The 57,671-nt window shown below is 61.5% G+C and carries 47 protein-coding genes and 1 pseudogene (2 of these 48 cut by a window edge); 18 read left to right on the plus strand and 30 right to left on the minus strand.

All coding sequences use genetic code 11. From position 1 onward, the window contains the following. Positions 1 to 538, minus strand: partial view of an ABC transporter ATP-binding protein gene (locus ACA062_RS22765; RefSeq protein ID WP_497453113.1) — the start only. The gene continues 557 nt to the left of window position 1, outside the view; only the first 538 of its 1,095 coding nucleotides appear in the window; the start codon lies at positions 536 to 538; its stop codon lies off the left edge, out of view. A 396-nt stretch (positions 539 to 934) separates the two neighbouring features. Between ACA062_RS22765 and ACA062_RS22770 the strand changes: the two genes are divergently transcribed. Next, positions 935 to 2,782 carry a sigma-54-dependent Fis family transcriptional regulator gene (locus ACA062_RS22770; protein WP_497453114.1) on the plus strand — a complete coding sequence of 616 codons (1,848 nt, stop codon included), beginning with the start codon at positions 935 to 937 and terminating at the stop codon, positions 2,780 to 2,782. A gap of 213 nt (positions 2,783 to 2,995) precedes the next feature. Here ACA062_RS22770 and cysS read toward each other — a convergent pair whose 3' ends face one another. Together cysS and ACA062_RS22780 are read right to left on the minus strand one after the other, a co-directional pair. Continuing rightward, positions 2,996 to 4,378, minus strand: coding sequence for a cysteine--tRNA ligase (gene cysS, locus ACA062_RS22775; protein ID WP_497453115.1), 1,383 nt, complete (start codon positions 4,376 to 4,378; stop codon positions 2,996 to 2,998). Between the two features lie 25 nt (positions 4,379 to 4,403). Then, on the minus strand, positions 4,404 to 6,101 hold the full coding sequence (locus tag ACA062_RS22780) for a glutamine--tRNA ligase/YqeY domain fusion protein (RefSeq protein ID WP_497453116.1): 1,698 nt from the start codon (positions 6,099 to 6,101) through the stop codon (positions 4,404 to 4,406). A gap of 279 nt (positions 6,102 to 6,380) precedes the next feature. Between ACA062_RS22780 and ACA062_RS22785 the strand changes: the two genes are divergently transcribed. Together ACA062_RS22785 and lpxH are read left to right on the plus strand one after the other, a co-directional pair. Further along, positions 6,381 to 6,884, plus strand: a complete 504-nt coding sequence (locus ACA062_RS22785) for a peptidylprolyl isomerase (protein WP_497453117.1) — start codon at positions 6,381 to 6,383, stop codon at positions 6,882 to 6,884. Further along, the gene (gene lpxH, locus ACA062_RS22790; protein ID WP_497453118.1) at positions 6,881 to 7,633 is read left to right on the plus strand and encodes a UDP-2,3-diacylglucosamine diphosphatase; all 753 of its coding nucleotides are present in this window, start codon (positions 6,881 to 6,883) and stop codon (positions 7,631 to 7,633) included. The genes ACA062_RS22785 and lpxH overlap by 4 nt, the downstream gene beginning before the upstream one ends. A gap of 124 nt (positions 7,634 to 7,757) precedes the next feature. Here lpxH and ACA062_RS22795 read toward each other — a convergent pair whose 3' ends face one another. From ACA062_RS22795 to ACA062_RS22825, 7 genes are all read right to left on the minus strand, one after another. Then, entirely contained in the window at positions 7,758 to 9,287 is a 1,530-nt protein-coding gene (locus ACA062_RS22795; protein ID WP_497453119.1) for a DHA2 family efflux MFS transporter permease subunit, read from the minus strand. Between the two features lie 193 nt (positions 9,288 to 9,480). Beyond that, positions 9,481 to 10,683 carry an HlyD family secretion protein gene (locus ACA062_RS22800; protein WP_497453120.1) on the minus strand — a complete coding sequence of 401 codons (1,203 nt, stop codon included), beginning with the start codon at positions 10,681 to 10,683 and terminating at the stop codon, positions 9,481 to 9,483. A gap of 15 nt (positions 10,684 to 10,698) precedes the next feature. Next, complete coding sequence (locus ACA062_RS22805; RefSeq protein ID WP_497453121.1) at positions 10,699 to 12,168, minus strand: efflux transporter outer membrane subunit; 1,470 nt, start codon at positions 12,166 to 12,168, stop codon at positions 10,699 to 10,701. Then, positions 12,165 to 12,638 (minus strand): MarR family winged helix-turn-helix transcriptional regulator, encoded by a 474-nt coding sequence (locus tag ACA062_RS22810; protein WP_497453122.1) that lies wholly within the window; start codon positions 12,636 to 12,638, stop codon positions 12,165 to 12,167. The genes ACA062_RS22805 and ACA062_RS22810 overlap by 4 nt, the downstream gene beginning before the upstream one ends. Before the next feature lie 237 nt (positions 12,639 to 12,875). Next, positions 12,876 to 16,550 carry a translocation/assembly module TamB domain-containing protein gene (locus ACA062_RS22815; protein ID WP_497453123.1) on the minus strand — a complete coding sequence of 1,225 codons (3,675 nt, stop codon included), beginning with the start codon at positions 16,548 to 16,550 and terminating at the stop codon, positions 12,876 to 12,878. Beyond that, complete coding sequence (locus tag ACA062_RS22820) at positions 16,547 to 18,271, minus strand: autotransporter assembly complex protein TamA (protein WP_497453124.1); 1,725 nt, start codon at positions 18,269 to 18,271, stop codon at positions 16,547 to 16,549. Before ACA062_RS22820 ends, ACA062_RS22815 begins: the two co-directional genes overlap by 4 nt. Positions 18,272 to 18,336: 65 nt before the next feature. Then, a complete protein-coding gene (locus ACA062_RS22825) occupies positions 18,337 to 18,987 on the minus strand; it encodes a GNAT family N-acetyltransferase (protein ID WP_154977717.1) in 651 nt (216 codons plus the stop codon). 325 nt (positions 18,988 to 19,312) lie between these two features. On the opposite strand from ACA062_RS22825, the gene xthA reads away from it, so the two are divergent. Then, on the plus strand, positions 19,313 to 20,125 hold the full coding sequence (gene xthA, locus ACA062_RS22830; protein WP_497453125.1) for an exodeoxyribonuclease III: 813 nt from the start codon (positions 19,313 to 19,315) through the stop codon (positions 20,123 to 20,125). A gap of 137 nt (positions 20,126 to 20,262) precedes the next feature. After that, on the plus strand, positions 20,263 to 20,703 hold the full coding sequence (locus ACA062_RS22835) for a CBS domain-containing protein (RefSeq protein WP_128869566.1): 441 nt from the start codon (positions 20,263 to 20,265) through the stop codon (positions 20,701 to 20,703). 132 nt (positions 20,704 to 20,835) lie between these two features. Here the strand turns inward: ACA062_RS22835 and ACA062_RS22840 are convergent, their stop codons facing one another. Next, positions 20,836 to 21,459, minus strand: a complete 624-nt coding sequence (locus tag ACA062_RS22840) for a glutathione S-transferase (RefSeq protein ID WP_497453126.1) — start codon at positions 21,457 to 21,459, stop codon at positions 20,836 to 20,838. A gap of 361 nt (positions 21,460 to 21,820) precedes the next feature. After that, the gene (locus ACA062_RS22845) at positions 21,821 to 22,912 is read right to left on the minus strand and encodes a DUF1615 domain-containing protein (RefSeq protein WP_497453127.1); all 1,092 of its coding nucleotides are present in this window, start codon (positions 22,910 to 22,912) and stop codon (positions 21,821 to 21,823) included. 193 nt (positions 22,913 to 23,105) lie between these two features. On the opposite strand from ACA062_RS22845, the gene ACA062_RS22850 reads away from it, so the two are divergent. Continuing rightward, the gene (locus ACA062_RS22850) at positions 23,106 to 24,635 is read left to right on the plus strand and encodes an FAD-dependent oxidoreductase (protein ID WP_497453128.1); all 1,530 of its coding nucleotides are present in this window, start codon (positions 23,106 to 23,108) and stop codon (positions 24,633 to 24,635) included. A gap of 129 nt (positions 24,636 to 24,764) precedes the next feature. Here the strand turns inward: ACA062_RS22850 and hemB are convergent, their stop codons facing one another. Both hemB and ACA062_RS22860 read right to left on the minus strand, forming a co-directional pair. Then, on the minus strand, positions 24,765 to 25,739 hold the full coding sequence (gene hemB, locus ACA062_RS22855; protein WP_497453129.1) for a porphobilinogen synthase: 975 nt from the start codon (positions 25,737 to 25,739) through the stop codon (positions 24,765 to 24,767). A 244-nt stretch (positions 25,740 to 25,983) separates the two neighbouring features. Further along, positions 25,984 to 26,694 (minus strand): glutathione binding-like protein, encoded by a 711-nt coding sequence (locus ACA062_RS22860; RefSeq protein WP_497453130.1) that lies wholly within the window; start codon positions 26,692 to 26,694, stop codon positions 25,984 to 25,986. 357 nt (positions 26,695 to 27,051) lie between these two features. Here ACA062_RS22860 and ACA062_RS22865 point away from each other — a divergent pair, with 357 nt between their 5' ends. Next, a complete protein-coding gene (locus ACA062_RS22865; RefSeq protein WP_497457477.1) occupies positions 27,052 to 27,723 on the plus strand; it encodes a histidine phosphatase family protein in 672 nt (223 codons plus the stop codon). 161 nt (positions 27,724 to 27,884) lie between these two features. On the opposite strand, the gene mnmH is transcribed toward ACA062_RS22865, so the two are convergent. Beyond that, positions 27,885 to 28,988: a tRNA 2-selenouridine(34) synthase MnmH gene (mnmH, locus tag ACA062_RS22870; RefSeq protein WP_497453131.1), complete on the minus strand. Its 1,104-nt coding sequence runs from the start codon at positions 28,986 to 28,988 to the stop codon at positions 27,885 to 27,887. Continuing rightward, the gene (gene selD / locus ACA062_RS22875) at positions 28,988 to 30,022 is read right to left on the minus strand and encodes a selenide, water dikinase SelD (RefSeq protein ID WP_497453132.1); all 1,035 of its coding nucleotides are present in this window, start codon (positions 30,020 to 30,022) and stop codon (positions 28,988 to 28,990) included. The genes mnmH and selD overlap by 1 nt, the downstream gene beginning before the upstream one ends. Before the next feature lie 354 nt (positions 30,023 to 30,376). On the opposite strand from selD, the gene ACA062_RS22880 reads away from it, so the two are divergent. Further along, positions 30,377 to 30,604 (plus strand): DUF6555 family protein, encoded by a 228-nt coding sequence (locus ACA062_RS22880; RefSeq protein ID WP_064678785.1) that lies wholly within the window; start codon positions 30,377 to 30,379, stop codon positions 30,602 to 30,604. A 64-nt stretch (positions 30,605 to 30,668) separates the two neighbouring features. Next, the gene (locus ACA062_RS22885; RefSeq protein ID WP_497453133.1) at positions 30,669 to 30,947 is read left to right on the plus strand and encodes a hypothetical protein; all 279 of its coding nucleotides are present in this window, start codon (positions 30,669 to 30,671) and stop codon (positions 30,945 to 30,947) included. 22 nt (positions 30,948 to 30,969) lie between these two features. Here the strand turns inward: ACA062_RS22885 and ACA062_RS22890 are convergent, their stop codons facing one another. The 3 genes from ACA062_RS22890 to ACA062_RS22900 all read right to left on the minus strand — a co-directional run bounded on the left by ACA062_RS22890 (position 30,970) and on the right by ACA062_RS22900 (position 32,190). Further along, positions 30,970 to 31,137 (minus strand): metallothionein, encoded by a 168-nt coding sequence (locus tag ACA062_RS22890; RefSeq protein ID WP_497453134.1) that lies wholly within the window; start codon positions 31,135 to 31,137, stop codon positions 30,970 to 30,972. A gap of 103 nt (positions 31,138 to 31,240) precedes the next feature. Next, the gene (locus ACA062_RS22895) at positions 31,241 to 31,693 is read right to left on the minus strand and encodes a DMT family transporter (RefSeq protein WP_497453135.1); all 453 of its coding nucleotides are present in this window, start codon (positions 31,691 to 31,693) and stop codon (positions 31,241 to 31,243) included. A 2-nt stretch (positions 31,694 to 31,695) separates the two neighbouring features. Further along, complete coding sequence (locus ACA062_RS22900) at positions 31,696 to 32,190, minus strand: DMT family transporter (protein ID WP_497453136.1); 495 nt, start codon at positions 32,188 to 32,190, stop codon at positions 31,696 to 31,698. Positions 32,191 to 32,430: 240 nt separating this feature from the next. Here ACA062_RS22900 and ACA062_RS22905 point away from each other — a divergent pair, with 240 nt between their 5' ends. Continuing rightward, the gene (locus ACA062_RS22905; RefSeq protein WP_497453137.1) at positions 32,431 to 33,366 is read left to right on the plus strand and encodes a LysR family transcriptional regulator; all 936 of its coding nucleotides are present in this window, start codon (positions 32,431 to 32,433) and stop codon (positions 33,364 to 33,366) included. Between the two features lie 124 nt (positions 33,367 to 33,490). Here ACA062_RS22905 and ACA062_RS22910 read toward each other — a convergent pair whose 3' ends face one another. Continuing rightward, positions 33,491 to 34,807, minus strand: a complete 1,317-nt coding sequence (locus tag ACA062_RS22910; protein ID WP_497453138.1) for a Na+/H+ antiporter family protein — start codon at positions 34,805 to 34,807, stop codon at positions 33,491 to 33,493. A gap of 1,523 nt (positions 34,808 to 36,330) precedes the next feature. Here ACA062_RS22910 and ACA062_RS22915 point away from each other — a divergent pair. Both ACA062_RS22915 and ACA062_RS22920 read left to right on the plus strand, forming a co-directional pair. After that, a pseudogene (locus ACA062_RS22915) lies at positions 36,331 to 36,477 on the plus strand (HAMP domain-containing protein); the annotation flags it as partial. A gap of 102 nt (positions 36,478 to 36,579) precedes the next feature. Continuing rightward, positions 36,580 to 37,335 (plus strand): methyl-accepting chemotaxis protein, encoded by a 756-nt coding sequence (locus tag ACA062_RS22920; RefSeq protein ID WP_497457478.1) that lies wholly within the window; start codon positions 36,580 to 36,582, stop codon positions 37,333 to 37,335. A 144-nt stretch (positions 37,336 to 37,479) separates the two neighbouring features. On the opposite strand, the gene ACA062_RS22925 is transcribed toward ACA062_RS22920, so the two are convergent. The 4 genes from ACA062_RS22925 to ACA062_RS22940 are packed head-to-tail and all read right to left on the minus strand — an operon-like array spanning position 37,480 to position 40,093. Further along, positions 37,480 to 38,793 carry a sensor histidine kinase gene (locus ACA062_RS22925; protein ID WP_497453139.1) on the minus strand — a complete coding sequence of 438 codons (1,314 nt, stop codon included), beginning with the start codon at positions 38,791 to 38,793 and terminating at the stop codon, positions 37,480 to 37,482. Beyond that, complete coding sequence (locus ACA062_RS22930; protein ID WP_497453140.1) at positions 38,790 to 39,458, minus strand: response regulator transcription factor; 669 nt, start codon at positions 39,456 to 39,458, stop codon at positions 38,790 to 38,792. Before ACA062_RS22930 ends, ACA062_RS22925 begins: the two co-directional genes overlap by 4 nt. A 3-nt stretch (positions 39,459 to 39,461) precedes the next feature. Continuing rightward, positions 39,462 to 39,785 carry a PepSY domain-containing protein gene (locus ACA062_RS22935; RefSeq protein ID WP_497453141.1) on the minus strand — a complete coding sequence of 108 codons (324 nt, stop codon included), beginning with the start codon at positions 39,783 to 39,785 and terminating at the stop codon, positions 39,462 to 39,464. Beyond that, the gene (locus ACA062_RS22940; protein WP_497453142.1) at positions 39,785 to 40,093 is read right to left on the minus strand and encodes a PepSY domain-containing protein; all 309 of its coding nucleotides are present in this window, start codon (positions 40,091 to 40,093) and stop codon (positions 39,785 to 39,787) included. Before ACA062_RS22940 ends, ACA062_RS22935 begins: the two co-directional genes overlap by 1 nt. Before the next feature lie 314 nt (positions 40,094 to 40,407). Between ACA062_RS22940 and ACA062_RS22945 the strand changes: the two genes are divergently transcribed. From ACA062_RS22945 to codA, 5 genes are all read left to right on the plus strand, one after another. Further along, a complete protein-coding gene (locus ACA062_RS22945; RefSeq protein WP_497453143.1) occupies positions 40,408 to 41,487 on the plus strand; it encodes a patatin-like phospholipase family protein in 1,080 nt (359 codons plus the stop codon). Positions 41,488 to 41,569: 82 nt separating this feature from the next. Beyond that, on the plus strand, positions 41,570 to 41,926 hold the full coding sequence (queD, locus tag ACA062_RS22950) for a 6-carboxytetrahydropterin synthase QueD (RefSeq protein WP_008152165.1): 357 nt from the start codon (positions 41,570 to 41,572) through the stop codon (positions 41,924 to 41,926). 211 nt (positions 41,927 to 42,137) lie between these two features. Next, the gene (locus tag ACA062_RS22955; protein ID WP_497453144.1) at positions 42,138 to 42,968 is read left to right on the plus strand and encodes an alpha/beta fold hydrolase; all 831 of its coding nucleotides are present in this window, start codon (positions 42,138 to 42,140) and stop codon (positions 42,966 to 42,968) included. Positions 42,969 to 43,213: 245 nt separating this feature from the next. After that, complete coding sequence (gene codB, locus ACA062_RS22960; protein WP_497453145.1) at positions 43,214 to 44,485, plus strand: cytosine permease; 1,272 nt, start codon at positions 43,214 to 43,216, stop codon at positions 44,483 to 44,485. Positions 44,486 to 44,498: 13 nt separating this feature from the next. Then, positions 44,499 to 45,746: a cytosine deaminase gene (gene codA, locus ACA062_RS22965; RefSeq protein WP_497453146.1), complete on the plus strand. Its 1,248-nt coding sequence runs from the start codon at positions 44,499 to 44,501 to the stop codon at positions 45,744 to 45,746. Between the two features lie 113 nt (positions 45,747 to 45,859). Here the strand turns inward: codA and ACA062_RS22970 are convergent, their stop codons facing one another. After that, the gene (locus tag ACA062_RS22970) at positions 45,860 to 46,852 is read right to left on the minus strand and encodes a diaminopimelate epimerase (protein ID WP_497453147.1); all 993 of its coding nucleotides are present in this window, start codon (positions 46,850 to 46,852) and stop codon (positions 45,860 to 45,862) included. Between the two features lie 166 nt (positions 46,853 to 47,018). Between ACA062_RS22970 and ACA062_RS22975 the strand changes: the two genes are divergently transcribed. Beyond that, entirely contained in the window at positions 47,019 to 48,170 is a 1,152-nt protein-coding gene (locus ACA062_RS22975; protein ID WP_497453148.1) for an MFS transporter, read from the plus strand. Between the two features lie 126 nt (positions 48,171 to 48,296). Here the strand turns inward: ACA062_RS22975 and ACA062_RS22980 are convergent, their stop codons facing one another. The 5 genes from ACA062_RS22980 to ACA062_RS23000 form a co-directional block, all read right to left on the minus strand. Beyond that, positions 48,297 to 50,720: a TonB-dependent siderophore receptor gene (locus tag ACA062_RS22980; RefSeq protein ID WP_497453149.1), complete on the minus strand. Its 2,424-nt coding sequence runs from the start codon at positions 50,718 to 50,720 to the stop codon at positions 48,297 to 48,299. A 97-nt stretch (positions 50,721 to 50,817) separates the two neighbouring features. Further along, positions 50,818 to 51,801 (minus strand): FecR family protein, encoded by a 984-nt coding sequence (locus ACA062_RS22985; RefSeq protein ID WP_497453150.1) that lies wholly within the window; start codon positions 51,799 to 51,801, stop codon positions 50,818 to 50,820. A gap of 40 nt (positions 51,802 to 51,841) precedes the next feature. Beyond that, the gene (locus tag ACA062_RS22990) at positions 51,842 to 52,342 is read right to left on the minus strand and encodes a sigma-70 family RNA polymerase sigma factor (RefSeq protein WP_497453151.1); all 501 of its coding nucleotides are present in this window, start codon (positions 52,340 to 52,342) and stop codon (positions 51,842 to 51,844) included. 265 nt (positions 52,343 to 52,607) lie between these two features. Further along, complete coding sequence (locus tag ACA062_RS22995; RefSeq protein WP_497453152.1) at positions 52,608 to 57,125, minus strand: hemagglutinin repeat-containing protein; 4,518 nt, start codon at positions 57,123 to 57,125, stop codon at positions 52,608 to 52,610. Positions 57,126 to 57,215: 90 nt separating this feature from the next. Further along, a protein-coding gene (locus ACA062_RS23000) for a ShlB/FhaC/HecB family hemolysin secretion/activation protein (protein ID WP_497453153.1) crosses the window boundary here: on the minus strand, positions 57,216 to 57,671 show its end. 1,269 nt of this gene lie beyond the right edge of the window; the window shows 456 of its 1,725 coding nt (coding positions 1,270-1,725); its start codon lies beyond the right edge, outside the window — the gene reads right to left on this strand; its stop codon occupies positions 57,216 to 57,218.

Here is a 57,671-nt window from a genome sequence, read left to right on the forward strand (position 1 = left end):
TGAACAGCTCACGCATCTCCTGGCGCAGTTCTTCGCGCAATTTGTAGTCGAGGTTGACCAACGGCTCGTCGAACAGGATCAGCTCGGCGTCCTTGACCAATGCCCGGGCCATGGCCGTGCGCTGTTGCTGGCCACCGGAGAGTTCCAGCGGATAGCGCTGGAGGAATTTTTCGATGCGCAGCATCTTCGCGGTTTCCAGCACCTTGCTCTGGATCAGCTCGTTGGAAACGCCGCCCTGGCGCAACGGCGAAGCAATGTTCTCGAACACCGTCATGGTCGGGTAGTTGATGAACTGCTGATAGACCATCGACACGTTGCGCAAACGCACCGGGCGCTGGGTGACGTCGACGCCATTCATCAGGATGCGGCCGCTGTCGGGCTTGTCCAGCCCGGCCATCAGGCGCATGAGGCTGGTTTTGCCGGACAGGGTGCGGCCAAGCAAAACGTTGAAGGATCCAGGTTCGAAACTCAAGTTGGCATCGTCGATCCAGGTCTGGCCTTCGACGGTACGGCTGACGTGCACCAGGGTTAATGACATGGCTCGGCCTTTTTATTATTGGAGTCAAGCGACCTGAGCAACAGAGCGACATTCGTGCCAGATTTTTCAAGCTATTGATCCAGATCGAAAATCCTGCCGATGGAGGAAAAACAGCGTTCGTTGCTGAACAGAAATGAACAGCCATGACTGAACATTTGAACAATCCGTCGATTGACAATGAACAATAGTGAACAACACTCTATGGACCGTTTCGCGCTCCCTGTAGGAGCCCGGCTTGCCGGCGAAGGCGATTTCGATGACGCCTTCGCCGGCAAGCCGGGCTCCTACAGTATGCTCCGGGCGCAGGACAGAATTGCAAAACCTGTGGGAGCGGGCCCGCTCCCACAGGGGAGTACCTATAACAACAATAAAAGCGTTATTCAGAGACTGACTGCCATGGCCGCACCCGCCCTGCCGCTCTCCCATGACGCCATCATTCAGGACTCCTGGTCCCGTTGTCGCGCGTTCGGTCTCGACCATCAAAGCGCCCCGGCATTCGACCAGTTGCCACCCGAGGGCATCGCCCGGCTGCTGGAGAGCCAGCATTCACTGGTGCAGACCACCCATCAGGAAGTCCTGCCGTATTACGAAAACATCCTGAGCAATTCCAATTGTTTGATCATGCTGGCCGATAATCAGGGCCAGGTACTGACATCCTGGGGTACCCAGCGCTTTATCGAACCCAGCCTGACCCGCGGCTTCAGCGCCGGCGCCAGCTGGATGGAGCGTTGCAGCGGCACCAATGCGATCGGCACCGCATTAGCCTGCGAGCAGGCGGTGCATATCGAACACGATGAACATTTCCTCAAGGCCAACCGCTTCATGACCGGTTCCGCCGCGCCGATTTTCGATGCCGAACGCAAGGTGATCGCGGTACTCGATGTCTCCAGCGACAGCTACCTGCCGCCGTCCCACACCCTTGGCATGGTCAAGATGATGAGCCAGACCGTGGAGAACCGGCTGATCCTCAACCTGTTCCATGGCCAGCACTTTCAACTGACCTTCAACACCGGGCTGAACAATCTCGACAGCCAATGGGCCGGGCTGTTGATTTTCGATGAGAGCGGTCAGGTGCTGTCGGCCAACCGCCGGGCGGACAATCTGCTGGGTATCAGCCTGTCGCGGGTCAGTGTTGAAAGCTTGTTCAAGGTTGCGCTTCTGGAACTGCTGAGCCAGCCCGAAGGCGTACCATTTGCTCTGCAAGCCTCTGGACGCAACCGCTTTCAGTGCTTGTTGAAACGGCCGAAACAAGTACCGGTCCAGGCGCGGCTGTTTTCTGAACCCAAGGGCGCCGAACCCACGGTGACTGCCCCTGCTGCCATCAGCCTGAACACCCTGCATTTCGGCGACAGCCGCGTGGAAAAAGCCGTACGCCAGGCCGAGCGCTTGTTGGAAAAGGACATTCCACTGTTGATTCATGGGGAAACAGGCGTCGGCAAGGAAGTCTTCGTCAAAGCCTTGCATCAGGCCAGCTCACGCAGCAAACAATCGTTCATCGCCGTTAACTGTGCGGCGATCCCCGCCGAACTGGTGGAGTCGGAACTGTTCGGCTATGAAAAAGGCGCGTTCACCGGAGCCAACCAGAAAGGTAGCATCGGCCTGATCCGCAAGGCCGACAAAGGCACGCTGTTCCTCGATGAAATCGGCGACATGCCGCTGCCGACCCAGGCCCGCTTGCTACGTGTGTTGCAGGAGCGTTGTGTGCAACCAGTGGGCAGTAGTGAGTTGTTCCCCGTGGATATCCGCATCATTTCCGCGACCAACCGCTCGTTGCGCGAGCAGGTGCAACTAGGGCGCTTTCGGGAAGATTTGTACTACCGCATCGGCGGCTTGACCCTGGAACTGCCGCCGTTAAGGGAGCGCAGTGATAAAGAGGCCTTGTTCAAACGTCTGTGGGAACAGCACCGCGAGCCGAGCCAATGGGCCGGCTTGAGCAGAGAGGTTTTGGAGTTGTTCGGCCGCCACCCGTGGCCGGGTAATTTGCGCCAGGTCAGCAGCGTGATGCAGGTGGCGCTGGCCATGGCCGAGGAACAACCGGTGCGGCCGGAACATTTGCCGGATGATTTTTTTGTCGATCTGGAGATGGAGCCGGTTGAATTGGATGAACCGTTGGCGGTGGATTTGAATGATGTGGAGGAGTTGAATCGGCAGTTGCAGGCGGTGGGGGGGAATATCTCCCATTTGGCCCGCAGGCTTGGAGTAAGCCGCAATACCCTCTACAAGCGGCTGCGCCAGGCGGAGTGACGAGTGATCCGCAATGGCTGTGCCTGGCTTAAGACCATCGCGGGCAAGCCCGCTCCCACAGGGATTTGTGTCGTACTCGAAACTGAATCCACCTCGACCACTGTGGGAGCGGGCTTGCCCGCGATGGCGTCAGCCGGGGCACCACTGCATTTAAGCCCTCCCCCCAAACAAAAACCCGCACAAGGCGGGTTTTGTTTGTAACCAATCAAGCAATCAGTCAGCCAGACGCCAGGTCGTCCCACCCTTGCCGTCTTCCAGCACCACGCCCATGGCGGTGAGCTGGTCGCGGATGCGGTCGGATTCGCCCCAGTCTTTACCGGCACGCGCCGCCAGCCGCGCAGCAATCAGCGCCTCGACTTCGGCTGCATCCACGCGCCCTTCGGCACCGGCCTGCAGGAAGTCGTCAGCTTCAAGCTGCAATACACCCAGCACGCTGGCCAGCTCTTTCAAACGGGCAGCCAGACCGGCCGCTGCGTTCAGATCGCTCTCGCGCAGACGGTTGATCTCGCGCACCATCTCGAACAGCACCGCACAGGCTTCCGGCGTGCCGAAGTCGTCGTTCATCACCTGGGTGAAACGCTCGACAAAGGCTTCGCCGCCAGCAGGCGCCACGTTCGGCAGGCCTTTCAATGCGTGGTAGAAACGCTCGAGGGCGCCCTTGGCGTCCTTGAGGTTGTCTTCCGAATAGTTGATCGCGCTGCGGTAGTGGCTCGACACCAGCAGGTATCGCACGACTTCCGGGTGGTACTTTTCCAGCACGTCGCGGATGGTGAAGAAGTTGTTCAAGGACTTGGACATCTTCTCGCCATTGATGCGAATCATGCCGCAATGCATCCACGCGTTGGCGTAGGTCTTGCCGGTGGCCGCTTCGCTCTGGGCGATTTCGTTTTCGTGGTGCGGGAACTCGAGGTCGCTGCCGCCGCCATGAATGTCGAAGGTCTCGCCCAGGCAGCAGGTCGACATCACCGAGCACTCGATGTGCCAGCCCGGACGACCATCGCCCCAAGGCGAAGGCCAGCTCGGTTCGCCCGGCTTGGCGCCTTTCCACAGCACGAAGTCCAGCGGATCCTGTTTCGACTCGTCGACTTCGATCCGTGCGCCGATACGCAGGTCTTCGATTTTCTTGCGCGACAGCTTGCCGTAGCCCATGAACTTTGCGACGCGGTAGTAGACATCGCCATTGCCCGGGGCGTAGGCGTAACCCTTGTCGATCAGGGTCTGAATCATGCTCTGCATGCCAGCGATGTGATCGGTGGCCCGTGGTTCCATGTCCGGCTTGAGGATGTTGAGGCGCGCCTCGTCCTCGTGCATCGCGGTGATCATGCGCTCGGTCAGCACGTCGAACGGCTCGCCGTTCTCCTTGGCCCGATTGATGATCTTGTCTTCAATGTCGGTGATGTTGCGCACATACGTCAGGTTATAACCGCTGAACCGCAGCCAGCGGGTCACCAGGTCGAACGCGACCATGCTGCGGCCGTGGCCAATGTGGCAGTAGTCGTACACGGTCATCCCGCAGACGTACATGCGCACATTGTTGCCATCGAGCGGCTTGAAGACTTCTTTGCTCTTGGTGAGCGTGTTGTAGATCGTAAGCACTGAGTGCTCCTTCCTTAACGCTGAATCACTGGCCCCACGAATCACGCAGGGTCACGGTACGGTTGAACACCGGACGACCGGGTTTCGAGTCCTTGATATCCGCGCAGAAGTAACCTTCGCGCTCGAACTGGAAACGGTCTTCCGGCTGTGCATTGCCCAGCGAAGGCTCGGCACGACAACCGGTGAGGACTTGCAGCGAGTCAGGGTTGATGTTGTCCAGGAAACTGGCGCTGTCTTCGGCCTTCTCAGGGTTGGCCGAGCGGAACAGGCGATCGTACAGACGCACTTCGCACTCGACGCTGGCAGCGGCCGGCACCCAGTGCACCACGCCTTTGACCTTGCGGCCTTCAGGGTTCTTGCCCAGTGTTTCCGGGTCATACGAGCAACGCAGTTCGACGATGTTGCCATCGGCGTCCTTGATCGCTTCGTCGGCACGGATCACGTAGCTGCCGCGCAGACGCACTTCGCCGTTGGGTTCCAGGCGCTTGTAGCCTTTTGGCGGCTCTTCCATGAAGTCTTCACGGTCGATGTAGAGCTCACGGGCGAACGGCAGCACGCGCACGCCCATGTCTTCTTTCGGGTGGCACGCCAATTCGAGGTTCTCGACCTGGCCTTCCGGGTAGTTGGTGATCACGACTTTCAGCGGACGCAGCACGCACATGGCACGCGGGGCGCTGTGGTCGAGGTCGTCACGGATGCTGAATTCGAGCATGCCGAAGTCCACCACGCCGTCGGAACGGTTGGTGCCGATCATTTCGCAGAAGTTGCGGATCGATTTCGGCGTGTAGCCACGACGGCGGAAGCCCGACAGCGTGGACATGCGTGGATCGTCCCAGCCATTGACGTGTTTCTCGTCCACCAGCTGCTTAAGCTTGCGCTTGCTGGTGATGGTGTAGTTCAGGTTCAGGCGGCTGAACTCGTACTGGCGCGGGTTGGCCGGTACTGGCAGGTTCTCGAGGAACCACTCGTACAGCGGACGATGGCTTTCGAACTCCAGGGTGCAGATCGAATGGGTAATGCCTTCGATGGCGTCCGACTGACCGTGGGTGAAGTCGTAGTTCGGGTAGATGCACCACTTGTCACCGGTCTGGTGGTGGTGCGCGTGACGAATGCGATACATGATCGGGTCGCGCAGGTTCATGTTCGGCGAGGCCATGTCGATCTTGGCCCGCAGCACGCGTGCGCCGTCCGGGAACTCGCCGGCGCGCATGCGGGCGAACCAGTCGAGGTTTTCTTCCACGGAGCGGTCACGGAACGGGCTGTTCTTGCCCGGTTCGGTCAGGGTGCCGCGGTATTCCTTGGCCTGTTCCGGGCTCAGGTCGTCGACGTAGGCCTTGCCGGCCTTGATCAGTTCGACGGCCCAGTCGTGCAACTGGTCGAAATACTGCGAGGCATAGCGCACTTCACCGGACCATTGGAAGCCCAGCCATTTGACGTCGCTTTCGATCGCGTCGATGTATTCCTGGTCTTCCTTGGCCGGGTTGGTGTCGTCGAAACGCAGGTGCGTGACGCCGCCAAATTCCTGGGCCAGGCCGAAGTTCACACAGATCGACTTGGCGTGACCGATGTGCAGATAACCGTTGGGCTCAGGCGGGAAACGGGTGACGATCTGCGTGTGCTTACCCGAGTCCAGGTCCGCCTGGATGATCGGGCGCAGGAAATTGACCGGCACGGCAGGGCCGGTCTTGGAATTCGAGGTAGGGTCGACAGTGGGCTTGCTCATAGGATCCTTGAACGTACAAGTGCGCGGCCAGTTGGCCAAATCAAAGCGGCTGTTATAAATCAAAGGGGCTTATCATAGCCGAAGCTGTCAAGTCGCTGACAGAGCAGGCCCGAAAACGGCTGCATTTAATCGGATGCAAATGAAAAACGGCCTCGAAATTCGCGCCTGTCGCGCTAAACTGCGCACCTTGGCCAACATTGGCCGGACCGGTTGAGGGCTGCACAGCCCCGAAACCCACGAATTCCCAGAAAACGCTTTACCTCATTAAGAGTACCGATCATGACCCAAGTCAAACTGACAACAAACCATGGCGACATCGTCCTGGAACTGAACGCTGAAAAGGCACCGCTGACCGTTGCCAACTTCATCGAGTACGTCAAAGCCGGTCACTACGAAAACACCGTGTTCCACCGCGTCATCGGTAACTTCATGGTCCAGGGCGGCGGTTTCGAGCCAGGCATGAAAGAAAAGAAAGACAAGCGCCCAAGCATCCAGAACGAAGCCGACAACGGCCTGCCGAACGACAAGTACACCGTCGCCATGGCCCGCACCATGGAGCCGCATTCGGCTTCCGCCCAGTTCTTCATCAACGTGGCTGACAACAGCTTCCTCAACCACAGCGCCAAGACCACCCAGGGCTGGGGCTACGCGGTATTCGCCAAAGTGGTTGCCGGTACCGACGTCGTCGACAAGATCAAAGCTGTTTCCACCACCATGAAGTCCGGCCACCAGGACGTGCCAGCAGAAGACGTGATCATCGAGAAAGCCGAGATCGTTGAGTGATACTGCTGATTTCAGACTTGCATCTGGAAGAGGAGCGCCCGGACATTACCCGGGCGTTTCTGGATTTGCTCGCCGGGCGTGCCCGCTCGGCGAGTGCGTTGTACATCCTGGGCGATTTTTTCGAGGCGTGGATTGGCGACGATGCCATGACCGCCTTCCAGCGTTCCATCTGCCAGGCCCTGCGCGACCTCAGCGACAGCGGCACGGCCATTTTTCTGATGCACGGCAATCGCGACTTCATGCTCGGCCAGGCCTTCTGTAAACAGGCCGGCTGTACGCTGCTGAAGGACCCGAGTGTCGTGCAGCTCGCAGGCGAGCCGGTGCTGTTGATGCACGGCGACAGCCTGTGCACCCGTGACGTCGGCTATATGAAGCTGCGCCGCTACCTGCGCAATCCCGTGACCTTGTTCATCCTGCGCCATTTGCCCCTGGGCACCCGGCAGAAACTGGCGCGCAAGCTGCGCAGTGAAAGCACGGCCCAGGTGCGGATGAAGGCCAATGACATTGTCGATGTCACGCCGCAAGAAGTGCCGCGGATCATGCAGGCCTACGGGGTGAAGACCTTGATCCATGGCCATACCCATCGCCCCGCCATCCACAAGTTGCAGATTGGCGAGCAGGCGGCCAGGCGCATTGTGTTGGGGGATTGGGATCGTCAGGGCTGGGCGTTGCAGGTGGATGAGCAAGGGTTTGCGTTGGCGCCATTCGATTTCGCCCCGCCACCGCAATTGGCAGCACCTGCTAACTGACAGACGAACATAAGAACCTGTGGGAGCGGGCTTGCCCGCGATAGCGGAATCACATTCAACAACTTTGTTGATTGATCCACCGCCATCGCGGGCAAGCCCGCTCCCACAGGGTTTTGTGGTTGGCTTAATGGCCGGAGGTTGCAGGCCCCGCCTTTGCCGCAAACGGCGGTTTCGCCAGCCACACCAGCAGGATCAAACCCATGAACCCCCATCCCACCAACGTGAAGTAATCCACGGTGGAGAGCATGTACGCCTGACTGGTCAGCACATGGTCCAGCTGCGCATAGGCCTGATTGCCCGCCCCGCCCAGCGCATTCAGCGCATCCCGTGTCGCCGGCTCATAGGTGCTGATGCTTTCGCTCATATAGGCATGATGCTGGTCCGCCCGACGAATCCAGATCCAGGTGGTCAGCGACGCCGCAAAACTGCCGCCCAGGGTCCGCAGGAAGGTCGCCAGGCCGGCGCCGTCGGCGATCTGGCTCGGCGGCAGGTCCGACATCAGAATGCTCAAGGTCGGCATGAAGAACAGCGCCACGCCAATGCCCATGAACAGCTGCACCAGGGCGATGTGCTGGAAGTCCACTTCATTGGTGAACCCGGCCCGCATGAAGCAACTCAGGCCGATGCACAGGAACGCGCCGCCGGCCAGCAGCCGCAGGTCGAACTTGTGCGCGTACTTGCCGACAAACGGCGACATCAGCACCGGCAGAATCCCGATCGGTGCCACCGCCAGACCGGCCCAGGTCGCCGTATAGCCCATCTGGGTCTGCAGCCATTGCGGCAGGATCAGGTTGATCCCGAAAAACCCGGCATAACCGCCCACCAGCACAATGGTGCCGATACGGAAATTGCGATACGCAAACAACCGCAGGTTGACCACCGGGTGCTTGTCGGTCATTTCCCAGATCACGAACACCGCCAGCGCAATCACCGAAATGGCCGCGCCGATGATGATGAAATTCGACTCGAACCAGTCCAGGTCGTTGCCCTTGTCGAGGATCACCTGCAACGCGCCGACGCCAATGATCAAGGTGATCAACCCGACGTAATCCATCGGCTGATAACTGGTCACCACCGGCCGCGCCTTGAGCTGCGCACGCACCACCATCACCGCAAAAATCCCGATCGGCACGTTGATGAAGAAGATCCACGGCCAGCTATAGCTGTCGGTGATCCAGCCGCCAAGGATGGGACCGGCAATTGGCGCGACCACCGTGACCATCGCCAGCAACGCCAGGGCCATGCCGCGCCTGGCGGGCGGATAGACGGCGATCAGCAGCGTCTGGGTCATCGGGTACAACGGACCGGCGACCAGGCCTTGCAGCACCCGAAAGCCGATCAACTCTGGCATCGAGGTGGAAATGCCGCAGAGAAACGAGGCCAGCACAAACAGAATGGTCGCCCAGAGAAACAGCTTCACTTCACCGAAACGCCGGCTGAGCCAGCCAGTCAATGGCAGCGCAATCGCGTTGCTCACCGCGAACGAGGTGATGACCCAGGTGCCCTGCTCCGAACTCACGCCGAGGTTGCCGGAGATCGTCGGCAGCGCCACGTTGGCGATGGTGGTGTCGAGCACCTGCATGAAGGTCGCCAGCGACAGGCCGATGGTGCTGAGCAGCAGGCTGGGTGGGGTGAAAGACGCGTTATTGCTCATCGCGAATCCTTTGAAACTGGGCAGGCGCGGCCCCTTTCAACAGGCGCCGCTGATCCTGTGGGAGCGAGCTTGCTCCGGGCGGCGCTCCGACGATAGCGGTGGATCAATCAACAAATATGTTGAATGTAAATCCGCCATCGTCGGAACGCCGCCCGGAGCAAGCTCGCTCTCACAGGGTCGGTGTGATGGCCAATCAGCGGTTCGCGGTCTTGCTGACCGCAGCGCTGTTGTCGTGGATCAACTGAGTGATCATCGCGTCGGCCTCGACCAACTGACGGTCGTAGACGTTGGTGCTGAACGAAGCCTTTTGCGGCGGCTGTTGTGCCAGCACCGGGCCGCTCTGGTCATGCAGGTTCACATCGACCTGGGTCGACAGGCCGACCCGCAATGGATGTTTTGCAAGCTCTTCGGCGTTGATGTGGATCCGCACCGGCACCCGCTGGACGATCTTGATCCAGTTACCGGTAGCGTTTTGCGCCGGCAACAGGGCAAAAGCGCTGCCGGTGCCGGCGCCGAGGCTGTCGATGGTGCCGCTGTATTTCACGTCGCTGCCGTACAGGTCGGCTTCGATGTCCACCGGCTGGCCGATGCGCATGTCACGCAGCTGGGTTTCCTTGAAGTTGGCGTCGATCCACAGTTGATCCAGTGGAATCACCGCCATCAACGCCGTGCCCGGCTGAACGCGCTGACCGAGTTGCACGGTGCGCTTGGCGATATAACCGGTGACCGGCGCGATCAAGGTGCTGCGTGCATTGTTCAGATAAGCCTGACGCAATTGTGCGGCAGCAGACATCACATCCGGATGCGACGACACCACGGTGTCATCCACCAAGGCGCTGGTGGTTTTAAGCTGCTGCCTGGCGTTGGCCAGGGCGTTTTGCGCCGAGGTCAGGTCGTCGCGAGCGTGGGACAGCTCTTCCTGGGAAATCGCTCCGCCGGCCGCCAGATTCTTGCGGCGATTGAAGTTGTCCTGGGCCTTTTGCACCTCCGCCTGCTGCGCATTGACCTGGGCTTTCATGCCGTCGACGTTGCTGTACAAGCCGCGCACTTGGCGCACGGTGCGAGCAAGGTTGGCCTGGGCGCTTTGCAAACCGACCTGGGCGTCGTTCGGGTCGAAGTTGATCAGCACCTGGCCTTCATGGACCAGGTCGCCATCGTCGGCGCCGATGCTGACCACGGTGCCGGTGACCAGCGGGGTGATTTCCACCACGTTGCCGTTCACATAGGCATCATCGGTGCTTTCGTTCCAGCGCCCGTAGAGTTCGTGATAACCCCAGACACCCAGACTGGTGAGTATCACCACCAGCGCCAGGACCACCAGCATGACTTTGCGCTTGCGCTGATTGCTCGCGTCTTGTGGGGTGTCAGGGGCTTGGGTTGTATCGGCAGTAGCCATGACGAATACCTTGAATTAGTTGTGCTGCGTGGCTGGGGTTGCGTTGGCTGCGGTCAGGGTGTCGCCCTGAAAGCCGCCCCCCAGCGCCTGCATCAGTTGAATCGACAGATCGATCTGCTCGGCATTCAGGCTGGCCAGCTGACGCTGGGCCTGGAGCAATTGCTGCTCGATGCTGAGCACGTCGAGGTAGTTGCCGATGCCGGAACCGTAGCGCTGGACCACGGTGTCGTATGACTGCTGGGCAATGTCGGTGGCGTGTTGCTGGGCGCCGATCTGCCGGCCGATATCGCGCAACTGGTTAATGGTGTCGCTGACATCGCCCAGGGCCTTGACCAGGCTTTTGTTGTACTGCGCCACCGCGAGGTCGTAATCGGCGTCGCGGGCATCGAGGTCGGCACGCAGGCGGCCACCGTCGAAAATCGGCACGGAAATCGTCGGCGCAATGTTGAAGAAACGACTCGCGGAACCAAACATTGCATCGCCCAGCAACGACTCGGCACCGGCCGCGGCGCTCAGGTTGAGGTTGGGGTAGAAACGGGTTTTGCCGGCGTCGATGTTCTTGCTCGCGGCTTCGACCCGCCAGCGCGCCGCCACCAGGTCCGGACGACGACCGAGCAGCTCGGCCGGCAGCACTGATGGCAGTGCCACGGCGCTGGCCTGGAGGATGTTCGGCCGGGCGATGTCATTACCGCGATCAGGACCTTTGCCGAGCAAGACGGCCAAGGCGATTTTCGCGCTTTGCAGGCGTTTTTCGGCGTCGATCAGGCTGGCTTGGGAAGTGGCCTCCAGGCTTTCGGTCTGCTGGAACTGGTACTGGCTGTCGATCCCCGAACTCAAGCGCCGCTGGCTCAGGTCGAGCATTTGCCGGGTACGCTTGAGGTCTTCGCTGGCCAGGTCATGGACGATGTACGCCTGCCCCAGATCGCTGTAGGCGCGGGCGACATCGGCCGCCAACGTCAACTGCGCCGCCTGCCGGTCGACTTCGGCGGCACGGGCCTGGCCCAGTGCGGCTTCCCAGGCGTCGCGCTGGCCGCCCCAGAGGTCGAAGTTGTAATTGAAACTGGCGCCGATGTTGCGCACGGTGGAGTAGGCATCACCCTGCCCGTTCGGGTCTTGATCGCGGGCCAGACGCGAACGGCTGACGCCGGCGCTGGCATCGAGGGTCGGCATCCGCTCGGCGTCGGCGGCGGAAGCGGCGGCGCTGGCCTGATGGGCGCGGGCGTCGGCGATTTGCATGTCCGGGCTGTCGTGCAGGGCTTCGCGGATCAGACCGTCGAGCTGCGGGTCGCCGAGGCTTTTCCACCAGTCGCTTTTCGGCCAGGCCGCCGGCGACAGGGTCACGCCGCTGAGGGATTGTCCGGCCTTGAGGTTTTTCGCCTCGAGGCTGACGCCTTCGGTGTCCAGGCCGCTGTAGCTGGCGCAACCGGCCAGGCTCATGGCCAACAGCACCAGGCTGAGGCCGGTGCGCAAGGTTTTACTGTTCATTTGTCACCTACCCGCAGCAGGGTGATCGAGTCACCGGCGGCCACCAGGATTTTCTTGAGGATCTGTTCCAGGGTGTTCAGTTCTTCCGGGGTGATGGCCCCGGCCAGTTCATTCATGGCGTCGGCGCCGATTTCGGGCAAACGGTCAGTCAGTCGCTGGCCTTGTTCGGTCAGCACCAGTTGCACCTGGCGGCGATCCGCCGCGGACCGTTGGCGGGCGAGGAAACCTTTCTGTTCCAGACGGTCGAGCATGCGGGTCATCGAACCGCTGTCCAGGGACAGGTGACGACAGAGCTCGGCCGGGGTATCGACGCCAAACTGGGCCATGATGATCAGCACCTTGAACTGCGCGGCAGTGATGCCATGCGGTTCCATGTGGGTGTCGATGATCCGGTCCTTGAGCAAGGCCGCGCGCCCGAGCAGCAGGCCGAGATGGCACGTGTGGAATGCGTCCGGAGTGAAGTGTTTCATCTGTCCACCAATTAGCTGCCTAGGCAGAGAATGTATGTCCAGATGTTACTGCCTAGGCAGCGAATGTCAATGTAATAGTTAGGTTGCTTGCTATTACCCTGATAAAAGGCGCCGGATTATGTGGCGTCCACGCCGACGCCATCGCGAGCAAGCTCGCTCCCACAGGGATCACATTGAACCTGTGGGAGCGAGCTTGCTCGCGATGGGGGCGACTCAATTTCCGGAAGGGAACGGGGCTTAGAAATCCCGCTTGTAGAAGATATCCAGCGAACTGGCCACACCACCCGCGGCCTCAAGGTAGACCTTCTTGCTCAGCTTGTAGCGCAAGGCGATGGTGTTGGCCGGCTCAAACACGCCAACCCCGTAACGCAGGCTGAGTTTCTCGGAGATATTGCCGCTGGCCACCACACTGGTTTCGTTGCCGCTGCCTTCGGTATCGAGCTGGAAGTCCTGAATACCCAGGCTCTTGGCCAAGCCGCTGGTCACCCCCGAACTGCCCATCAGGCCCAGCCCGAGGGCGGCCTGGGCGAGCATGTTGTTGTCTTCACCGGTGGTACTGATCGGACGGCCCAGCACCAGATAGGACAGCGCCTGTTCCTGGCTCATGGCCGGCTCGGAGAAGATTTGCGTGGTCGGCTGCTCGGCGCTGCCGCTCAGGCGAATCCCGGCGATCACGTCATCGGTCTGGCGAATCGCTTCGATGTCCAGGTAGGGCTGGTCGATCGGACCGGCAAACAGCAAACGTGCCCGGCGCACCGTCAGCCGCTGGCCGTAGGCACGGTAACGCCCGTCGTTGAGCCAGAGCTCGCCGCGGGTGTCCATGTTGTCGCCGATGTGCACATGCCCTTGCAGGTTGGCAGTCAGGCCAAACCCGGCAAAGCTGAGTTTTTCTTCGCCGACCACCACATCGATGTCCATCGCCATGGCCATCGGCGGTTTGCCCTCTTCGGTCTGCCGGCCGATGATCACCGTGTCATCGGAGACCTTGACCGTGGACGGCGGCAACTCGCGCACGGTGATTTCCCCCTTGGGCACCCGCACTTTGCCGGCAACCGACAGTTTGTCGTCCTTCATCGAGATCTTCAGGTGCGGCGCCATTTCCAGCTTGGCATACGGCTCGACGGTCACCGGCAACTGCGAGCCCTTGAGCACCAGGTCCACCACCAGCGCCTGGCCCCAGGCGATGTCGCCATTCAAGCTGCCCTGCCCGGTCTTGCCGCTTTTCCAGCCGCCCTCCAATTGCACGGTTTCGCCGGCAATCACCGCCCGCAACTGCAAGGCTTCAAGCTCCATCGGCAGTTCAGCCCCGGAAATCTCACCGTCACTGAGCAGCACATTGCCGTTGACCTGAGGGGCCAGCAGTGCACCGGAAATCGTGCCGCTGCCATTCAAGCGCCCGGTCATTTTCTCGACCATGGGCACAAATGGCCGCGCCACGGACAGGTCCAGCCCGGTCAAACGGAAAGAGCCGGTCAGCGGCTTGTCCTTGGGCAACGGATTGATCTGTGTCTGCACCATCAGTTCGCCGAGCTTGCCGCCCACGAAGTTGAGGTCGGTGTCGATGCGCTTGGGCGTGAGTTTGCTGGTCAGTTTCAGGGTCTGGTACGGGAAGTCCAGCCACTGGTCTTTCTCGCGCACGCGCAGGGTGCCACCGCTGGCATCGATGCTGATCTGACCGTTCGGGCCGCTGGCGGGCATGTCCAGTTGCAGGTCAGCATTGAGCCGGCCCTTCCAGGCGAAATCCTTGGGCAACCACTGCGCCAGGCTGTCGATCGGGAACTGCTTGAGGTGATAACGCAGCTTCGGTTCCGGCATCAGGCGCTGGTCTTCACCACACAGGCTGGCCGGGCCGGACATCCAGCAATGGGCGCCGAAGTTGACCTTGCCGTCCGCCAGCCGTTCGAGCTTCGCCGGGCCTTGCAACTTCCAGTCCTGGCCTCCGGCCTGGATATCGCCGCTGGCCAGACGTCCGCGCCAGTTGCCTTGGTCCAGCGCACCGTCAAAACCCAGCGCCAGTTTCAGCTTGGATCCTTGCAGGTCGAGGGTCAGCTTCTGCTGCTTGATATCGCCCTGGCCGCTGGCGGTCAAGGTCCCCAGCGAGGTGTCGCCGGCCTGGATGCCACTGCCCTTGAGATCGATTTTCGCCCGTTGCGCGCTGTCGAGCGTCGCGTCCAGGTTCAGGCTTTGCAGACGATTGTCTTCGAACGCCAGTTGCGTACCCTGCAGCCCGAGTTTGCCTTGCGGCGCCTTGAGCGTGCCGGCGACATCGACCCGACCGTTGAGCTGACCGCGCAGTTGCGGCCAGAGCTGCGCCAGGCGCGTCAGCTTGATGTCGATCTGGCCGCTCAGTTTCTGTTGCAGGCTGCCCTTGCCATTGATGCTGTTGTCGCCCAGGCGAATCTGCAGGGCGCTGAGGTTCCATTGCTCGCCGCCGCCGTCGGCCTTGGCCTGGATCTCTGCCGGTTGCCCACGCAGCTTGCCTTTCAGGTCCAGGTCGGCGTTGAGGCTGAGTTTTTCATTCTTCAGCTCGCCTTTGCTGCGTAACGGTCCGGCCAGGGTGCCCGGCAACTCCGCGACCCAGTACGCTGGATTGATCGCCGACAGGTCCAGTGCGGTGTCCCAGGCAATGCCATCGGCAAATTGCAGGTTCAGGTGGCCCTGGGCCTTGCCCTGCCCGGCTTCAAGCTGGATTTGTTGCAGGTAGATTTTAGTCAGGTCGCCGGCGAACGGGCTGTTCAGGCTGAACGCTCCGGCCGGGCCATCCAGCGCCGCCTTGAAGTTGCCGAGGTACTTGCCGTCGGTGTAGGAGACTTCACCGTTGAAACTGCGCAACGCCACTTCCGGTTCGTCGATCAGCGGATAGAGGCGGTGCCAGGGGAAATCCAGCCAATCGATTTTCGCCTCGGCGCTCAGGCCTTTGCTCCAGTCCAGGTGCCCGGTGAGCTTGAGGCTTTGCTTGTCGTTGGCCGTCAGGTCCAGCCCGGCGATCTGCGCGCCGTTGGCGTCGACCTTGCCTTGCAGCAACAACGCGACCGGGCCTTGCTCGGCGGGCAGCGTGGCCTTGCCGAGCAGTTGGTAACCGTTTTTCAGGTCGCCGTCGCCGGTGAGCTCCAGCTGATTGAGTTGCAGGGTGTCCGGCAGGTCGGCGCTGGCCTTGAAGCCATCGGCGGTGATGCGCACCTTGGCCGGCAGGTTTGCCACCAGTGGTTGCAATTCACCCGTCAGTTGGCCGTTCAGATAGCCGCTGCTGTCGGCTTTCAGGTTCAGGGTTTTCAGCAGGTCGCCGTCGACCTTCAGCGCCAGTGCCCACGGCTCGGTGCCCGGCGCCGGCAGGGTCAGCTTGCCTTCGGCCTTGAGCGGCCAGTTGCCGCTGGGTTGCAGCAGGCCGGACAGGTGCAGGCTCAACTCGTCACGCTGCAACTGTACTGAATCGATCTGCAAGCCTTTTGCGGTCCAGTGCGCCGCCAGTTGCAGGCCCTTGAGCTCTTCGCTGCCGTTGAACACAAGGCTGCCAACCTTGATGTCGCCCAACTCTATCGCCAGGGGCAATTGCACATCCGGCAGGGTGATCGGCCCGCTGCTCTCCTCTTCCGTGCCCGGCGGGAATTGCAAGCTGACCTGGTCGGCCTGCAATTGCTCGATGCACAGGGTCATGCGCGTCAGGCACAGCGGCGACCAGGCGAAAATCACTTTGCTCAGCTCGACCCGGCTGCTGTCCTGCTGCCACAGCAGATGATCGGCGCTCCATTGCCCGCCCAGGCGGCCCTGGAAATTCTCCACGGTCAGCCCCGGCACAAACCCGAGCGCCCAGCGACTGCCGGTCACCGTGCCCAACACCGTGGCCAGCGTCAGGACGACCAGCATCAACAGCGCCAGTATCGCCAGCAGCGTTATTTTCAAACCACGCTTCACAGCTCAGGCCCCATGGAAAAGTGCAGTCGAAAGCCGCCGTCGTCTACGGCATGGGCCAGGTCGAGGCGGATCGGCCCCACCGGCGACACCCAGCGCACGCCGATCCCGACGCCGGTCTTGAGGTTCGGCAATTCAAGTGTATTAAAGGAGTTGCCCTGGTCGATGAAGGTCGCCACCCGCCATTTTTCGGCGACGGAATACTGATACTCGACGCTGCCGGCCACCATGTAACGACCACCGATGCGGTCGCCGTTGGAGTTTTCCGGGGACAGGCTCTGATAATCGTAACCGCGCACGCTCTGATCGCCACCGGCGAAGAACCGCAACGACGGCGGTACCGATTTGTAGCCGTTGGTCGCACTGCCGCCGACCTGTACCCGACCGAGCAAACGGTGTTTGTCGAAGACAGTGGTCAAGCCCTTCACCAACGCCGTGCCATAGAGCAGATTGTTATCGGACCCCAGACCTTCCTTGGCGACCTTGGTTTCAAAGGCCAGGCGATAACCATTGTGCGGGTCGATACGGTTGTCGCTTTTGAGATAGGAATAACTGACGCCGGGCATGAGCAAGGTGCTGAGCCCCGAGTCATCGCCCAGTCGGTACTCTTCCCGTTGCCATTTGAGCGACACCACCCGTTGCCAGCCGCTGGGCAACTTGCTGTGCCACTCGGGACCGAGGGTCAACAGCTTGCTCAGGCTGTCCTTATCGGCGATTTCTTCATACTGATAGCCGCCGGCGAAGCGCAGCTTGTCGGTCAGTGGCGGGTCCAGCGGAATGTCGTAGAACAGCCCGACGTTTTGCCGTGGCGCCGAGACTTCGGTTTCCCAGCCGTAGCTGTGCCCCTGGGGGTTGACCCAATGCCGGGTCCAGTTGGCCTTGACCCGCGGGCCGACGTCGGTGGAGTAGCCCACGCCCAGGCCCATGGTCCGCGGCTTGCGGGTGTCGAGCTTGACGTCCACCGGGATCACATTGGCCTTGGACGCGGTCGGTGCCGCATCGACCCGCACCCCCTCGAAATAGCCACTCGATTGCAGCGCCTGGTTGAGTTCGGCGATCAGTTCGGAGTCATAGGGTGCGCCCGCCTTGAACGGCACCATGCGTTGCAACAAGTCTTCGTCGAAGGGGGTGTCGCCTTCGAAGCTGACTTTGCCCAGGGAGTAGCGTGGGCCGCTGTTGTAGACCAATTCGATGTCGGCGACGCCGGCTCGCGGGTCTACCGCCAGTTTCTGGCTGGTAAAGCGTCCGCTGAAAAAACCGTAGCGCGAGGCCTGATTCTGGATCAGGCGCTTGGCGTCTTCGTAATGCCCGTGGTTGAGCACCGCGCCGGTTTTCAGCGTAGCGCTTTTGGGCACACGAAAGGATTTAAGGGACGCGGCCGGACCCTCAACGCGAATAGTGACGTTGCGCAAATGCACCGGCTCGCCGGGATCGATGTTGAGCACCAGGCGCGGCGTCTTGCCGCCCTTCACGTCGCTGTCGATCTGCGGCTGGTAATAGCCCAGGGCCTGGGCGGCCTTGCGCGCCTGCTCCTCGGCGCCACGACTGTAGCGCAGCAAGGCTTCCTCGTCGCGATCGCCGAGGCTGCCGATATAGCCCTCTATATTGGCTTTGAGTTCATCGTTGGACGGTTTGATCCGCACATCCAATTCACTTTGCGCCAGCGCCGCGCAGCTGGTGATCAGCATCAGCACGCCGCTGGTAAATCTTCCTGAAAACTTCATAGGCGCGGATGCTATCACGAGCTTGGGAGCGTGATAGAGCCTCGCTATGAAAGAAAGTTCTACCTTTATGCCGTTGCTGTTTGTAACACCTGAGGATTGGCGTGGAAAAACACGTGTTCGCGGATCGGTCCTACGGCCACCTCGCCGATTTCCTCATAGCCCTGACGCTTATAGAACTCCAGATAACGAGGATTCCCGGTATCGAGGACAACACCCTGAGAGTGTTCATCCACCGCGCACCAGTTATGCACGGCTTGCAGCAGCTGTTCGCCGAAGTGCTTGCCCTGAAATTGTGGATGAATCCCCAGCAACGGCAGCAGGTGCACCGAGTCGGACGGCACGCACGCCATCACCGCATCGTGATATTCGAGGTAGCGGCGGGTGCAGCGAAAGCCGGTGCTGAGCACCATGCGCAGGCGCCAGGCCCAGCTTTCGGTGATGCCCAGGCGCCGTTGCGGCGGCGCGATCAGGGCGATGCCGATCAACCGGTCGTTGACCAGCAGGCCGATGGCCGGCAAGTCCTGCAGAAAATGTTGCTTGACCAGTTCGCGCACGGTGGCGCGGACCCGTTGTTCGTAACCGGGGCGTTCCGCTTCGAACAGGTAACCGAAGGTCGGTTCGTGCCGATAAGCCTGGTACAACAAGGATCGGGCTTCGCGGGAATAGCCGCTGTCGAGCATGTGGATATCGGCGATGGCGGTCGAGGTTTCGGGCATAACGGCTGATCTCTCCGGGGGCACAGCTCAAATGACTGCGCTCTTATGGGTACGAGCCTTTGGTTGCCGACACAGTTCCCCAGACAGGTATAGACCAAGTCCAGATATTCATCGACTGGGCTGGCCTCTTCGCGGGCAAGCCCGCTCCCACAGTGTCCGTGTCGTACACAAAACCTGTGGATGCCACCGATCCTGTGGGAGCGGGCTTGCCCGCGAAGGGGCCGGCAAAGCCAACACATGTCTGACAGATGTAATTCCCTCGCCCCAACACTGGCCCCATTCCAACAGGTCAGCTAGCATCGCCCTTTTGCCAGGACTGCCGACCATGAAGATCGTCTCCTTCAACATCAACGGGCTGCGCGCTCGCCCGCATCAGCTGGCGGCGCTGATCGAGAAGCACCAGCCTGACGTGATCGGGCTGCAGGAAACCAAGGTCCACGACGAACAATTCCCCCTGGCCGAGGTTCAGGCCCTTGGCTATCACGTGTATTACCATGGGCAAAAGGGCCACTACGGTGTCGCCCTGCTCTCGCGCAAAGAACCGCTGGCACTGCACAAGGGCTTTGCCACCGATGACGAAGACGCTCAGCGCCGCTTCATCTGGGGCACGTTCGCCGACGCCAATGGCGTGCCGGTGACCATCATGAACGGTTATTTCCCCCAGGGCGAAAGCCGCGACCACCCGACCAAGTTTCCGGCCAAGGAGCGTTTCTACGGCGACTTGCAGCAATTGCTGGAAAGTCAGTTCAGCAACGATCAGCCGCTGGTGGTGATGGGCGATGTGAACATTTCGCCGGAAGACTGCGACATCGGCATCGGTGCGGACAATATGAAACGCTGGCTGAAAACCGGCAAATGCAGCTTCCTGCCCGAAGAACGCGAGTGGATGGCGCGCTTGAAGAACTGGGGCCTGGTGGACAGCTTCCGTCACCTGAACCCGGACGTCGCCGACCGCTTCAGCTGGTTCGACTACCGTAGCCGCGGCTTCGAGGATGAGCCCAAGCGCGGGCTGCGGATCGACTTGATCATGGCGTCCCACGGCTTGTTGCCGCGGGTGAAGGATGCGGGCGTGGATTATGAATTGCGCGGGATGGAAAAACCCTCGGACCATGCCCCGATCTGGCTAGAGCTGAGCTAAAAGCAAAGATCGCCGCCTGCGGCGCAAGAAAAACCGCCGAATGGCGTTTTTTGCGTGTTATCTGCCGCTTTCTGCCTTGCTCTGCGCGCCCGGGTCTACGATTCTTCAAGGACAACGACAACACCTGAGAAACCGTCATGAAAACCGTCGCCCAACTGCTCAAGTTAAAGGCCCAGCAAAATCAGGAAGTCCATACCATTGCGCCTCATCAAATGGTGCTGGAAGCGCTGATGGTCATGGCCGCGAAAAACGTCGGTGCATTGCCGGTCGTGAAGAATGGCGAGGTCATCGGCATCATCAGCGAGCGTGACTATGCGCGTAAACTGGTGCTCAAGGGCCGTTCGTCCGTCGGTACGCCGGTCGAGGACATCATGGTGTCGCCGGTCATCACCGTAGACACCCATCAGACAGTGGAAACCTGCATGGGCATCATGTCCGACAAACGCCTGCGGCACCTGCCGGTGGTGGAAGGCGGTGTGCTGATCGGCTTGCTGTCGATCGGCGACCTGGTCAAGGAAGCCATCGCCGAACAGGCCGAGCTGATTCGGCAGCTGGAGCAGTATATTCGCGGGGAATAACTAACTGACACCGCATAACCCTTGTAGGAGCGAGGCTTGCCCGCGAAGGCGAACTGACATTCAACATCGATGTCGACTGACCTGGCCTCTTTCGCGGGCAAGCCTCGCTCCTACAGGGGAATTGTGGTGTTCTCAGGACGGCCAATGCCGGGCGAAGACCGGCGCCAGCGTCGGGTGCCGGTCGATTCGTTCCAGCCACGCAAAAAATCCCGGCCGGGCACTGCGCAAATGCTCACGACTGCCCGCCCACCGCGTCACCACCGCTGCCAGCAGGTCCAGGGCTCTCGGGGTTTCATCGCCCAGGTACAACTCGCCCGAGAATTGATCGGCAAACACCTCCCAGCTCCAATGCAGGCGCTTGCGAGTGCCGGCCATGAGGTTGTGCCTGGACGCGTCATCCGCCTGGGCCAACCAACGTTCGGGGTAATCGATGATGCCGATGGCCGCGTAGCAATTGCTGACGATGTATGCCAGGCCGCGGATGGCCTGATCGCGCTCCGCGGCCTTTTCCGGCAGCAGCTTCGACTGGGGAAAGGTGAGCCCCAGGTGAATCAGGATCGCCGCACTCTCGGTGAGAATGCTGCCGTCGGGCAGTTGCAAGGTCGGAATCTGCTTCAGCGGGTTGAGTTTCTCCAGCGCCATGGCGTCCTGCGGGGACGACTCGACATCGATGAAGCGGTAAGGGATCTCGCAAAGCTCGAGTGCTGCTTCGATCGCCGCGGCGCCGGAGTTCTGGTGTCCGTAGAGCTGGTACATGGTGCGGCTCCCCCTGGCGAGACAGGAATATAGTCAGTAGAGGCGCGCTCACCCGCCCTCGTTCCACTGCATCGAGCGAACAATGCCCGCTCTCAGTGTAGAAGTGCCCCGGGATACCGGCAATAATCCGGGACTCATGCGGTGCCCGCCCCCCTGTAGGAGCTGGCTTGCCAGCGAAGACGGCCTCGAGCCCTGCACCGCCCATGCAGACGCCTTCGCCAGCAAGCCGGCTCCTACAGGGGTTTGGCGTCGACCACAATCCATCGGTACGCAGGTGATCCCTGTAGGAGCTGGCTTGCCAGCGAATGCGGCCTAAAGCCTTGCACCGCCCATGCAGACGCCTTCGCCAGCAAGCCGGCTCCTACCTGGCCCGCGCCATGCACCGCTGATAACGCTCATCGACCCGTTTGGCGAACCAGGCCGTAGTGAGTTTGCGAGTGATCTTCGGGCTCTGCAGCACGATCCCCGGCAACACCGCCCGTGGCAATGAACGCCCCTCGGCCTGCTCGGCCAGCTCGAAAACTCGCTGATAGAGCTCGCTGTCCTCGAACTCGAGGCTTTTGCCCTCCTCCAGCTGATCACGGATGGTCGGATTGCGCATGCCCAGTTGCTTGCCGAGGGTGCGCACCGCCAACTCCGTGGTGCCGGGCATGATCGAATCGTAGCGGACCAGATCGCCATCCAACGCCAGCGGGATGCCCGTGGCACGACTCACCGCGTTCTGAAACGCGGCATTACGGCTGGCGTACCAACCGGCATTGAAATCGGCAAAGCGGTACAGCGGCTGCTTATAGCTCACCGGATAACCGAGCAAGTGCGCGATGCCAAAATACAGGCCACCGCGACGGCTGAACACTTCCCGACGAATCGTGCCTTGCACCGGGTACGGATAATCCCGAGCCTGCTCCTCGGCGAAATCGATGCTGACCTGCATCGGCCCGCCGGTGTGCACCGGGTTGAAACCGCCGAACAACGTGCGGCCCATGGGCACCATGCCGATGAAATCATCGAAGATCGCGCTGAGCTCTTTTTCGCTGCGGGCGGCTTGCAGGCGGTCGCTGTAGCTTTTGCCGTTGCTGGAGCTCACCTGCAGCGCACCGCTGACCAGCAGACCGGGGATGTGGGCCTTGGCGGCGCGGCGGTCGATTTCGTCGCGGGCGATCTTGCCCAGGCCCGGCACCGGAGGGTCCACCTGAAAGGTCGACTCCTGCTCGGTGACCGCCAGTACCGAACACAGGTTTTGCGTGGAGGGGTAGATGTTCTGGGCGGCAAACGCTGCATGGATATCGGTGGCCCAGCCTTCGCGGTCGACGGTCTTGGCCGGCAGCAGCCGCACGATCTCGGCCCTGACCTCGGCGGGCTTGCGCGCCGGTGGCTCCTGGATGCGTTGAGTGCCGCAACCGGCCAGGACCAGCAGCGCGGCGACACCCATGATTAATCGATTGGCTTGCATGATGCTCCATCAAATCCGTTGAGCCGGGTTAACCATACGATCAATGGCATGGCGCAGGCTATGACTGCCCGGACGACGCACTGTTCCTTCTGTTGACACACCTCTGTGGCGAGGCCGTTTCCATTGGGCAGTCAGCCTGACCGCAGGTCCGGACTGAACCATACTTGCTCCACACATCGAGGAGCACAGGCCCATGAACCGTAGCGACGTACTGATCATCGGTGCCGGCCCGACCGGACTGGTACTGGCGCTGTGGCTGAGCAAACTGGGGATTCGCGTGCGGATTATCGACAAGTCGTCGAGCCCCGGCACCACCTCGCGGGCGCTGGCGGTGCAGGCGCGGACGCTGGAGCTGTATCGTCAGCTCGACCTCAGCCAGGCCGTGGTGCAGAACGGTCATCGCGTCGCTGCGGCGAACTTCTGGGTCAAGGGCGAAGCCGTGGCGCGCTTGCCTCTGAGCACGATTGGCGAGGGTCTGACACCCTACGCATTTCTCGAAATATACCCCCAGGACGAGCATGAACGGCTGCTGATAGAACGCCTGGAAGCCTTTGGTATCAGGGTCGAACGCACTACCGAGCTGGAGGGTTTCGAGGAAACCGGCGACGGCATCACCGCCCGCCTGCGCTTGCCCGATGGCCAGCTGGAAATCTGCCAGACCTGCTATCTGGCCGGTTGCGACGGTGCCCGGTCGATCGTGCGCAAAACCCTGGACACCGGATTCCCCGGCGGCACTTATCAGCAGATTTTCTACGTGGCCGACGTGAAAGGCAGTGGGCCGACGTTCAATGGCGAATTGCACGTGGATCTCGATGAAGCGGATTTTCTCGCGGTGTTTCCGTTGGCCGGCGAGGGTCGGGCACGGCTGATTGGTACGGTGCGCGATGAACGCGCCGAGCGCGCCGAAACCCTGCGTTTTGAAGACGTCAGCAGCCGGGCCATCGAGCACATGAAGGTACAGATCGATCAGCTGAACTGGTTCTCGACCTATCGCGTGCACCATCGGGTGGCGAATCACTTCCGCACCGGGCGCGCGTTTCTGTTGGGTGATGCGGCCCACGTCCACAGCCCCGCCGGCGGCCAAGGCATGAATACCGGGATTGGCGATGCGATCAATCTGGCCTGGAAACTCGCAGCGGTATTGAGCGGTGGTGCCCAGGCCCGACTGCTCGACACCTACGAACCCGAGCGCATCTCGTTTGCCCGCAAACTGGTGGCCACCACCGACCGGGTGTTCAGTTTCGTCACCGCCGAAGGACGCCTGGCCGACTTGCTGCGCACGCGGGTGGCGCCGTTTCTGATCCCCAAGGTGGCATCACTGGAAACAAGCCGCGAGTTTCTCTTTCGCACGGTGTCGCAAATCACCCTCGATTATCGCGGGATGCCGCTGAGCAAAGGCGTTGCCGGGCATGTTCATGGCGGCGACCGGTTACCCTGGGCCCACGACGGTGAGGGGGACAATTTCGAATCGCTGAAGTGCCTGACCTGGCAGGTGCATGTGTATGGCGACACCAGCGATGAAATGATTGCCTGGTGCAACGAACATCATCTGCCGTTGCACGTGTTTGGCTGGCGTCCGGCGTTTGAAGCGGCGGGCCTGGGGCGTAGCGGGTTTTATCTGTTGCGGCCGGATACTTATGTGGCGATAGCCGAGACCTGCTCTGATCCGAAGGTGATCGAGCGGTATTTCCGGGATCATGGGATCAGACCGTTTTTTGCCTGAACCCAAGGTCAACACATCCCCCTGTGGGAGCGGGCTTGCCCGCGATGAGGCCGGATCATCCAACATCTATGTTGAATGACCCACCGCCATCGCGGGCAAGCCCGCTCCCACAGGGGTTTGTGGTGGTTTTTAGATCCCGGCCAATGCCAGGTCCATTGCGAAGTAAGTGAAGATCAGATCCGCCCCCGCCCGCTTGATCGCCCCAAGGCTTTCACGCACCACCCGATCCTCATCGATCGCCCCGGCCTGTACGCCGAACTTGATCATCGCGTACTCGCCGCTCACCTGATAGGCCGACAGTGGCAGGCGCGACACTTCGCGGATGTCGCGGATGATGTCCAGGTACGCGCCGGCCGGTTTGACCATCAACGCATCGGCACCTTCCTGCTCGTCCATCAACGATTCGCGCACGGCTTCGCGGCGGTTCATCGGGTTCATCTGATAGCTTTTGCGATCGCCCTTGAGCGCACTGCCACCCGCCTCGCGGAACGGTCCATAAAGCGCCGAAGCGAACTTGGTGGAATAGGCCATGATCGCGACCTGGCTGAAACCCGCCTCATCCAGCGCCCGGCGAATGGCCCGGACCTGCCCGTCCATGGCGGCTGACGGGGCAATCACATCGGCCCCGGCCCGGGCGGCGGCCACGGCTTGTTTGCCGAGATTGACCAGGGTCTGGTCGTTGTCGACTTCGTGGTTGTGCAGCACACCGCAATGACCGTGGTCGGTGTACTCGCAAAAGCAGGTGTCGGACATCAGGATCATTTCCGGCACCGCATCCTTGGCAATGCGCGCCATGCGCGATACCAGGCCGTTTTCGCTCCAGGTGTCGCTGCCGCTGGCATCCAGGTGATGGGACACGCCGAAGGTCATCACCGACTTGATCCCGGCCCGGGCATAGCGCTCGATCTCGCCGGCCAGTCTGGATTCCGGAATACGCATCACCCCGGGCATGCTTTTGATCGGCACGAAGTCATCGATTTCTTCCTCGACGAAAATCGGCAACACCAGGTCGTTCAAGCTGAATTCGGTTTCCTGGAACAGGCTGCGCAGGCTCGCATTGCGGCGCAGACGGCGTGGACGTGCTTCGGGGAACTGACTGGACATGGGGGTTCCTGAAAAAAAACGGCGGGTGAGACAAAAGTCGTAGGGGGCGAAAGCTTAAGCCCTGCAAGGCGCAGCGCACAAACGTCGAACGTTCAAGACTGCGTTACGGGAACGGCAACAATCATCTGCACAATCACAAAACCCTGTGGGAGCGGGCTTGCCCGCGATGGCGGCCGTCCAGTCAACAGGGATGTTGAATGTGCCGGCCTCTTCGCGGGCAAGCCCGCTCCTACAGGATCCGGGGTCAATTTGAGATCGGTTTGGGGATTTCCAGCCCGCGTATCACCGCCGGCCGTGCCAGGAAACGCTCCAGCACTCGCGTGACGTTGGCGAAGCCCTTGATGCCCACCAGATCCCCGGCCTCATAGAAGCCGATCAGGTTGCGCACCCAGGGGAACGTCGCAATGTCAGCGATGGTGTAGCGTTCGCCCATGATCCAGTCGCGTCCTTGCAGACGTTCGTCGAGCACCCTGAGCAGGCGTTTGCTTTCTTCAACGTAGCGGTCCCGTGGTCGCTTGTCCTCGTAGTCCTTGCCGGCGAATCTGTTGAAAAAGCCAAGCTGGCCGAACATCGGTCCGATACCACCCATCTGAAACATCAGCCACTGGATCGTCTCATAACGAGCGGCCGACTCCTGGGCCAGCAATTGCCCGCTCTTGTCGGCGAGGTAGATCAAAATCGCCCCGGACTCGAACAGCGGCAGCGGCTGGTCGCCCGGTCCATGGGGATCGAGAATGGCGGGAATCTTGTTGTTGGGGTTCAGGGACAGAAATTCGGCGGACAGCTGATCGTTGGTATCGAAGCCCACCCGATGCGCCTCGTAGGGCAGTCCGATCTCTTCGAGCATGATCGAGACCTTGACGCCATTGGGGGTCGGCAAGGAGTACAGCTGAATCCACTCGGGGTATTGGGCCGGCCATTTGCGGGTGATCGGGAACGCGGACAGATCGGTCATGGGGGGAGAATCCACGGCAAAATTGAGACCGTTGATCATAATGCAGGGGCTGGAGAAGGCTACGATCTTTTGGTGTTATCGATATTGCTGATGAGCAAGATCAACAGATCGCCGCGTTCGCCGCCGCCATCACCTGTACCCTGTCCATAAATCCGCAACATCCTGTTGATAACCTTTGCCAAAATCCGCTCAAGGTTGCCGCTAAAGTGCTGCGCTCGTTCGGATCGAACCAAATGGGCCCGGGAGACTCCAATGGACCTTCCCCCATGACATGGAAAAACACCCGCAGCCGGGCTGCTCGCGGTGTAGAGGTTTGTCAGCCTTAACCGAATGCGCCGAAGATCACCTATCCACATGATGAACCCTTTGAAATTCGCCAAACGTTTTAAACATCGCGCGTACATTTTCCTGCCCTCCCTGCTGGCAGTGAGCGCGCTGTTCCTGTCGCTCGAATCCAGCGAAAGCCGCGCCCAACCGGCGGATGGCACCCAGACGCTGGTATTTTTGCGCCACGCGGAAAAACCCGCCGGCGGCCTGGGCCAGCTCAATTGCCAGGGCTTGAACCGCGCCATCGATCTGGCCACCTTGCTGCCGGAAAAATTCGGCAAGGCCAATTACGTGTTTGCCGCCAACCCGACGCGCAATGTCGAGGAAGGCGAGCTGGACAATTCCTACAGCTACATCCGCCCCTTGATGACCATCAGCCCCAGCGCCATCAAGCTCGGTTTGCCGGTGAACATCAATTTTTCAGCCAACGACACCAGCGACCTGGCCGATGAACTGCTGCACGACAAGTACCACAACTCGGTCATCTACACCGCCTGGTCCCACGGTTACCTGCCGGAGCTGATCAACAAGGTCGCTGGCGAAGCCGTCGGCAAGAAACAGAACATCACCGATGACTGGGAGTCCAGCGACTACGACACGTTGTACGTGCTCACGCTGACCTGGCACAACGGCAAGGCCAGTGTGGTGAGCCACAGCTACAAGCAAGGGCTGGATAATGGTCGGGAGACCTGTCCGACCTGAGCTGTAATCGGGGCGGTGCTATCAGTTTTGTAGCGCCCATGCCGGCCCCATCGCGGGCAAGCCCGCTCCCACAAGGGGCAGCGCCGATCACAAAACAGTGTTCCACCACAGGCCACTGTGGGAGCGGGCTTGCCCGCGATGGGGCCGGCACAGTTACTACATCACCCCCGGCGATTGCCCCGTTCCCGAAGATATTCAAAGACTGCAGTCCGCTCCCCCGCAAACTCGATCCGCGCGCCCTTCTTCTCCCGCTGAAACGCATACATCGGGTCGTAATATTCGCTCAACAACCCTTCGATCCAGCCCCGGTGCAAATCCACCGCCCCACTGTTCGCCTGCTCCGCCAGGGCATCTTCCATCAAGATCAGCATCCGCCGGTGGCGCTCGCCGCCCAGACGCTTCTGCACATTATTCAGGCTCGCCAGCAATCGCTCGGAAAACAGCCCGAAACCTTCATCGCCATGCACGCCCATGAACTCGGCGCACAAATCCACCACGTAGTCGCGCAGGATCCGCTCCACCCGCCCTTCCAGGCTGTCTTCCAGCCACACCATCGAAAACTGCTGCATGCCCTGATACAGCGGTAACGGCAGCGCGCAACTGCCAATCGCGCGGCTCTCGTCTTCCAGCACGAACTGCTCGATGCCACGGGCACGCTTCTTCAGCACGTCCACGGCGAGGCGGTTTTCAAAGTCGATGTTGGAAGGTTGACCGGTGGCGCGCTTGCCGAAGCTGGAGCCGCGGTGATTGGCGTGACCTTCAAGGTCCAGCCCGTTGTTCAATTGCGTGAGCACCTCGGTCTTGCCGGTGCCGGTCATGCCGCCCAGCAGGACGAAATCGCACTGGGCAATGGCTTGATCGACCGTGTCCAACAGGAACGTGCGCATCGCCTTGTAGCCGCCACCGACCCGCGGATAGTCGATCCCCGCCTCGTCCTTGAGCCATTGCTGGACAATCTGCGAGCGCAAGCCGCCGCGGAAACAGTACAGATAGCCCTCGGGATGCGCCCGGGCAAAATCGGCCCAGGCCTGAATGCGTTCGGCCTTGATGTCGCCGGATACCAATTGATGCCCCAACGTAATGGCGGCCTGCTGACCGTGCTGCTTGTAGCAGGTCCCGATCCGCTGCCGCTCGTGGTCATTCATCAGCGGCAGGTTGACCACGCCGGGGAATGAACCCTTGAGGAATTCGACCGGCGCACGGGCATCCATCATCGGCCGGTCATTGAGAAAGATGTCGCGGTAATCTGTGCAGTCGAGTGACATCAAAACACCTCGACCGCGTTAGTCTGTCGCTCGATCAATTCGCCGATCGGCTCAAGATTCAGGCCCAGCCCGGCGGCCACTTCGAGAAATTGTGCGTTACCTTCAGGGGTGACTGCGATCAGCAGGCCGCCGCTGGTCTGCGGGTCGCAGAGCACGCGTTTGTGCAGTTCCTGCAAGCGTCCGAGCTTACTGGCGTAGCTGTCGAAGTTGCGCAAGGTGCCACCGGGCACGCAGCCCTGTTCAAGGTAGTACTCGACACCCGGCAAGCGCGGTACACGGTCGTATTCGATGCGTGCGGTCAGCTGGCTGCCATCGGCCATTTCCACCAGATGTCCCAACAGGCCAAAACCGGTGACGTCGGTCATCGCGGTCACGCCATCGAGCTTGCCGAATCGGCTGCCGGGCTTGTTCAGGGTGCACATCCAATCACGCGCCAGGCCGACGTCTTCGTGGCGCAACTTGCCCTTTTTCTCCGCGGTGGTGAGGATGCCGATGCCCAGGGGCTTGGTCAGGTAGAGCAGGCAACCGGCGGTGGCGGTGTCGTTGCGCTTCATGTGGCGCTTTTGCACCAGCCCGGTCACGGCCAGGCCGAAGATCGGCTCCGGCGCGTCGATGGAATGCCCGCCGGCCAACGGGATCCCCGCCTCATCGCACACCGAACGTCCACCGCGAATCACTTCCCGGGCAATCTCCGGCGCCAGCACATTGACCGGCCAGCCGAGGATGGCGATGGCCATCAGCGGATCGCCGCCCATGGCGTAGATATCGCTGATGGCATTGGTCGCGGCGATGCGGCCGAAATCGAACGGATCGTCGACGATCGGCATGAAGAAGTCGGTGGTCGACACCACGCCGCGCTCCTCGTCGATGGCATACACCGCCGCGTCATCGCGTGAGGCGTTGCCGACCCAGAGTTTCGGATCAAGGTTCTGCGCCCCGCTGCCGGCCAGGATCACCTCCAGCACCTGGGGAGAAATCTTGCAGCCACAGCCTGCGCCATGGCTGTATTGGGTCAGACGGATCGGCTCGCTCATGGGGGAAACACCTTGTGAAGTCATAACCCAAGAGTCTACAACAACCCCGATTCGTAGGAGCTGCCGCAGGCTGCGATCTTTTGATCTGGATCCTGGGCGACTTCAACCTGCTGAAAAGCAAAACAACAAGATCAAAAGATCGCAGCCTGCGGCAGCTCCTACAAGGATCGCGGTGGACCAGGGTGACGGTCGCCGCCGGCAAGGGCCATGGGCCGCAATCATCGGTTTTTTTGGGCTTTGCAGGGTCAAGGGCCGTAGCACTTGTCACCAGCGGCGACAGCCGTCCGCCAATCCGAATGAATTTTCCGCCACCCCGACGATCCCTGTATTACCACAGGGAGGAATACGGGCTATATGAACAATGCAAAACTTTTCGTCATTGAATACACCCTTCATGGCGCTCCCAAGTCTTTCATTATCCGCCTGGAAAAAATGGATAACGCGGAGGCCTGGCATTGGGCGAGCTGCGACGCTGGCGTGGGTCGGATCCCGCGCTTCGGCCGGGAAAAGGTGCAAAAGACCAGCAAGCCGATGGCGGAGAAATTCGGCGTGGAGAACGTCAAGTGGCGGCCGGCGAATTGACCGGTCGCGCCCCGCTTTGGACATTGAGAGGGGACATTGGGAGGGGACATTGGGAGGAAAGCGCATGACCACCACACCACTCACCAGCAAGGCCCACATCGACTACGGCCTCGATACGCCGTTCGGGCGGGTCACTAAAAGCGCCGAATGTCTGGTCGGGCTGGAACAAGTCGAAAATGATCCGACATGCTTTGCGTTACGCGTTCAACCACCCTTGCCCGAGGATCTGGAAAAGGCAAAAACGCTGGTGGTAAGGGTTGCAGGACGACGTTTCAATGGTGTCGTCCGCCATACCGAGCGACTGGACGATGAAAGCCTGAAACTGGAAGTGGAGCCCGACTAGGCTCCACCTTTGCCGGGATGAGCTATTTGCCGTGGGCACACTTGCAGCCTTTACTGGCGCATTCTTCGCCGTGTTCATGGTGCTTGGCGCAGGCTTCGCAGCAGTAGTGCTTGCCGTGGCGTGCGATCGGATGTTCGCCTAGCTTGCAGGAACATTTGGGGCAGTCGCAGACGCTTTCACTGTCGATCATGAGTCTGACTCCATGGGTAGGGTTGTCCGGCGCTGGACTGCGCACCGTAATACCAGTGTAGGAGCTGCCGCAGGCTGCGGCAGCTCCTACACAGGAATCAGCGTCATGCCTGCCGGGTGTTGCTGCGGTACATGAACAGCAAGGCCAGGGCGAGAAGCACCATCGCCAACACCCGACTGCCGGACAGCTCGATCTGCGGGTTGCCCAGCCAGCCGAAGTGATCGATCAACATCCCCATGCCCAGTTGCCCGACGATCACGGCGACCGTTGCCACCGCCGTGCCCACCCGGGGTACAGCGCCGACCATCACCATCATGTACACCACGCCGAACAGCGCCCCGCCGAGCTGCCACTTCGGCACGTCCAGCAGGCTCATGGCATGGGCCGGTTCGAAAAACAGGATCAACAACCCGGTGAGCACGGCGCCCACCACGAACGTCAGCAAACTGCTGCGCAATACGCCGACCGTTTCGCCCAGTCGCCCGTTGATCGCCGCCTGGACACTCAATACCGCACCGGCGGCCACGACCACCACCAACAATATAATCAGATTCATCATCAACCCCGAGCGATCAGAACAAGTGCCGCGACAATCAGCAGCAAGGCCAGCCAACGTTCACCGTTGACCTTCTTGCGGGTGGCGCCGAACCAGCCGAAGTGGTCGATCAACACGCTTTTGCCGACCTGACCGGAGAGGATCGCGATCATGGTCATGGCGATGCCAATGTGCGGTGTGGCCAGGGTCAGCACCACCACGTACATCGGCCCGAGGAAACCGCCGAGCAACTGCCAGCGCGGCAACTCTCCAAAGGCCGGCCCCTGTTGCGGGCCGCTGAGCAGCAACAGGAAAAACAGAATCGCCGAGCCGACGCCGAAGATGCTCAAGGTTGCCCACAGGTGACCGACCTGAACCCCAAGCGGCCCGAGCAAGCCGGCCTCCACGGAAAGGCCCATGCCGGCGAGGATGACCAGGGGCAGCAGCAATAGCCGCAACCCGGGTTTGGTGGTTGGCGTTACGACAACGTCAACGTTGTCGATTGAAGAAGATTGCATCGGGAGTTCCTGTGTAGTCGATCAAAGCGCGAACCCCCCCTGTAGGAGCTGGCTTGCCAGCGAAAGCGGTGTATCAGTCAATAAAATATTGCCTGGAAGATCGCCTTCGCTGGCAAGCCAGCTCCTACAGGGGGTTCGTGTTCTCAGTGGAATAGGCGCGCATTATCGATTGGCAAAGCTTTGCGATAAATGGGAGCATCCCGACAACACTTTTGCGTAAAGCGCACAGCAGGATTGATCATGCACGGCCTCAACGAACTGGGATTCAAGGCACTTCGATTGTTTGTAGCCGTTCTCGACCACGGCAGCTTTTCCGAAGTGGCTCGCCGTGAGGGCCTGGCACCCTCTTCGATTTCACGGCAGATCCAATTGATGGAGCAGGCGCTGAGCCAGCAACTGCTCTACCGCCACACCCGCGCCGTATCGCCCACTGAAGCCGGACGGATGCTCGGCCATCACGCGCGCCTGATGCTGGTGCAACTGGAAGAAGCCGAACAAGCCTTGCAGGAACAGCAAAGCGAACCCAGCGGACGGGTGCGGATCAATGCGCCGGTGGTGTTTGGTCAACGGCATTTGACGCCGTGGCTAGGACAACTCTGTGAGCGCTACCCGAAACTGCAACTGGATATCCAGCAGACCGACAGCTACATCGACCCCTTGCAGGAAGGCGCCGATCTGTTGTTTCGCATCGGCCCGCTGCACGATTCGAGCATGCAGGCGCGCGTCCTGGCGCCCCAGCGTTTTCAGGTGGCGGCGAGCCCGGCCTACCTGAAACGGCACGGCACACCGCAGCATCCCGACGAGCTCGCGGCGCATCAGTGCCTCGCCTACAAGGGCGTGGCCGGTCAGCAGCGCTGGTTTTTTCGCCAGGGTCAGCAGGACTGGACGCCTTACTCGGTCAAGGGGCCGCTAACCGGTAACCATGCCGACACCCTGACCCAGGCCGCCGAACAGGGGCTGGGGCTGGTGATGTTTCCGTCCTGGCTGATTGGCGAAGCGGTGCGCAACGGCACGCTGGTGCCGGTGTTGAAGGAATATGAGGTGTCCAACAGCCTCGAACCGCAACAGATCGCCGCGCTCTGGCCGGGCAGTCGACGGTTGTCGGTGAAGGTCAGGACGGTGATCGATTTTTTTGTCGAGTGTTTTGGTGCGGTGCCGTATTGGGACAGGCCGTAAAACCAGTCAACACCGCAATCCCTGTAGGAGCGGGCTTGCCCGCGATGAGGCCTTCATATCCAACATTGATGGTGGCTGACACTCCGCCATCGCGAGCAAGCTCGCTCCCACAGGTATGATGTGGTTACAAGACCATCGCGGCCACCCAGCCAAACGCCAGCAGCGGCAGGTTGTAGTGCAGGAAAGTCGGGACCACGGTGTCCCAGATGTGGTGATGCTGGCCATCGATGTTCAGGCCGGAGGTCGGGCCCAGGGTCGAGTCCGAGGCGGGCGAACCGGCGTCACCCAGGGCGCCGGCCGTACCGACGATGCTGACGATCGCCAGCGGGCTGAAGCCCAGTTGCACGCACAGCGGCACGAAAATCACCGCCAGGATCGGGACGGTGGAAAACGACGAGCCGATGCCCATGGTCACCAACAGGCCCACCAGCAACATCAGCAACGCGCCGATGGCCTTGCTGTGGCCGATCCACGAGGCCGAGGTTTCGACCAGCGTCTGCACCTGCCCGGTGGCTTTGATCACTTCGCCAAAACCGGAAGCGGCGATCATGATGAAGCCGATCATCGCCATCATCTTCATGCCTTCGGTGAACAGGTCGTCGGTGTCGCGCCATTTGACGATGCCCGACACCGAGAAAATCAGAAACCCCACCAGCGCGCCGATGATCATCGAGTCCAGCAGCAGCTGAACGATGAACGCCGCGGCGATGGCCAGCCCGGCCACCATCAGGCTCAGCGGGTTGTACTGCACCGCGACCTGCTCGACCTGTTCGATTTTTTCCAGGTCGTAGACCCGCTTCTTGCGGTAGCTGATAAATGCAGCGCCAAGGCCAAACAACATGCCCAACGCCGGAATGCCCATGGCATGGGTGACGTTGATGCCACTGATATCGACGCCGCTGCGGGCAACGTTGGCCAGCAGGATTTCATTCAGGAAGATGTTGCCGAAGCCCACGGGCAGGAACATGTACGGCGTGATCAGGCCAAAGGTAATGACACAGGCGATCAACCGCCGGTCCAGTTGCAGCTTGGTCAGCACGTATAACAGTGGCGGCACCAGCAGCGGAATGAAGGCGATATGTATCGGCAAGATATTCTGGGAGGCGATGGCCACCACCCACAGCAAGCCGATCAGCAGCCACTTGACCTGTCCGCCACCGCTGGCGTGCTGGCGATCGACCATCGCCAGGGCCTTGTCGGCCAGGGCATGGGCCAGGCCGGACTTGGCAATGGCCACCGCGAACGCACCCAGCAAGGCGTAGGACAAAGCGACCGTTGCCCCGCCGCCGAGGCCGCTGTTGAACGCCTTGAGCGTCGCGTCGATGCCCAGGCCACCGGTCAGGCCACCGACCAGCGCGCCGACGATCAACGCGATCACCACATGCACGCGGGACAGGCTGAGTACCAGCATGACGCCGACCGCGGCAATTACTGCATTCATTATCAAGACCTCAAGACAAACGGAATGAGTCCGGCCGGCAGTCTGCATGAGCCGCCAGCGGATTGAAGAGTGGGTTTTATTAGAGGGCGCGCACTGTGCCGGACCGTCGCGGCCTTGTCAAAGCCAATACCCTGCAGGCAGACAGCGGGCAGAACGACGACGTGCCCCCCTGTAGGAGCTGGCTTGCCAGCGAAGGCGTCGGATCAGTCGACATCAATGTTGAATGTGCTGGCCCCTTCGCTGGCAAGCCAGCTCCTACAGGGGGTCTGTGCACGCATCAAACTCAGCCCGTCTCTTATTCGCTAGACGGCATAAAGAAAGCCGAAACCCTGCCGCTACAGTGCCGAGTCTCAGATAATTATCGAATAAAGGACGTCTCCATGCCGCTCAGACAACTTTCCATTCAATGGAAGATCACCCTGCTCGCCGGGCTGTGCCTGGCCGGTATCGTGACCCTGCTGGTGGGTCTTTCGCTGTATCGCATGGAGCACAGCGCCGCGCTGGTGAAAGCCTCGAGCATGGAGATGCTCACCGAAGCCGCCCAGGCCCGGATCGAATCCCAGGGTGAAAACCAGGCGTTGGAGATTCGCCAGCAGTTCATGGACGCCTATCAATACGGCCACGGTTTTTCCCGCCAGGTGCTGTTCCTGCGCGACCAGGCCGAGAAGCGCTTTCTCGACGCCTTCGACCTGCGTGAAGACCTGACCCGCCAGGTCAAGTCGGCGCTGCAAGCCAACCCGCAACTGCTTGGCCTGTCGCTGGTGTTCGAAGCCAATGCGCTGGACGGCAAGGACGATCTGTTTGCCGGCCAGGCGGAGCTGGGCAGCAACGACAAGGGCCGTTTCGCCCTGTATTGGTCGCAACCGACGCCGGGCAAGGTGACCTCCATGGCGCTGCCGGAAAGCGACATGGCCGACACCGCCACCGGCCCCAGCGGCGAGCCGGCGAACGCCTGGTTCACCTGCCCGCGCACCACGCTCAAGCCCTGCGTGATCGAGCCCTACTTCTATGTGATCGACGGGCAGAAGGTGCTGATGACCAGCATCGTTTTCCCGCTGATGGTCAATGGCAAGGTCATCGCGTCGCTGTCGGCGGACATCAACCTCAACAGCCTGCAAGCGGTCAGCCAGGGCGCAAGCCAGAAGCTGTATGACGGCCAGACCCACGTCAGCATCATCAGCCCGGTCGGTTTGCTCGCCGGCTACAGCCCGGACGCCAGCAAACTCAGCCAGCGCCTGGAGGCCGTGGACCCGACCAACGGTGCCGAACTGATCCGCATGCTGGCCACCAGCATCCAGACCGAAAGCCTGCACAGCAAACAACAGTTGAAAGTGCTGGCGCCGTTCCAGCCGATTCCCGGTGGCAAGCCCTGGGGCGTGTTGCTCGAGGTGCCGGAAAAAGTGCTGGTGGGCCCTGCCGAAACCCTGAAGAAACAACTCGATGACAGCAACACCGCCGGCACGCTGATGGAACTCGGCCTCGGCGCGCTGGCGGCGTTGATCGGCCTGTTGCTGGTATGGCTGATGGCCCGCAGCGTGACCAAACCGATTCTCGGCGTGGCACACATGCTCGAAGACATCGCCAGCGGCGAAGGCGACCTGACCCGGCGCCTGGCCTATGACAAACAGGACGAATTGGGCCAGTTGGCCGGCTGGTTCAATCGCTTCCTCGACAAGCTGCAACCGATCATTGCCGAGGTCAAACGCTCGGTGCAGGACGCGCGCAGCACGGCGGATCAGTCCTCCGCCATCGCCACCCAGACCAGTGCCGGCATGGAACAGCAATACCGCCAGGTGGATCAGGTCGCGACCGCCTCCCACGAAATGAGCGCCACCGCCCAGGACGTCGCCCGCAGCGCCGCACAAGCGGCACAAGCGGCGCGGGACGCTGATCACGCCACCCGTCGAGGCCTGAGCGTAATCGACCAGACCACCACCAGCATCGACAACCTCGCCGCCGACATGAGCGCGGCCATGGCCCAGGTCGAAGGCCTGGCGGCCAACAGCGAGAAAATCGGTTCGGTGCTGGAAGTGATTCGCGCCATCGCCGAACAGACCAACCTGCTGGCCCTCAACGCCGCGATCGAAGCGGCCCGGGCCGGTGAGGCCGGACGCGGTTTTGCCGTGGTGGCCGATGAAGTGCGCAACCTGGCACGCCGGACCCAGGAGTCAGTCGAAGAAACCCGCCTGGTGATCGAGCAGTTGCAGAGCGGCACCCAGGATGTGGTGGGATCGATGAGCAATAGCCATCGACAGGCTCAGGGCAGTGTCGAGCAGGTTGGTCAAGCGGTGACGGCGCTACGCCAGATTGGCGAAGCAGTGACGGTGATCAGCGACATGAACCTGCAGATCGCCAGTGCGGCGGAAGAGCAAAGTGCGGTGGCCGAAGAGATCAACAACAACGTGGCGACCATTCGGGATGTGACCGAGTCCTTGTCGGGGCAGGCCAATGAATCGGCGCGGGTGAGTCAGTCGCTGAACAGCTTGGCGAATCAGCAGCAGAGCTTGATGGATCAGTTTCGCGTTTAACGCAAATATTGCATCCACAGAAACACCTGTGGGAGCGGGCTTGCCCGCGATGAGGCCATAGCATCCAACATCAATGTTGACTGTTAGATCGCCATCGCGGGCAAGCCCGCTCCCACAGGTTACTCGTTAGTTTTCAGAACAGAGTCAGCGCCTGGGCAATTCGATCACCACCTTCAACCCGCCCCACTCACTCTCCTCCAGCCTCATCAACCCGCCCCACGTATCAACGATGTCGCGCACAATCCCCAAGCCCAACCCATGCCCATCCATCTGCTCATCCAGCCGCGTACCGCGACTGAACACCTGATCGCGCCGGTCCTCGGGAATCCCCGGCCCATCATCTTCCACGCTCAGCTCAAACCCTTGCGCCGTCTCGACCACGCTCAAGCGAACCTCGGCATCCGCCCACTTGCAGGCGTTGTCCAGCAGATTGCCGAGCAACTCCAGCAAATCTTCCCGATCCCACGGCAGCAACAAACCCTTGGGCGCCACATGACTGAGTTCCAAGTGTTCACCGTGGATCATGTTCAACGTCGCCAGCAACCCCGGCAGTTCCGCATCGCAATCAAACAGCGCCCCCGGCAAGGCGTCACCGGACAACCGGGCGCGGTTGAGTTCACGATTGAGCCGCTGCTGCACCTGCGCAAGCTGCGCCTGAATCACCTTGCGCAGCTGCGGATGAGCGTCGAATTTTTCGCTGGAGGCCAGGCTCAACAACACTGCCAGCGGCGTTTTCAAGGCATGCCCGAGGTTGCCCAGGGCATTGCGCGAACGCTTGAGGCTGTCTTCGGTGTGGGCCAGCAAATGGTTGATCTGCGCCACCAGCGGCTCCAGCTCCACCGGCACCTGATCATCGAGTTGCGAGCGCTGGCCCTGCTGCAACTGGGCGATTTGTTCACGGGCCTTTTCCAGCGGCCGCAAGGCGCGGCGCACGGTGATCCGCTGCAATAACAGAATCAGCAGCAACCCCGCCAGGCCCAGGCCGAGTCCGACCTGTTGCATGCGCAAAAAGCTTTCGCGCACCGGGGTGTAGTCCTGGGCGACGCTGATGGAAATCGACTGGCCGAGGCGGCGATAGTCCGAGCGCAATATCAAAAGCTGCTGCCCTTCCGGCCCCAGTTGCAGGTTGCTGTGCAAGCCGGGATGGTCCAGGCGCGGCAGTTCCTGATCCCATAGCGAACGGGAGCGCCAATGGCTGTCGGCAAAGTCGATGCGGAAATAGTGCCCGGAAAACGGCCGCTGATACGCCGGCGACAGGTGTCGTTCATCCAGCTGCAACCCCTGCGGCCCGCGCACCAGCGCCACCAGCAGGCTTTCACTGTCGTTGCGCAACCCGGCTTCGAGGTAGCGCTGCAAACCCATTTCGAACAGCCACAGGCTGGTCTGCGCCAGCACCAGGCCGACGATCACCATCACGCTGATCAGGCCCAGGCTCAAGCGGCGCTGGATCGACCTCACCGGGCTGGCCCGCCGAACAGGTAACCCTGGCCGCGACGGGTTTCGATCACGCTGCGCCCGAGTTTGCGTCGCAGGTGGTTGACGTGGACTTCCAGCACATTGGAATCGCGCTCGGTTTCACCGTCGTAGAGGTGTTCGGCGAGATGGCTTTTGGACAGGATCTGTTCGGGGTGCAGCATGAAATAGCGCAGCAGGCGAAATTCAGCCGCCGTCAGCTGGATGTCGGCGCCGTCGCGGGTCACGCACTGGCGCCCTTCATCCAGGTGCAGACCCGCCGCCTTGAGCGTCGGCTGGTTGGCCTGCCCATGGGAGCGGCGCAACAGCGCCTGGACCCGCAGGTGCAATTCTTCAGGGTGGAACGGTTTGGTCAGGTAATCGTCGGCGCCGGCCTTGAGGCCTTCGATGCGCTCGGCCCAGGAGCCGCGGGCGGTGAGGATCAGCACCGGTGTGGCCAGGCCGCCGGCGCGCCATTGAGCCAGCACTTCCAGTCCCGGCAGCCCCGGCAGGCCGAGGTCGAGGATGATCAGGTCGTAGGGCTCGCTGCTGCCCTGATACACCGCATCGCGACCATCCGCCAGCCAGTCCACGGCGTAGCCCTGGCGGTTGAGGCCGGCCATCAGTTCGTCGGCCAGGGGCACGTGGTCTTCCACCAGGAGCAAACGCATCGGTCAATCTTCCTTGTCTTTCAGTAGCTGGCCAGTGCTGGCATCAAGGTCCAGCTCACGGACCACACCGTCGGTGGTCAGCAGCTCGACTTCATAAATGTAGACGTCGTGCTTTTCCTCAAGCTCGGCTTCCAGCAGCTTGGCCCCGGGATAACGGTCCAGCGCCTGCTGCAACAGTTGCTCCAACGGCAGGATCACCCCTTGTTGGCGCAGGCGCAGGGCTTCGTCCTGATCCAGGTCCCGGGCCATCGCCATCGAGCAAAAAACCAGCAGCGCCAGGGCCAGCCGGCTGCCGGCGCGCCGATTTGCAATACACAGCACCTTCATTACGTATCCTGATGATCCTTGAGCAACTGCCCGCTGACAGCGTCCAGTTCCAGGTCCCATTCGATGCCTTGTGGGTCACGCAGCTCCACCTGATAGATGTACTTGCCGTACTCTTCTTCCAGTTCGGTTTCGGTGATGGTTGCACCTGGGTGTTTGGTCAATGCGGTGGCGTTGAGCTTCTCGAAAGACACAATGGTACCAGCGTCGCGCAGCCTCAGGGCTTCATCGGGGCCCAGGTCGCGAGCCTGGGCGATGCCGGCGGTCATGCCGATCAGGGTGACGGTCAACAGGGCAGTCAAGGTTTTCATGGGGTGTCTCCGTATTTTTTATGTGTTGCTACGGAGGCCACCTTAGCGATTCGAACTTAATTGAAACTGAATTGCCATCATTGGGGCTGGCACGACGACATCGCAGACTGACGCTCTCCCTTGCCGTCATTGGGCTGGCAACACGATATTGCAGACTGACGCTCTCCCTGTAGGAGCTGCCGCAGGCTGCGATCTTTTGATCTTGGCAGCTTTATGGAAACTGAAATATCAAGATCAAAAGATCGCAGCCTGCGGCAGCTCCTACTGTGGACGGGCGTGTTTATAATTCCCGCTCGTCCGACACCGAGACCGGTATGACCGCCATCCACATCAAGTTCCCGTCCCTGACCCTCAAGGCCGGCCCCCGTGCCTTCGCGCGCATCCGTGCAAATGGTTTGAGCGCGGCCGACGTCGGCACGCTGCCCGGTGCCGCCGGTGGTCCCAAGGCGCTGGGCATTCAAGGTCTGGACCTGGCGCTGTTCGGCGAATGGCTGCCGACGGTGCCGCGGGAGCGTTCGTTGATCGGTGCCTCGGTGGGTGCCTGGCGCTTCGCCAGCGCCTGCCTGCCGGACGCCGCCGAGGGCATTCGCCGCCTCGGTCATCTCTACACCGAGCAGCATTTCGCCAAAGGCGTGACCATGGCGCAGATCAGCCAGAGCTCCCGGCGCATGCTCGATGAACTGCTCGAAGGCCGCGATGCTTCAATCCTGGACAATGCCCATTACCGACTGAACATCATGGTGGTCAAAAGCCACGGCTTGCTCGCGCAGGATCATCGTGGCCGGCTGGGATTGGGCCTGTCATCGGTGATCGCCGACAACCTGCGCGGTCGCGCGCGGCTGTCGCGGCATTTCGAACGGCTGATCATCCACGACCCGCGCCTGGCGCCGCCGCTCAATGCGCTGAACGATTTCCCGTCGCGTTTCGTCGCCCTGGATGCCGGCAACCTGCGCCAGGCCTTGCTCGCGTCAGGCTCGATCCCGATGGTGATGGAAGGCGTGCGCGACCTGCCGGGCGCCGGAACAGGTACTTACCGCGATAGCGGGCTGCTGGACTATCACCTCGACCTGCCCTACAGCGGCAATGACATCGTGCTCTATCCGCACTTCACCGACCGGGTCATTCCCGGCTGGTTCGACAAAACCCTGCCGTGGCGCCGCGCCTGTCCATTGCGCCTGCAGGACGTGCTGTTGCTGGCGCCATCGAAGCAATACCTGGCGCGCCTGCCCTACGGCAAACTGCCGGACCGTAATGATTTCAAGCGCTTCATGGGCGATGTGCCGAGCCGGAAAAAGTACTGGCGCGCGGCGATGGACGAGAGCCGCCGCCTGGGTGACGAGTTCCTCGAACTCGCCGCCAGCGGTCGATTGGGTGAGCGCTTATTGACCCTCTAGTGTCCTGTCTCACGCAAACTGTTAAACTCGCCGCCTGCCCACATCGCCGCGGCGATCGCCACCTGACAGAGCTCAAACCACTGTGGAAATCTTCAAAGAATTTACCTTCGAATCCGCCCACCGCCTGCCCCACGTGCCGGAAGGCCACAAGTGCGGCCGCCTGCACGGTCACTCGTTCAAAGTGGCGATTCATTTGAGTGGCGATCTTGATCCGCATACTGGGTGGATACGGGACTTTTCGGAGATCAAGGCGATCTTCAAGCCGCTGTATGAGCGGCTGGATCACAACTACCTGAATGACATTCCCGGCCTGGAGAATCCGACCAGTGAAGTGCTGGCCAAATTCATCTGGAAAGAATTGAAGCCCCTGCTGCCGGAACTCAGCGCGATCCGCATCCATGAAACCTGCACCAGCGGCTGCATCTATCACGGCGAATAACCCAGGCAACCACATTTCCCCCTGTAGGAGCTGGCTTGCCAGCGAAGGCGCCGTGGCAGACGACACAGTTGTTGCCTGACCCACCGCTTTCGCTGGCAAGCCAGCTCCTACACGGGGAATGCGTTTCGTCAGTGAATATAAAAACAGCCTTCAATGGCTGTTTTTTTATGCCTATGCTTTTTGGCTCGCAATACGCCAAGAGGACGCACCCATGACTGACTGGCCGCTGGCTCAGACCTTTCGTTTCAACGGGCACTCCGTGTGCTTCGCCGTCCGGGGCGACGGCCCGCCGCTGGTGTTCGTGCATGGCACGCCCTTCTCTTCTTACGTGTGGCACCGGATTGCGCCGCATTTCATCACCACGCACCGGGTGCATTACTTCGATCTACTGGGTTATGGGCTGTCCGATAAAGTCGAGGGTGACGTGTCCCTGGGTGTGCAGAACGAACTGCTGGCCCGGCTGCTGGAGCATTGGGGCCTGGATTGCCCGGACGTGGTGGCCCACGATTTCGGCGGCGCTACCGTGTTGCGTGCTCATCTGCTCAATGGCAAGGATTACCGCAGCCTGACGCTGATCGACCCGGTGGCGCTGTCGCCCTGGGGGTCGCCGTTCGTGCAGCATGTGCGCCAGCATGAGGCAGCGTTCAGCGGACTGCCCGATTACATTCAACAGGCGATCGTCCCGGCCTATATCCGCGGGGCGATCAAACGTGAAATCCCGGACGACGAACTCGCACCTTATGTACAGCCTTGGCTGGGTGATCCGGGGCAACCGGCGTTTTATCGGCAGATCGCGCAGATGGATGAGCGTTATACCCGCGAAGTCGAGGGGCAGTACCCGACGATCCGCTGTCCGGTGCAGATTCTTTGGGGCGAGGACGATCAGTGGATTGCCATCGAGCGTGGGCGGGCGTTGCACGGGATGATGCCGGGGTCGCAGTTTTATCCTGTCCCCAATGCAGGGCACCTGGTTCAGGAGGATGCGCCTGAAGCCATCGTCGCGGCGCTATTACGGTTTCTGCCACTACACAAATCCCCCTGAAGCAACCGAGAACCCCTGTGGGAGCGAGCTTGCTCGCGATAGCGGTGTCTCAGTAAACATTTGTATCGACTGACACACCGCTATCGCGAGCAAGCTCGCTCCCACAGGGGTTCTGTGTTCTTTCAGACAGTTCGCGCCGTCGCCCGAACCAAACGCCCTCGCTCGACTATAAATAACAACACCTGCCCCGCTTGGCACGACCACTGCAACACCCTCGGGTCCTCCCATCCCGCAAGGAACGCCCCATGACGCAGAACGATCCCGGCAACGATTACCCCCTCAGCGAAGTCCCGAAGCACGCCCGCAAAGGCCTGGCCTCCACGGCCATGGTGCTACTGGGTTTCACTTTTTTCACCGCCACCATGTTTGCCGGCGGCAAGCTCGGGGTGGCGTTCGGTTTCGGCGAGATGATGGCGGTGATTGTCGTCGGCAATCTGCTGTTGGGGATCTACGCCGCAAGCCTGGGCTACATTGCGTTCAAGAGTGGCCTCAATTCGGTGCTGATGGGACGTTTCTGTTTTGGTGAAATAGGCAGCAAGCTCAGCGACCTGATCCTCGGCTTCACCCAGATCGGCTGGTACGCCTGGGGCACGGCGACCGCGGCCGTGGTGTTGGGCAAGTATTTTGAATTGAGCGAGGGCACAGTACTGGGCCTGATGGTGCTGTTCGGCCTGCTGTTTTGCGCCACGGCCTATGTCGGTTATCGCGGCCTGGAAATCCTGTCGTACATCGCCGTGCCCGCCATGATGTTGCTGCTGATGCTGTCGATGTGGGTCGCCACGACCAAGGTCGGCGGGCTCGACGGTTTGCTGGCGGTCGTGCCGACGGCCACCCTCGATTGGTCGACCGCCATCACGCTGGTGTTCGGCACCTTTGTCAGTGGCGCGACCCAGGCGACCAACTGGACGCGCTTCTCGCGCTCGGCCAGGGTCGCCGTGCTGGCAAGCCTGATCGGTTTCTTCATCGGCAACGGCCTGATGGTGTTGATCGGCGCCTACGGCGCCATCGTCTACCAGCAACCGGACGTGGTCGAAGTGTTGCTGTTGCAAGGGTTCGCCATGGCCGCGATGGCGATGTTGCTGCTCAACATCTGGAGCACCCAGGACAACACCATCTACAACTTCGCCGTCGCCGGCTGCAACCTGCTGCGCACCGGCCGGCGCAAAACCGTGACCCTGGCCGGCGCGGTGATCGGCACGCTGCTGGCGCTGCTGGGCATGTACGACTATCTGGTGCCCTACCTGATTCTGCTGGGCACGGTGATTCCGCCGATCGGTGGCGTGATCATGGCGGACTTTTTTTATCGCCACCGCGGTCAATATCCACGCCTGGCCGATGCCCGGTTGCCGGCGTTCAATGGCTCAGGCCTGAGTGCTTATGCGGTCGGCACCGTCGCTGCGTTCAGTTCGCCATGGGTTGCGCCGCTGGTAGGGATCGCCGCTGCCGGGCTAACGTATGTGATATTGATCGGGGTACTCGGCACCCGTACCGCAAACGCGCCACTAGAAGATCTATAAAAGGATTCGCCTGATGCACATCATCAACGCCCGCCTGCGCAACCAAGAAGGGTTGCATGAGTTGCACCTGGAAAACGGCCTGATCAGCAATATCGGCCGACAGACCGAGGCGCCGACCCTGGGGCCCGATGACCTGGACGCCGGCGGCAACCTGGTGGTGCCCCCCTTCGTCGAGCCGCATATCCACCTCGACGCGACGCTGACGGCCGGCGAGCCGCGCTGGAACATGAGCGGCACCCTGTTCGAGGGCATCGAGTGCTGGAGCGAGCGCAAGGTGACGATCACCGGGGAAGACACCAAGACCCGCGTCAGGAAGACCCTCCAGAGTCTCGCCGCCCATGGCATCCAGCATGTGCGCACCCACGTCGACGTCACCGACCCGCAACTGACGGCGCTGAAGGCGATGCTCGAAGTACGCGAAGAAAGCCGACACCTGGTCGACATGCAGATCGTCGCCTTCCCCCAAGAGGGCATCGAGTCGTACCGCAATGGTCGGGAGCTGATGGAAGAAGCGATTCGCATGGGCGCCGATGTGGTCGGCGGCATTCCACATTTCGAGTACACCCGGGATCAGGGGGTGAGTTCGGTGAAGTTCCTCATGGACCTGGCCGAGCGCACCGGGTGCCTGGTAGACGTGCACTGCGATGAAACCGACGACCCGCATTCGCGCTTTCTCGAGGTGCTGGCCGAAGAAGCCCGCAGCCGCGACATGGGTTCTCGTGTCACCGCCAGCCATACCACGGCCATGGGTTCCTACGACAACGCCTACTGCGCCAAGCTGTTTCGCCTGCTCGGGCATTCCGGGATCAGTTTTGTCTCCTGCCCCACCGAAAGCATTCATCTGCAAGGGCGCTACGACAACTTCCCGAAACGCCGCGGCGTGACCCGCGTCAACGAGTTGCTCGAAGCGGGCATGAACGTGTGTTTCGGCCAGGACTCGATCGTCGACCCGTGGTACCCGCTGGGCAACGGCAATATCTTGCGGGTGCTCGAAGCCGGCCTGCACATCTGCCACATGCTCGGTTACCGCAACCTGCAAAGCGCGCTGGACCTGGTGACCGACAACAGCGCCAAGGCCATGGCCCTGGGTGATCGATATGGACTGGAGCGCGGACGGCCGGCGAATTTGCTGATTCTGTCGGCGGACAGCGATTACGAGGTGATTCGCAGCCAGGGCTTGCCGCTGTATTCGGTGCGTGCGGGCAAGGTGTTGATGAAGCGGCAGATGCCGGTGGTGGAGTTTTTTGGGGATCAGGGCTGAATGTTGCGGTGACTGAGCTGACGCCATCGCGAGCAAGCTCGCTCCCACAGTGGATCTGTGTCGTTCACAAATCCCCTGTGGGAGCGAGCTTGCTCGCGATGGCGATCTATCAATCAACCAATCAATCGCGCCGTACCAAACAGGCTGACCCGACTCAACTCCCCCTGCTCTTCTTCCAGCAAAATCGGCGCCGTGCCGCCAGGCATCACGACCTTCACTTCCCCAGCCGCAACCCATCCCACCCGCCACGCCGCACAAGCCACCGCACTGGCGCTGGTACCTGATGAGGCCGTCGGCCCTTCGCCACGCTCGAACACCCGGGCAACGATCCGCCCCTCGGACTCAAGCATCGCCCACTGCAAATTGACCCCGGCGGCACATGGCACGCCTGCCCCGGTCGGCATGGCATAGGCGATCCGCGTCAGCCCTTCGGACAATCCCGGTTCACGCATCTGCTCATTGCTCGGCAAGGCAGACGCATCATCCACAAGGGTCACGCAATGCGGATTGCCCACCCGGGTGAACTGGCTACGGGACCATGCCGGATTCAGTAACGACAACGGCTGCACGTGGCTGAGTTCGCGTCCGTTGAAGGCCACGCTCTCAACCCCGTGAGCACTGACCGCCGCCGGCCCGAACGAGGGCTTGCCCAGGTCCAGCCAGAACCCGTGCACGCCTTCGACCTGCGCCGATTGCACCGATGTCTGGCCCGGTGACCGCACATCGGCCTTGTCGTGATGGACCCTGAGCAGACACGCTTCATCCCTCGGCCAAAGTCCCTGGTCGCTCAACGCCTGGGAAAAAATCGTCAGCCCGTTGCCACTGCGCTCGGCCAGGGTGCCGTCGGTGTTGACGATCAGCAGATCAAAGGGGGGCGATGACTGGAACGGGCCGACCAGTAAACCATCGCTGCGATGGCCCTTGCTGCCGGAGGGTTGTGTGCCGGGAGCCCACCCACAGTAAGCCTCGATGGCCGCCAACGCCCATGCCTCGCGGGTTTGCACTGCCTGGCCGGCCTGATCGGGCAAGTCGATACCGTCGCGGCGCATCTCCTCAGGCGCCACCACTACGTAAATATTGCCTCGTGCATCGTATATCCGCGCCATGGCGCCCCCTCTGAAGGAATCGATTCGGGCACAACATATCGCGAAACAGCACCTGGCTGTGCAAGGATGTCACCCTGCCTGAACGCGATTCCATCGAGACGCTGATCGAACCCCACCGGTGAGTCACTGTCCCTTGGAGGCGCGATGTTTTTTGCCAAGGATTGATATGACCAACCTCAACACCCGGGCCTCATTCGTTCCCGGTCGCCTCGAACAGATGTCCACGCGCATCGCCTTTTTCATCGCCGGGGCAGGCATTGCCGCGTGGGCGCCGCTGGTGCCTTATGCCAAGGCCCGGGCCGGGCTGGATGAAGGCACCCTCGGTTTGCTGTTGCTGTGCCTGGGGGTGGGCTCGATTCTGGCGATGCCGATGGCGGGGCTCCTGGCCACACGCTTCGGCTGTCGCCGGGTGGCGGTCGGCGGAACGTTGCTGATCTGCCTGGCCCTGCCGTTGTTGGCGACGGTGTCCTCGATTCCGGCGCTGATCGCAGCGTTATTTCTGTTCGGCGCCGGGCTGGGCACGGTGGATTCGACGGTGAACCTGCAAGCGGTGATCGTCGAGCGGGCCAGTGGCAAGACCATGATGTCGGGTTTTCATGGCCTGTTCAGTCTTGGCGGAATCGTCGGGGCGGCGGGCGTCAGCGCCTTGCTGGGCTTGGGCGTGTCTCCACTGGGGGCGACGCTGGTGGTGAACGTGATGCTGCTGATCGCGCTGTGCAAGGCCGCGCCGCACCTGTTGCCCTACGGCAGCGAAAGTTCGGGACCGGCGTTTGCCGTGCCCCACGGCATCGTGCTGTTCATTGGCGGGATGTGTTTCATCGTATTCCTCGCCGAAGGCGCGGCCCTGGACTGGAGCGCAGTGTTCCTGGCGCAGGAACGCGGGATCGACACCGCCTATGCAGGGCTGGGTTATGCGGCGTTTGCACTGACCATGACCGTCGGGCGCCTGACCGGGGACGCGATCGTGCGGCGCCTGGGCGCCACCAGAGTGATTGTGTTCGGTGGGCTGACGGCCGCTGCGGGGCTGTTCCTGGCGACGTTCGCGCCAAACTGGGAGATGGCGCTGGTGGGTTATGCGCTGCTGGGGGTGGGCTGTTCGAACATTGTCCCGGTGCTGTACACCGCGGTGGGAAAACAGACGGTCATGCCCGAAAGCATCGCGGTGCCGGCCATTACCACCCTGGGTTATGCCGGGATTCTGGCGGGGCCTGCGGTGATCGGGTTCATCGCCCATGGCAGCAGTTTGAGTTTTGCCTTTGGGTTGATGGCGGTGTTGCTGGTGGCGGTGGCGATTGGCGGGAAGGTGTTGAAAGTTTAAAAGCATCGCGGGCAAGTCGGATCGCCGCACCGCCCCTCCCATAAGGTTTTGCGTCGTGCACAAGTGTTGTGAACGACATGAATCCTGTGGGAGCGGGCTTGCCCGCGATGAAGACACCCGGGTCTATCAGAACCCGACACTGGCCTGCACAAAGAACGTGCGGGGTGCGCCGACGTACATGCCCGAGTTGTTGTCGCTGGAGCGGGTGAAGTACTGCTTGTCGAAGATATTTTTCACCCCGGCCCCGACTTTCAGGTTCGACAGGGTCGGGCCGAAGTCATAACCGCCGCGCACGTTCCAGGTGACGTAACCCGGGATGTCGCCGTACTGTCCGTCTGCAGTGCCTTCGGTGATGTAATTGCCGCTGAAGCTGCCGTCGGCGTTCACCGCAACGCCCGGCGAGCGCTGTTTGGACTGGGCAAAGGCATCGAGGTTGTAGGTCCAGCGGTTGATGTCGTAACGCAGGCCGGCGGTCGCCACCTGGCGCGAGTAGAACGGCAGGTCACGGCCCTTGAAGCCCGGAATCTCCCCTTCATAGACGGCGCGGGTGTAGGTGAACCCGGCGTTGGCGGTCAGGCCATCAAGGCGCGGGTCGAGTGCCGCCATGTCGTAATGCACCGACGCCTCGATGCCCTGGTGCGTGGTCGCGCCGAGGTTGGTCCAGCCCGCGTCGTTGCTGATGTACTGCAACTCTTTATCGAAGTCGATGTAGAACAGCGTCACTTCACCGCCCCACACATCATCGTTGTAGCGCGTGCCGACCTCATAGGTCTTGGCCTTTTCCGGTTCCAGGCCATTGGCGGTTTCGTCACCCGTGCCCCCCTGGCCGAGCTGGAAATACTGCAGGCTGCCGAACGAGGTTTCGTAGTTGGCGAACAGCTTCCAGGCATCGGACAGGTGATACATCACGCTCAAGGCCGGCAGTGGCTCGTTGCTCTCAATGCTGCGGCGCTTTTCCGGCACCGGCCGGCCTGCGGTGTCGAGCACGGGGCGGTCGTGCCAGTCGGTGCTGATGTGTTCGAAGCGGATGCCCGGGGTGATGGTCCAGTTACCGACATCGATCTTGTTGTCGACATACACCGAATTGGCTTCAGTGCCGCCGGTACGATCCTGGTACACGTGCCCGTCCGAACCCGGACGCACCACTGGCTCGTTGTTGACCAGCGCCAGGCGGCTGGCCTCTTCGTGCATGGCTTCCTTGAGGTAGCGATAGCCGACACTGACTTCCTGGGTGGTCGGGCCGACGTCGAACACACGGGACACCCGCGGCTCGATGCCAAAGGTGTAGTAAGTGCGCGGGAACGAACCCAGGGTCTTCTGGTCGCGAGCGGCGATGTTGCTGCCCCGGAAGCTGTCGGTGTAATAGGTCAGCACTTCCGCCTGGGTGCGGTCGTCGATCTGCCGGGTCCACTTGAACGAGACGTCCTTGCGGCGCCCGCTGAAATTGTCATTGTTGCGATCCGACTGAAACGGATTGGCGTCGTACTGCGCCTGGGTCAGGCCGCCGGGCATGTCGGCGCTGGCATCGTAGTAGTGGAAATTGAGGCTGAAATCGTCGACATCGGTGGGCGCCCAGTGGGTCTTGAGCAGCACGTCGTCGATGTCGTTGCCGTTATTGCGTTCACGGTAACCGTTGCCGTTCACCCCCGAGTACAACAGCGCCATGCCGATGCCGTTGTCGGCGGTGCCGCCGACGAACGCCGTGTCGATATGCTTCCAGCCACCGTGCTGGGAGGTTTCCAGGGTGCTGCCGATTTCCGCGGAGGCTTTCTCCGGGATCGCCCGGGTTACGAAGTTGATCACGCCGCCGACGTTCTGCGGTCCATAACGCACGGAACCGGCACCACGAACCACGTCGATGCTGTCCAGGTTACCGGAGGAAATCGGTGCCATGGACAGTTGCGGCTGACCGTACGGAGCGAAGGCTGCCGGCACGCCGTCGATCAGCACGGTGGAGCGTGGCGACAGGCGCGAGGTCAGGCCACGCACGCCGACGTTCAGGGAAATGTCGCTACCGCCGGTGCCGTTGGCCTCCTGCACTTGCACACCGGGCACGCGCTTCAACACGTCGCCGACATTCATCGCGCCTTGCTCGACCATCGCCTCGCGGCGGATCACGGTACGGGCGCCAGGGTGGTTTTGCACCACTGCGGCATCCGCGTCACCGAGCCAGTCGCCAACCACCTTGATGTCGGTCACGCCCAGTTCCAGCGGGCCATTGGCCGCCGAACTCGGTGCCGGCAGCAACGTCACCGACCCCTGGTCGATCTGATATTGCAGACCGCTGCCTTGCAGCAGCTGGCGCAACGCGTCCTCGGGCGAGAGGTTGCCGTCCACCGCCGGGGCCTGTTTGCCGGCGACCAGCTCAGGGCTGAAAAACACCTGCAGCGAGGTTTGCTGGCCCAGTTCACTCAAGGCCTGACCCAGGGGTTGCGCCGGAATGTGAATAGCGTCGGCGGCAAAGGCCTGGGGCAGCGCAACGTTGACCGCCAGTGCGAGGACCAGGGGCAACCAAGGGAGTTTGTTGTTTTTAGCGGTGGTTTTTTTCACGTCGAACCTAGTCCTGTGGATCGCAAGAGTGTGCGTTTGTTAATGCAAACCAGTTGCAGTTGGACTAGAAGACGATGAACTCGAAAAAAACCTGAATCTATTTTGAAATTATTTGCTGGCTGCCGTCATCGAGGGTCCGCACGGCCACCGGCAGAATGCTCGGCAAGGCCTTGAGCAGTGCGTCGGTGTTGTCGGATTTGAACACGCTGGTCAGGCGCAGATTGCCCACCTTGTCGTTGCCGACGGTCAGCGGTTTCTCCCGATAGCGCGACACTTCTTCGGCGACGTCGCGCAGGCTGGCGTTGTTGAACACCAGTTTGCCGCTGCGCCAGGCGGTCAGTTCCGCAGGATTGACCGCATAGGCGGCGGCCACTTTGCCCTGGGCATCGACCCGCGTACCCAGGCCGGCGGTGAGGCTGATGAACTCACTGTCGCCAGCCTCCCGGCCTTGAACCTTGACAGTGCCCTGCTCGACCACGACCCGGGTTTCAGTGGCACCGCGACGCACGTCGAAGCGGGTGCCGGTGACCGTGACCTTGCCGCTGCCCGCCTCGACCACGAACGGCCGGCGCGTATCGTGTTCGACGCTGAACATCGCTTCGCCCTGCATCAACTCGATGCGGCGCCGGTCCTGTTCATAGTGCACCTGGACGCGGCTGCGGCCGTTCAGGTCGATCACCGAACCGTCCGGCAATGCCACCTGCTGTCGCTCGCCCAGGGCCGTGAAAAACTCGGCGGTGTAGATCGCCGGTTGATTCAACTGGCTGAACAACCCCAATCCGACCGCCACGGCTAACACGCCCGCGGCCACCGCATAACGCACCAGCGGGCGACGTTTGCCGCGGGCCGGCGGGCTTTCGCACAAAGCCTGCAGACGCGCCGCAGGCAGCAGATCAGCCGCCGTCCACAGTCCCTCGAGCAACTGAAATTCGTCGCCATGCTGCGGGTGCTCGTTCAACCAGCGCTCGAAGCGTCGACGTTCTTCGACGTCCACGGCCGGTTCCTGCAAACGCACAAACCAGCGCGCCGCCTCGTCGCGAACCGTCGTTTGCCCGCACGCGCAATCACGAGTATCCATCATGGAAGTTCCTGTCTGTCCGGGGATGAAAAGGCGCGGCCGATCATGATTGCAGCCCATCCAGACGGTCGCGCAAATGCCGCAGGGTGCGGATCATATACTTTTCCACCATGTTCTTGGACAGCCCCAGGCGTTCGGCGATTTCGGCCTGGGTCAGGCCTTCGATCTTCTGCCAGACGAACACCTTGCGGCAGTTGACCGGAAGTTCGGTGAGCGCCCGCTCGATGGAATCAGCCAACTGGATCGCATGCATGAAATGCTCCGGGTCGCCGGACGACGACACACTGTGATCGATCGCCTCCGACGCCATGGCGCCCCGCCGATCCTCACGCCGATAACCGTCCACCGCGATATTGCGCGCGGTCTGGTGCAAGTACGCCCGGGGCTGCACCACGGCGGCCGAATCGGACTCAAGCACCCGCACGAAGGTGTCGTGGGCCAGATCCTCGGCCTGCTGACGATTTCTCAGGCGACGGGTCCAGGTGCCAACCAACTCTTCGTAATGCTCGAAAAAGCCGTGTCTGCGGGGCAGCTTGGGGGTCATTGCGGCGTGCTGTGAAGACGGGGCGTGAATAGTAATGCTTCCTATTAACCAGAAGCAATGGATTCCGGACCGGTGCCTGTCCGGCCAATTCAGGTTATCTGCAAAAAATTGACGGGCAGCCGAGTCGCGGCTTGTCTGCCCGCCCAAGGGACAATCCATTGGATCGTTGTTACAGGTAGTGGGAGTCTTACAGACACCACCAGAACAGGGTCCTAATGAAAACCAGAGCTCATCAAGACCCCATCCGTGGTTACACGGTGCTTACTTAACCCTTGTTCTCGTCAATCCCCGATTGCAACGTTTGCCTGTCGAAACGACCACCAAGGTTCCCGGGACCGAATTTGATACCGAGCTCATCGGCAATCGAGATCTTGGGTTTGCTGCCCTCGGTACCCGGTTTTTGCGGCAGAGCGAATCCGCCCTTGACGCTGTAATCCAGGTTGCTCAAGGTCGTTGTACTGACCCCCGTGTCACCCAGACCGACACGGCCTTCAGCTGATGCAATCCGTGCTCCCGTCAATTGCGTCGTGCCGCCAACCCTGAGATTCACCCCCTGTGTACCGCTGATGCCGGAAGCCTGGCCCACGCCGTCCTTGTACGCATAGGCGCCATCGAACTTGAGGGTAGGCTTGTAATCGAGCGCTTTGAGTCCGCTGTTTTGCGCCAGCTTGTCCTGCTCGACCGGCGCTGCCTTTTTGCCGGTCAGCCCCAGGTCAAGATCAGTCTTGGTCGTGGTCTGGTGGTCCTGACGACTTTCGACGCTCAGATTGCTTGCGACCGTGCCGCTGACCTTCCCGGCATCGATCCGCGCCCCGGCCAATTGCACATCGCCTGCGCTGTTGAGGTCGACATTGCCCGCGGTGATCCGGCTGTTCTGCTCAGTCGTGCTGTTGAGCTGATCCACCCCGAGCTTGGCGCCGGCATTCAACCCATAGTCATTGGACGCGACGTCTACGGTGGCAGTGGTAGTGGCGGTGGAAGTGCTGCTGCCAAGGTTGCCCCCGGCCTTGAGTTCAAGACTCCTGTTGTTGCGGTTCTGCGTGGATTGGGCGGATTGCGCCTGGATCCCGCCCGTCCCTGCATCGAGACGCACATGCGGGGCGTCCGCCCGGGTGCCTTGCAGGTAGATCGAATCGCCGCTGAGACCGATCCTGTCCTGGCTCTTGAGCTGGACGCCGGTCAAGGTCTGCGCCGACTCATCAACCCGACCGGCATTGAAATTGATGCCGAGGGTGCCGGTCTTGGCGACGCTGTTTTCGGTGCTGGTTTTGCTGCCGCCCAGATCCAGGCCGCCCCCCAGATTGCTGCCCTTGACCAGGTGGGTGTCGCTGGCCGCTTGCAGGCCGAGTTTGCCGCCGGCCTTGAGGTCTACCGCGCCCGGTGTGTCGATCCGGGTCCCTTGCAGCAGCAGATCGCCACCGCTGCTCAGTTCTACCGGGCCTTGACCCTGGATCTCGGCGACACGGGCCTGGCTGTCCCGGACCTGACTGCCTTTATGATCGAGCTGCACACCGGCACCGACCGTCGCGTTGGTGGCATTGGTGCCCGGCAGGGTGCCGACGTTCAGCGAGGCCTTGCCGCGCAGGCTGGACGTGTCGCTGTCCTGGCGATCGTTGGCCTGATTCAGCGCCAGTTCACCACCGGTCTTGATCGTCACGCCGCTCTCCCCGCCATCGAACCGGCTGCCCTCGAACTGCCCGTCGCTCCCCAGGTTGATGTTCACCCCCTGGCTGCCGGCGTAGCTGCCGACCACCGCGGTGGACGTGTTCTTCTGTGTCTGACGGCTGCCACCCTCACCGCTGCCCGCAACGTTCACATCCTGGCCGGTCTTGGTGTAGACCCGCACGTCAACCTTGGCGTCCAGCGCCTGATCGGTGCTGCCTTGGGTGATGCTGGCGGCGTTGGCGATCAACCGGTCGGCGCTGATGTTGACCTTGCCGGCGCTGGCTTCGTACCGGGTGCCCTGGTCCTGCAACGTGCCGGCGACCTTGACGTCTACCGTGCCGCCCTTGAACTGGCTGACCACATCGCTGCCGTTGCGCACCTGGCGGTCGGCATTCTGATGACCGAGGGCAACGCTGACCCCGATATCAGGCTGACCGAGCTTGCCCAATGCGCCCACGTCCGGGACTTTTGCGTCGATGGCGCTTTTAACGGCGTCGGCGATGGGACGGGCGATGTCCTTGTACGCGAGATCGATGCCGACGCCTGCCTGCCAGTTGCTTTCCTTGTGGGTACTGCTGTCCGTGTCCTGCGCCACCCGGTTGTCGATTTCACCGGCGTCGACCACCAGGCCTTTGCCAGCACTGACTTGCGCCCCTTCAGTGATCAGTTTTTCGGCAGTGATGTTCAATTTACCGCTGCTCTGGACCTTGCTGGTTTGGGCAGTGGTGGTGTCGCGGGTGTCCAGGGACGTCGAATTCGCGAAGTCCAGGCCACTGCCTACCCGATCAAGGCCGCCGGTGTAGTTGAAACCGCCGCTGGTGCTGCGCCGGTCCGTCGAGGTGTGTTGACTGTCCTGTTCGGCCAGCAGTGCAACGGTTTTGCCCGTCAGGGACGTATCGCCCGCGGTGGCCGTGACGTCGGCACCCTTGAGCGTCAGGTCGCCAGCTGCCGTCAATTGCACGTCAGACCCGGCCAGGCTGGAGCCTTGCTGGCGCACTTCGTTGTCGGTCAGGGTTTGCGTCTTGTCTTCATAACGCACGCCTGCGCTGTACTGGCCGGCAGCCGGCGCGTTCTCCCTGGCGTAGGCATCCAGGCCGCGGCTGGCAGTGGTTGTGCTGCTATCGTGGGTGTCCTGCGCCGAATGCACATTCAGATCTCCCGCCGCATCTGCATTGAGCGTACCGCCTGCCTTGACCGTGGAGCCCGCGACTTCGATGTCCCTGGCGCTCTTGAGGGTGAGGTTGGTGTCGGAAGTGAGCTCGCTGCGCACCGTGGTGTTGTCCCGGGTGTTTTCGCGAGTTTCATTTTTGCTGATGCCGAGAAATTTGTTGTCCTTGTTGTGGCTGTTGATGTGGGATGTGTCCTGCACGCCATCGATGATCAGCGAACCCTTGTCGCTGATGACGCTGGCCTCTGTGCCGCCGCGCACCTGGCTACCGCTGATGCGCACGTCGTCGGCCTTGACGATCAATTTGCCGGCGGCATTGATTTCGCTGCCCTGGTGCAGGGTTTTGCCCTGATCCGTATCACCGGTCTTGCCAAAGAACCCGCCGCCGACCAAGTCCCCGGAGTAGCGGTCGTCGCGTTTGAGCTCGGTGCGGGTGGCGGTGGTGATTTCCACCCTTTTGGCGGCGAGCTGGACATCGTTCGGGCTGATCACTTGTGCGCCTTCAGAGCGCAGCAACCCGGCTGCGGTCAACGCAATGTTGTCGCCCTTCAATTGCGTGATAACACTGCGCTGCTCTTCACTGCGACTGTCCCAGTTGGCTCTCCACAGGTGTTTGCGCTGTTTGCCCTGATCGGTTCTGGTGTCGCTTTCGATGGCCGACGTGAGGCGCAGATCGCCGCCGCTCTGCACCCTGAGATCCTTCGCCGCCTCGACCCGGGCGGCTTTGAGTTCGGTATCGCCGCCCGAAGAAAGGTCCACATCACGGCGAGCAATAATCTGGCTGCCATGCTGCAGCAAATCGCCTTCGGTCTGGGTCTGCTCGTAGGTTTCCCAAGTGATGCCGAGAGTGTCTTCGCTCCAGTCGTTGCGTTTTTCCTTGAGCCTGCGGCTTTGCGCAGTTGTCAGCGTAAGATTGCGGCCGGCGCCGACCTTGACGTCACGACCACTGATATCGGCGGCGGCCACAAACAGGTCGTTGCCGCTGTACAAACCAACATCGCCCTGGCTGCTATGCACGCCGGTGCGGACCACTTCGAGGCTGTCCGTCACGGGCCCACCGCTGATGACCAGATCGCCGGCCGAACGAATCTGCACACCGTCGCGACCTGCCACCTGCACCGGGCCGACATGCACGCCCGCGCCTTCTGCGGTGCTGATAATGTTGATGCGCCCGGCCTGCATGGCGCCGAACAGGCGGGCGTCGATGCGGCCGTCGCCGCTGTCGCCGCTCGGGTCGACGTACCGCACCTGCCCGCTGGCGTAGTCCACTGAATTGCGCCCGACCGTGAGGTTCAAGTCGTCGCGGGCGCCAAGCTTGCCTTCGCTGTCGATACGCGGAGCGATCAGGTTGATCGAGCCTTCGCTGTTCTGAAGACCCGCGCCCCGGATGTTCAGCTCCCCCGTGGCATCGCGGGTGCTCAGGGCGAGCAGCTTGTCTTCGTTCAGCTCGGGGCGCCCGACCAGGAGATGGGCGTTTGGGGTGTTGATGAAACCGGCGCCATTGAGCGAAATGCCGTTGGGGTTGGCCAGCACGTAATCGGCGCTACGGCCGAAGATCTCCTGGACGCCATTGATGGCCGAGGCGTTGCGGCTGATCACTTCGTTGAGGATCACGCTCGCCGCCTGTCCCTGGAACTGCGGGTTGGCGGCCAGTTGCCCGGCGAGTTGCGACTGCCCGGCTTCCAGGGCGTTGTTCAGGACCAGGCCCTGGCGGTCGACGTTGTAGTCGAGAAACTGGTTATGGGACAGGCCGGAGCCGTTGGGCGCCACGATATTGACGATGGGCACGCCGTCCCGGGTTTGCAGTTGCGCGGTGCCGCCGGGCCCGGGAGCGACCACGACGCCCGTCGCCAGGGCATTTGGCACAGGTGCAAGGAGAAACAGGCTGGCAATCGCCCAGCGCAATTTGCCACCGGGGGCGAGATGAAACACCAAGGGTTTTGCTGACATAAGAACCTCAAAATTCAAGTGCGGTATCACGGCGCGCGGGAAGGACTGCCGTGGCTGGCGCGCACAGCACCCTCGGCAGTTTTGTTAGGTTCATATCTGCAATCCCACGCGCATCAGCCAGGTCGGTGGCTCGTGCTTGAACTGGCTGGGCAAGCTGATGCTGCGTTGGTAATCGAGGTCGACTTGCAGGCTTTTCCAGCTCAGGTTGACCCCGACGCTGCCCCCGCTCAGGCGTTGACTCGGGGCACCGCGATCGGCCTGGAACACACCGCTGTCCAGCCCCAGGCGCGGGGTGATCTGCACCGGCAAGTCGCTGCGCAACGGCAGGCGCAGGGTGTTGCGCCAGACAGCCCCGCTGGCACCGGACGCGCTGTTGATGCGAAATCCGCGCACCGCTGAATCGTCGGTGGCCAGCAATTGCTCGATGGCCGGCAATGGGTCAGGGCTGTATTGCACATTGAGCTGGCTTTGCCATTGCCAGGCCTGCTGGCCAAAGCGGCCATTGCGCCACTGACCGAGGCCGGCGCGGTACTTGCGAAACTGCGC

This window comes from Pseudomonas sp. LBUM1679 (assembly GCF_059695565.1).

Excerpts from the sequence above, each read along its gene's own strand:
- ACA062_RS22770 (WP_497453114.1), top strand. The coding sequence starts at position 935 with ATGGCCGCACCCGCCCTGCCGCTCTCCCATGACGCCATCATTCAGGAC.
- ACA062_RS22780 (WP_497453116.1), bottom strand. The coding sequence starts at position 6,101 with ATGAGCAAGCCCACTGTCGACCCTACCTCGAATTCCAAGACCGGCCCT.
- ACA062_RS22785 (WP_497453117.1), top strand. The coding sequence starts at position 6,381 with ATGACCCAAGTCAAACTGACAACAAACCATGGCGACATCGTCCTGGAA.
- ACA062_RS22795 (WP_497453119.1), bottom strand. The coding sequence starts at position 9,287 with ATGAGCAATAACGCGTCTTTCACCCCACCCAGCCTGCTGCTCAGCACC.
- ACA062_RS22800 (WP_497453120.1), bottom strand. The coding sequence starts at position 10,683 with ATGGCTACTGCCGATACAACCCAAGCCCCTGACACCCCACAAGACGCG.
- ACA062_RS22805 (WP_497453121.1), bottom strand. The coding sequence starts at position 12,168 with ATGAACAGTAAAACCTTGCGCACCGGCCTCAGCCTGGTGCTGTTGGCC.
- ACA062_RS22810 (WP_497453122.1), bottom strand. The coding sequence starts at position 12,638 with ATGAAACACTTCACTCCGGACGCATTCCACACGTGCCATCTCGGCCTG.
- ACA062_RS22820 (WP_497453124.1), bottom strand. The coding sequence starts at position 18,271 with ATGAAGTTTTCAGGAAGATTTACCAGCGGCGTGCTGATGCTGATCACC.
- ACA062_RS22825 (WP_154977717.1), bottom strand. The coding sequence starts at position 18,987 with ATGCCCGAAACCTCGACCGCCATCGCCGATATCCACATGCTCGACAGC.
- xthA (WP_497453125.1), top strand. The coding sequence starts at position 19,313 with ATGAAGATCGTCTCCTTCAACATCAACGGGCTGCGCGCTCGCCCGCAT.
- ACA062_RS22835 (WP_128869566.1), top strand. The coding sequence starts at position 20,263 with ATGAAAACCGTCGCCCAACTGCTCAAGTTAAAGGCCCAGCAAAATCAG.
- ACA062_RS22840 (WP_497453126.1), bottom strand. The coding sequence starts at position 21,459 with ATGTACCAGCTCTACGGACACCAGAACTCCGGCGCCGCGGCGATCGAA.
- ACA062_RS22845 (WP_497453127.1), bottom strand. The coding sequence starts at position 22,912 with ATGCAAGCCAATCGATTAATCATGGGTGTCGCCGCGCTGCTGGTCCTG.
- ACA062_RS22850 (WP_497453128.1), top strand. The coding sequence starts at position 23,106 with ATGAACCGTAGCGACGTACTGATCATCGGTGCCGGCCCGACCGGACTG.
- hemB (WP_497453129.1), bottom strand. The coding sequence starts at position 25,739 with ATGTCCAGTCAGTTCCCCGAAGCACGTCCACGCCGTCTGCGCCGCAAT.
- ACA062_RS22860 (WP_497453130.1), bottom strand. The coding sequence starts at position 26,694 with ATGACCGATCTGTCCGCGTTCCCGATCACCCGCAAATGGCCGGCCCAA.
- ACA062_RS22865 (WP_497457477.1), top strand. The coding sequence starts at position 27,052 with ATGAACCCTTTGAAATTCGCCAAACGTTTTAAACATCGCGCGTACATT.
- mnmH (WP_497453131.1), bottom strand. The coding sequence starts at position 28,988 with ATGTCACTCGACTGCACAGATTACCGCGACATCTTTCTCAATGACCGG.
- selD (WP_497453132.1), bottom strand. The coding sequence starts at position 30,022 with ATGAGCGAGCCGATCCGTCTGACCCAATACAGCCATGGCGCAGGCTGT.
- ACA062_RS22880 (WP_064678785.1), top strand. The coding sequence starts at position 30,377 with ATGAACAATGCAAAACTTTTCGTCATTGAATACACCCTTCATGGCGCT.
- ACA062_RS22885 (WP_497453133.1), top strand. The coding sequence starts at position 30,669 with ATGACCACCACACCACTCACCAGCAAGGCCCACATCGACTACGGCCTC.
- ACA062_RS22890 (WP_497453134.1), bottom strand. The coding sequence starts at position 31,137 with ATGATCGACAGTGAAAGCGTCTGCGACTGCCCCAAATGTTCCTGCAAG.
- ACA062_RS22895 (WP_497453135.1), bottom strand. The coding sequence starts at position 31,693 with ATGAATCTGATTATATTGTTGGTGGTGGTCGTGGCCGCCGGTGCGGTA.
- ACA062_RS22900 (WP_497453136.1), bottom strand. The coding sequence starts at position 32,190 with ATGCAATCTTCTTCAATCGACAACGTTGACGTTGTCGTAACGCCAACC.
- ACA062_RS22905 (WP_497453137.1), top strand. The coding sequence starts at position 32,431 with ATGCACGGCCTCAACGAACTGGGATTCAAGGCACTTCGATTGTTTGTA.
- ACA062_RS22910 (WP_497453138.1), bottom strand. The coding sequence starts at position 34,807 with ATGAATGCAGTAATTGCCGCGGTCGGCGTCATGCTGGTACTCAGCCTG.
- ACA062_RS22920 (WP_497457478.1), top strand. The coding sequence starts at position 36,580 with ATGGAACAGCAATACCGCCAGGTGGATCAGGTCGCGACCGCCTCCCAC.
- ACA062_RS22930 (WP_497453140.1), bottom strand. The coding sequence starts at position 39,458 with ATGCGTTTGCTCCTGGTGGAAGACCACGTGCCCCTGGCCGACGAACTG.
- ACA062_RS22935 (WP_497453141.1), bottom strand. The coding sequence starts at position 39,785 with ATGAAGGTGCTGTGTATTGCAAATCGGCGCGCCGGCAGCCGGCTGGCC.
- ACA062_RS22940 (WP_497453142.1), bottom strand. The coding sequence starts at position 40,093 with ATGAAAACCTTGACTGCCCTGTTGACCGTCACCCTGATCGGCATGACC.
- ACA062_RS22945 (WP_497453143.1), top strand. The coding sequence starts at position 40,408 with ATGACCGCCATCCACATCAAGTTCCCGTCCCTGACCCTCAAGGCCGGC.
- ACA062_RS22955 (WP_497453144.1), top strand. The coding sequence starts at position 42,138 with ATGACTGACTGGCCGCTGGCTCAGACCTTTCGTTTCAACGGGCACTCC.
- codB (WP_497453145.1), top strand. The coding sequence starts at position 43,214 with ATGACGCAGAACGATCCCGGCAACGATTACCCCCTCAGCGAAGTCCCG.
- codA (WP_497453146.1), top strand. The coding sequence starts at position 44,499 with ATGCACATCATCAACGCCCGCCTGCGCAACCAAGAAGGGTTGCATGAG.
- ACA062_RS22970 (WP_497453147.1), bottom strand. The coding sequence starts at position 46,852 with ATGGCGCGGATATACGATGCACGAGGCAATATTTACGTAGTGGTGGCG.
- ACA062_RS22975 (WP_497453148.1), top strand. The coding sequence starts at position 47,019 with ATGACCAACCTCAACACCCGGGCCTCATTCGTTCCCGGTCGCCTCGAA.
- ACA062_RS22985 (WP_497453150.1), bottom strand. The coding sequence starts at position 51,801 with ATGATGGATACTCGTGATTGCGCGTGCGGGCAAACGACGGTTCGCGAC.
- ACA062_RS22990 (WP_497453151.1), bottom strand. The coding sequence starts at position 52,342 with ATGACCCCCAAGCTGCCCCGCAGACACGGCTTTTTCGAGCATTACGAA.
- ACA062_RS22995 (WP_497453152.1), bottom strand. The coding sequence starts at position 57,125 with ATGTCAGCAAAACCCTTGGTGTTTCATCTCGCCCCCGGTGGCAAATTG.